General features: G+C 70.6%; 56 protein-coding genes (2 of these 56 running past the window's edge). 24 read left to right on the top strand and 32 right to left on the bottom strand.

The features are described 5' to 3' along the window. Both J2Y69_RS09415 and guaB read right to left on the bottom strand, forming a co-directional pair. A protein-coding gene (locus J2Y69_RS09415; protein ID WP_310019943.1) for a DUF2277 domain-containing protein crosses the window boundary here: on the bottom strand, positions 1-168 show its 5' portion. The gene continues 108 nt to the left of window position 1, outside the view; the window shows 168 of its 276 coding nt (coding positions 1-168); the start codon lies at positions 166-168; its stop codon lies off the left edge, out of view. A gap of 102 nt (positions 169-270) precedes the next feature. Next, positions 271-1,773, bottom strand: a complete 1,503-nt coding sequence (gene guaB, locus J2Y69_RS09410) for an IMP dehydrogenase (protein WP_310019941.1) — start codon at positions 1,771-1,773, stop codon at positions 271-273. Between the two features lie 218 nt (positions 1,774-1,991). Here guaB and J2Y69_RS09405 point away from each other — a divergent pair, with 218 nt between their 5' ends. From J2Y69_RS09405 to J2Y69_RS09385, 5 genes are read left to right on the top strand one after another with little or no spacing between them, the layout of a single operon-like run. Then, positions 1,992-3,251, top strand: a complete 1,260-nt coding sequence (locus J2Y69_RS09405) for an ABC transporter permease subunit (protein ID WP_396653071.1) — start codon at positions 1,992-1,994, stop codon at positions 3,249-3,251. 3 nt (positions 3,252-3,254) lie between these two features. Next, a complete protein-coding gene (locus J2Y69_RS09400) occupies positions 3,255-4,232 on the top strand; it encodes a branched-chain amino acid ABC transporter permease (protein ID WP_310019938.1) in 978 nt (325 codons plus the stop codon). After that, positions 4,222-5,238 carry an ABC transporter ATP-binding protein gene (locus tag J2Y69_RS09395; RefSeq protein ID WP_396653067.1) on the top strand — a complete coding sequence of 339 codons (1,017 nt, stop codon included), beginning with the start codon at positions 4,222-4,224 and terminating at the stop codon, positions 5,236-5,238. Before J2Y69_RS09400 ends, J2Y69_RS09395 begins: the two co-directional genes overlap by 11 nt. Continuing rightward, a complete protein-coding gene (locus J2Y69_RS09390) occupies positions 5,235-5,999 on the top strand; it encodes an ABC transporter ATP-binding protein (protein ID WP_310019936.1) in 765 nt (254 codons plus the stop codon). The genes J2Y69_RS09395 and J2Y69_RS09390 overlap by 4 nt, the downstream gene beginning before the upstream one ends. Positions 6,000-6,008: 9 nt before the next feature. After that, positions 6,009-6,446 (top strand): VOC family protein, encoded by a 438-nt coding sequence (locus tag J2Y69_RS09385; RefSeq protein ID WP_310019935.1) that lies wholly within the window; start codon positions 6,009-6,011, stop codon positions 6,444-6,446. 20 nt (positions 6,447-6,466) lie between these two features. Here J2Y69_RS09385 and J2Y69_RS09380 read toward each other — a convergent pair whose 3' ends face one another. From J2Y69_RS09380 to groES, 4 genes are all read right to left on the bottom strand, one after another. Continuing rightward, positions 6,467-7,402 (bottom strand): J domain-containing protein, encoded by a 936-nt coding sequence (locus tag J2Y69_RS09380; protein WP_310019933.1) that lies wholly within the window; start codon positions 7,400-7,402, stop codon positions 6,467-6,469. Positions 7,403-7,527: 125 nt separating this feature from the next. Beyond that, positions 7,528-8,793 carry an ABC transporter substrate-binding protein gene (locus J2Y69_RS09375; protein WP_310019930.1) on the bottom strand — a complete coding sequence of 422 codons (1,266 nt, stop codon included), beginning with the start codon at positions 8,791-8,793 and terminating at the stop codon, positions 7,528-7,530. Positions 8,794-8,918: 125 nt separating this feature from the next. Then, positions 8,919-9,845, bottom strand: a complete 927-nt coding sequence (rarD, locus tag J2Y69_RS09370; protein ID WP_310019928.1) for an EamA family transporter RarD — start codon at positions 9,843-9,845, stop codon at positions 8,919-8,921. 157 nt (positions 9,846-10,002) lie between these two features. Continuing rightward, on the bottom strand, positions 10,003-10,299 hold the full coding sequence (groES, locus tag J2Y69_RS09365) for a co-chaperone GroES (protein ID WP_231090549.1): 297 nt from the start codon (positions 10,297-10,299) through the stop codon (positions 10,003-10,005). A 154-nt stretch (positions 10,300-10,453) separates the two neighbouring features. Between groES and J2Y69_RS09360 the strand changes: the two genes are divergently transcribed. After that, positions 10,454-11,641, top strand: a complete 1,188-nt coding sequence (locus tag J2Y69_RS09360) for a class I SAM-dependent methyltransferase (protein ID WP_310019925.1) — start codon at positions 10,454-10,456, stop codon at positions 11,639-11,641. A 57-nt stretch (positions 11,642-11,698) separates the two neighbouring features. Here J2Y69_RS09360 and J2Y69_RS09355 read toward each other — a convergent pair whose 3' ends face one another. The 8 genes from J2Y69_RS09355 to J2Y69_RS09320 all read right to left on the bottom strand — a co-directional run bounded on the left by J2Y69_RS09355 (position 11,699) and on the right by J2Y69_RS09320 (position 17,586). Further along, a complete protein-coding gene (locus J2Y69_RS09355; RefSeq protein ID WP_310019923.1) occupies positions 11,699-12,520 on the bottom strand; it encodes a hypothetical protein in 822 nt (273 codons plus the stop codon). 433 nt (positions 12,521-12,953) lie between these two features. Further along, the gene (locus tag J2Y69_RS09350; RefSeq protein WP_310019921.1) at positions 12,954-13,361 is read right to left on the bottom strand and encodes a hypothetical protein; all 408 of its coding nucleotides are present in this window, start codon (positions 13,359-13,361) and stop codon (positions 12,954-12,956) included. Then, positions 13,358-14,482: a tRNA (adenosine(37)-N6)-threonylcarbamoyltransferase complex transferase subunit TsaD gene (tsaD, locus tag J2Y69_RS09345; RefSeq protein WP_310019920.1), complete on the bottom strand. Its 1,125-nt coding sequence runs from the start codon at positions 14,480-14,482 to the stop codon at positions 13,358-13,360. The genes J2Y69_RS09350 and tsaD overlap by 4 nt, the downstream gene beginning before the upstream one ends. Next, positions 14,479-14,967, bottom strand: coding sequence for a ribosomal protein S18-alanine N-acetyltransferase (gene rimI, locus J2Y69_RS09340; protein WP_310019917.1), 489 nt, complete (start codon positions 14,965-14,967; stop codon positions 14,479-14,481). Before rimI ends, tsaD begins: the two co-directional genes overlap by 4 nt. Then, the gene (gene tsaB, locus J2Y69_RS09335; RefSeq protein WP_310019915.1) at positions 14,964-15,590 is read right to left on the bottom strand and encodes a tRNA (adenosine(37)-N6)-threonylcarbamoyltransferase complex dimerization subunit type 1 TsaB; all 627 of its coding nucleotides are present in this window, start codon (positions 15,588-15,590) and stop codon (positions 14,964-14,966) included. Before tsaB ends, rimI begins: the two co-directional genes overlap by 4 nt. A gap of 27 nt (positions 15,591-15,617) precedes the next feature. Beyond that, a complete protein-coding gene (tsaE, locus tag J2Y69_RS09330; protein WP_310020058.1) occupies positions 15,618-16,046 on the bottom strand; it encodes a tRNA (adenosine(37)-N6)-threonylcarbamoyltransferase complex ATPase subunit type 1 TsaE in 429 nt (142 codons plus the stop codon). Between the two features lie 50 nt (positions 16,047-16,096). Beyond that, complete coding sequence (gene alr / locus J2Y69_RS09325; protein WP_310019913.1) at positions 16,097-17,206, bottom strand: alanine racemase; 1,110 nt, start codon at positions 17,204-17,206, stop codon at positions 16,097-16,099. Next, positions 17,203-17,586 carry a holo-ACP synthase gene (locus J2Y69_RS09320; RefSeq protein ID WP_310019911.1) on the bottom strand — a complete coding sequence of 128 codons (384 nt, stop codon included), beginning with the start codon at positions 17,584-17,586 and terminating at the stop codon, positions 17,203-17,205. The genes alr and J2Y69_RS09320 overlap by 4 nt, the downstream gene beginning before the upstream one ends. Before the next feature lie 272 nt (positions 17,587-17,858). Here J2Y69_RS09320 and J2Y69_RS09315 point away from each other — a divergent pair, with 272 nt between their 5' ends. Continuing rightward, entirely contained in the window at positions 17,859-18,689 is an 831-nt protein-coding gene (locus J2Y69_RS09315) for a DUF559 domain-containing protein (protein WP_310019909.1), read from the top strand. Between the two features lie 125 nt (positions 18,690-18,814). Here the strand turns inward: J2Y69_RS09315 and glmS are convergent, their stop codons facing one another. Both glmS and coaA read right to left on the bottom strand, forming a co-directional pair. Further along, the gene (gene glmS, locus J2Y69_RS09310) at positions 18,815-20,659 is read right to left on the bottom strand and encodes a glutamine--fructose-6-phosphate transaminase (isomerizing) (RefSeq protein WP_310019907.1); all 1,845 of its coding nucleotides are present in this window, start codon (positions 20,657-20,659) and stop codon (positions 18,815-18,817) included. Between the two features lie 63 nt (positions 20,660-20,722). After that, the gene (gene coaA, locus J2Y69_RS09305) at positions 20,723-21,673 is read right to left on the bottom strand and encodes a type I pantothenate kinase (protein ID WP_396653066.1); all 951 of its coding nucleotides are present in this window, start codon (positions 21,671-21,673) and stop codon (positions 20,723-20,725) included. Between the two features lie 56 nt (positions 21,674-21,729). On the opposite strand from coaA, the gene J2Y69_RS09300 reads away from it, so the two are divergent. Both J2Y69_RS09300 and J2Y69_RS09295 read left to right on the top strand, forming a co-directional pair. After that, complete coding sequence (locus J2Y69_RS09300) at positions 21,730-22,695, top strand: Ppx/GppA phosphatase family protein (RefSeq protein WP_310019904.1); 966 nt, start codon at positions 21,730-21,732, stop codon at positions 22,693-22,695. Positions 22,696-22,699: 4 nt separating this feature from the next. Further along, the gene (locus J2Y69_RS09295) at positions 22,700-23,545 is read left to right on the top strand and encodes an arsenate reductase/protein-tyrosine-phosphatase family protein (RefSeq protein ID WP_310019902.1); all 846 of its coding nucleotides are present in this window, start codon (positions 22,700-22,702) and stop codon (positions 23,543-23,545) included. An 8-nt stretch (positions 23,546-23,553) separates the two neighbouring features. Here the strand turns inward: J2Y69_RS09295 and J2Y69_RS09290 are convergent, their stop codons facing one another. Further along, positions 23,554-24,465 carry a nucleotidyltransferase family protein gene (locus J2Y69_RS09290; RefSeq protein ID WP_310019900.1) on the bottom strand — a complete coding sequence of 304 codons (912 nt, stop codon included), beginning with the start codon at positions 24,463-24,465 and terminating at the stop codon, positions 23,554-23,556. A gap of 89 nt (positions 24,466-24,554) precedes the next feature. Beyond that, positions 24,555-24,818, bottom strand: coding sequence for a PqqD family protein (locus J2Y69_RS09285; RefSeq protein ID WP_310019898.1), 264 nt, complete (start codon positions 24,816-24,818; stop codon positions 24,555-24,557). A gap of 117 nt (positions 24,819-24,935) precedes the next feature. On the opposite strand from J2Y69_RS09285, the gene J2Y69_RS09280 reads away from it, so the two are divergent. Beyond that, the gene (locus tag J2Y69_RS09280; protein WP_310019896.1) at positions 24,936-25,844 is read left to right on the top strand and encodes a helix-turn-helix domain-containing protein; all 909 of its coding nucleotides are present in this window, start codon (positions 24,936-24,938) and stop codon (positions 25,842-25,844) included. Here J2Y69_RS09280 and J2Y69_RS09275 read toward each other — a convergent pair whose 3' ends face one another. From J2Y69_RS09275 to J2Y69_RS09260, 4 genes are all read right to left on the bottom strand, one after another. After that, positions 25,845-26,891 carry a P-loop NTPase family protein gene (locus tag J2Y69_RS09275; protein ID WP_310019895.1) on the bottom strand — a complete coding sequence of 349 codons (1,047 nt, stop codon included), beginning with the start codon at positions 26,889-26,891 and terminating at the stop codon, positions 25,845-25,847. Beyond that, a complete protein-coding gene (locus tag J2Y69_RS09270) occupies positions 26,888-28,327 on the bottom strand; it encodes a tyrosine-protein kinase domain-containing protein (RefSeq protein ID WP_310019892.1) in 1,440 nt (479 codons plus the stop codon). Before J2Y69_RS09270 ends, J2Y69_RS09275 begins: the two co-directional genes overlap by 4 nt. A 120-nt stretch (positions 28,328-28,447) precedes the next feature. Beyond that, positions 28,448-29,326 (bottom strand): AraC family transcriptional regulator, encoded by an 879-nt coding sequence (locus J2Y69_RS09265; RefSeq protein WP_310019890.1) that lies wholly within the window; start codon positions 29,324-29,326, stop codon positions 28,448-28,450. 169 nt (positions 29,327-29,495) lie between these two features. Next, entirely contained in the window at positions 29,496-30,560 is a 1,065-nt protein-coding gene (locus J2Y69_RS09260) for a heparan-alpha-glucosaminide N-acetyltransferase domain-containing protein (RefSeq protein ID WP_310019888.1), read from the bottom strand. A 116-nt stretch (positions 30,561-30,676) separates the two neighbouring features. Between J2Y69_RS09260 and lepB the strand changes: the two genes are divergently transcribed. Further along, positions 30,677-31,399 carry a signal peptidase I gene (lepB, locus tag J2Y69_RS09255; protein ID WP_310019885.1) on the top strand — a complete coding sequence of 241 codons (723 nt, stop codon included), beginning with the start codon at positions 30,677-30,679 and terminating at the stop codon, positions 31,397-31,399. Positions 31,400-31,410: 11 nt separating this feature from the next. On the opposite strand, the gene J2Y69_RS09250 is transcribed toward lepB, so the two are convergent. Together J2Y69_RS09250 and J2Y69_RS09245 are read right to left on the bottom strand one after the other, a co-directional pair. After that, the gene (locus J2Y69_RS09250) at positions 31,411-32,418 is read right to left on the bottom strand and encodes a MauE/DoxX family redox-associated membrane protein (protein ID WP_310019883.1); all 1,008 of its coding nucleotides are present in this window, start codon (positions 32,416-32,418) and stop codon (positions 31,411-31,413) included. Between the two features lie 106 nt (positions 32,419-32,524). Further along, complete coding sequence (locus J2Y69_RS09245; protein ID WP_310019881.1) at positions 32,525-33,028, bottom strand: hypothetical protein; 504 nt, start codon at positions 33,026-33,028, stop codon at positions 32,525-32,527. A gap of 179 nt (positions 33,029-33,207) precedes the next feature. Between J2Y69_RS09245 and truA the strand changes: the two genes are divergently transcribed. The 7 genes from truA (at position 33,208) to J2Y69_RS09210 (ending at position 39,471) form a co-directional block, all read left to right on the top strand. Beyond that, positions 33,208-34,056, top strand: coding sequence for a tRNA pseudouridine(38-40) synthase TruA (truA, locus tag J2Y69_RS09240; RefSeq protein ID WP_310019879.1), 849 nt, complete (start codon positions 33,208-33,210; stop codon positions 34,054-34,056). Then, on the top strand, positions 34,053-34,721 hold the full coding sequence (locus J2Y69_RS09235; protein ID WP_310019876.1) for an endonuclease/exonuclease/phosphatase family protein: 669 nt from the start codon (positions 34,053-34,055) through the stop codon (positions 34,719-34,721). The genes truA and J2Y69_RS09235 overlap by 4 nt, the downstream gene beginning before the upstream one ends. Positions 34,722-34,940: 219 nt before the next feature. Then, entirely contained in the window at positions 34,941-35,387 is a 447-nt protein-coding gene (gene rplM, locus J2Y69_RS09230; protein WP_310019875.1) for a 50S ribosomal protein L13, read from the top strand. Positions 35,388-35,413: 26 nt separating this feature from the next. Continuing rightward, positions 35,414-35,899, top strand: a complete 486-nt coding sequence (gene rpsI / locus J2Y69_RS09225; protein ID WP_310019873.1) for a 30S ribosomal protein S9 — start codon at positions 35,414-35,416, stop codon at positions 35,897-35,899. Positions 35,900-35,916: 17 nt separating this feature from the next. After that, positions 35,917-37,275, top strand: a complete 1,359-nt coding sequence (glmM, locus tag J2Y69_RS09220; RefSeq protein WP_310019870.1) for a phosphoglucosamine mutase — start codon at positions 35,917-35,919, stop codon at positions 37,273-37,275. 76 nt (positions 37,276-37,351) lie between these two features. After that, positions 37,352-37,852: a VanZ family protein gene (locus J2Y69_RS09215; RefSeq protein ID WP_310019867.1), complete on the top strand. Its 501-nt coding sequence runs from the start codon at positions 37,352-37,354 to the stop codon at positions 37,850-37,852. A gap of 140 nt (positions 37,853-37,992) precedes the next feature. Next, positions 37,993-39,471, top strand: coding sequence for a sugar transferase (locus J2Y69_RS09210; protein WP_310019866.1), 1,479 nt, complete (start codon positions 37,993-37,995; stop codon positions 39,469-39,471). Between the two features lie 202 nt (positions 39,472-39,673). Here J2Y69_RS09210 and J2Y69_RS09205 read toward each other — a convergent pair whose 3' ends face one another. The 3 genes from J2Y69_RS09205 to rfbA are packed head-to-tail and all read right to left on the bottom strand — an operon-like array spanning position 39,674 to position 42,956. After that, complete coding sequence (locus J2Y69_RS09205) at positions 39,674-41,092, bottom strand: bifunctional dTDP-4-dehydrorhamnose 3,5-epimerase family protein/NAD(P)-dependent oxidoreductase (protein ID WP_310019863.1); 1,419 nt, start codon at positions 41,090-41,092, stop codon at positions 39,674-39,676. Continuing rightward, positions 41,089-42,087: a dTDP-glucose 4,6-dehydratase gene (gene rfbB / locus J2Y69_RS09200; protein ID WP_310019861.1), complete on the bottom strand. Its 999-nt coding sequence runs from the start codon at positions 42,085-42,087 to the stop codon at positions 41,089-41,091. Before rfbB ends, J2Y69_RS09205 begins: the two co-directional genes overlap by 4 nt. Next, a complete protein-coding gene (gene rfbA / locus J2Y69_RS09195) occupies positions 42,087-42,956 on the bottom strand; it encodes a glucose-1-phosphate thymidylyltransferase RfbA (protein WP_310019860.1) in 870 nt (289 codons plus the stop codon). Before rfbA ends, rfbB begins: the two co-directional genes overlap by 1 nt. Before the next feature lie 164 nt (positions 42,957-43,120). Between rfbA and J2Y69_RS09190 the strand changes: the two genes are divergently transcribed. Together J2Y69_RS09190 and J2Y69_RS09185 are read left to right on the top strand one after the other, a co-directional pair. After that, entirely contained in the window at positions 43,121-44,431 is a 1,311-nt protein-coding gene (locus J2Y69_RS09190) for a UDP-glucose dehydrogenase family protein (RefSeq protein WP_310019858.1), read from the top strand. Positions 44,432-44,465: 34 nt separating this feature from the next. After that, positions 44,466-45,542: a glycosyltransferase family protein gene (locus tag J2Y69_RS09185; RefSeq protein WP_310019856.1), complete on the top strand. Its 1,077-nt coding sequence runs from the start codon at positions 44,466-44,468 to the stop codon at positions 45,540-45,542. A 36-nt stretch (positions 45,543-45,578) separates the two neighbouring features. On the opposite strand, the gene J2Y69_RS09180 is transcribed toward J2Y69_RS09185, so the two are convergent. Then, complete coding sequence (locus J2Y69_RS09180; protein ID WP_310019853.1) at positions 45,579-46,805, bottom strand: polysaccharide biosynthesis protein; 1,227 nt, start codon at positions 46,803-46,805, stop codon at positions 45,579-45,581. A gap of 284 nt (positions 46,806-47,089) precedes the next feature. On the opposite strand from J2Y69_RS09180, the gene J2Y69_RS09175 reads away from it, so the two are divergent. Both J2Y69_RS09175 and J2Y69_RS09170 read left to right on the top strand, forming a co-directional pair. Then, positions 47,090-48,163, top strand: a complete 1,074-nt coding sequence (locus tag J2Y69_RS09175; protein WP_310019852.1) for a glycosyltransferase family 4 protein — start codon at positions 47,090-47,092, stop codon at positions 48,161-48,163. Then, on the top strand, positions 48,160-49,503 hold the full coding sequence (locus J2Y69_RS09170) for an EpsG family protein (RefSeq protein WP_310019850.1): 1,344 nt from the start codon (positions 48,160-48,162) through the stop codon (positions 49,501-49,503). The genes J2Y69_RS09175 and J2Y69_RS09170 overlap by 4 nt, the downstream gene beginning before the upstream one ends. A gap of 51 nt (positions 49,504-49,554) precedes the next feature. Here the strand turns inward: J2Y69_RS09170 and J2Y69_RS09165 are convergent, their stop codons facing one another. The 3 genes from J2Y69_RS09165 to J2Y69_RS09155 are packed head-to-tail and all read right to left on the bottom strand — an operon-like array spanning position 49,555 to position 52,734. After that, on the bottom strand, positions 49,555-50,661 hold the full coding sequence (locus J2Y69_RS09165; protein WP_310019847.1) for an acyltransferase family protein: 1,107 nt from the start codon (positions 50,659-50,661) through the stop codon (positions 49,555-49,557). Next, positions 50,658-51,746, bottom strand: coding sequence for a glycosyltransferase (locus J2Y69_RS09160; protein ID WP_310019846.1), 1,089 nt, complete (start codon positions 51,744-51,746; stop codon positions 50,658-50,660). The genes J2Y69_RS09165 and J2Y69_RS09160 overlap by 4 nt, the downstream gene beginning before the upstream one ends. Further along, positions 51,730-52,734: a WaaS/CpsH family glycosyltransferase gene (locus J2Y69_RS09155; RefSeq protein WP_310019844.1), complete on the bottom strand. Its 1,005-nt coding sequence runs from the start codon at positions 52,732-52,734 to the stop codon at positions 51,730-51,732. The genes J2Y69_RS09160 and J2Y69_RS09155 overlap by 17 nt, the downstream gene beginning before the upstream one ends. Before the next feature lie 209 nt (positions 52,735-52,943). On the opposite strand from J2Y69_RS09155, the gene J2Y69_RS09150 reads away from it, so the two are divergent. Then, the gene (locus tag J2Y69_RS09150) at positions 52,944-54,080 is read left to right on the top strand and encodes an NAD-dependent epimerase/dehydratase family protein (protein ID WP_310019842.1); all 1,137 of its coding nucleotides are present in this window, start codon (positions 52,944-52,946) and stop codon (positions 54,078-54,080) included. A gap of 12 nt (positions 54,081-54,092) precedes the next feature. Here the strand turns inward: J2Y69_RS09150 and J2Y69_RS09145 are convergent, their stop codons facing one another. After that, complete coding sequence (locus tag J2Y69_RS09145; protein ID WP_310019840.1) at positions 54,093-54,764, bottom strand: YdcF family protein; 672 nt, start codon at positions 54,762-54,764, stop codon at positions 54,093-54,095. Positions 54,765-55,067: 303 nt separating this feature from the next. Here J2Y69_RS09145 and J2Y69_RS09140 point away from each other — a divergent pair, with 303 nt between their 5' ends. Beyond that, positions 55,068-56,652, top strand: partial view of a DUF4012 domain-containing protein gene (locus tag J2Y69_RS09140; protein WP_310019838.1) — the 5' portion only. 185 nt of this gene lie beyond the right edge of the window; only the first 1,585 of its 1,770 coding nucleotides appear in the window; the start codon lies at positions 55,068-55,070; its stop codon lies off the right edge, out of view.

The following is a 56,652-nucleotide window of genomic DNA, read 5'->3' as shown; positions in this document are numbered from 1 at the left end:
CGTCACATGCGCGATCTCGGCGACGGCGCGGTCGAATGCCTCCTGATTTGCCTTCGAGGGCCTGGTGCTCCCGGCGATCTTGCGCACATACTGCAACGCGGCCACCTGCACCTCCTCGGAGGTCGCGGCGGGCTCGAAGTTGTGAAGGGTGTGGATGCTCCGGCACATGCCGCACAGGCTACGCCGGGGCACCGACGCCCACCAGCCTCGGAAGCCGCCAGCCCAGGGAGCCAACGGTAAGAAACCGCACGTGCCCCCCAGGCAGGCCGGCTACTTCTTGTAGTTCGGCGCTTCGACCACGATCTGCACGTCGTGCGGGTGGGACTCCTTCAGCCCGGCGGCGGTGATGCGGACGAAGCGGCCCCGCTGCTTCAGCTCCTCGACCGTGCGCGCGCCGACGTAGAACATCGACTGCCGGAGGCCGCCGACGAGCTGATAGGCGACGGCCGAGACGGGACCGCGGTACGGCACCTGTCCCTCGATCCCCTCGGGGATGAGCTTGTCGTCGCTGGGCACGTCCGCCTGGAAGTACCGGTCCTTGGAATAGGAGGTCTGCTTGCCCCTGGTCTGCATCGCGCCGAGCGAGCCCATGCCCCGGTACTGCTTGAACTGCTTGCCCGCCTGGAAGACGATCTCCCCCGGGGACTCGTCCGTCCCGGCGAGGAGGGAGCCGAGCATCACCGCGTCCGCACCGGCGACGAGCGCCTTCGCGATGTCCCCCGAGTACTGGAGCCCGCCATCGGCGATCACCGGGACGCCGGCGGGGGCGGCGGCCAGCGAGGCCTCGTACACGGCCGTGACCTGGGGGACGCCGACGCCGGCGACGACCCGGGTGGTGCAGATCGAGCCGGGACCGACGCCGACCTTCACGGCGTCGACGCCCGCGTCGACGAGCGCCTGCGCGCCCTCGCGGGTCGCGACGTTGCCGCCGATGACGTCGATGTGGTCGAAGGAGCTGTCGGCCTTGAGGCGCCTCACCAGGTCGATCACGCCCTGCGACTGTCCGTTAGCGGTGTCGACGACGAGGACGTCGACACCGGCGTCGCGCAGTGCCTCGGCGCGCTCCCAGGCGTCGCCGAAGAAGCCGATCGCGGCCCCCACCCGCAGGCGCCCCTGGTCGTCCTTGGTCGCGAGCGGGTACTTCTCGCTCTTGTCGAAGTCCTTGATGGTGATGAGCCCTGCGAGCTTGCCGTCGCCGTCGATCAGCGGCAGCTTCTCCACCCGATGACGGGCGAACAGCGCGATCACCTCTCCCGCGGCGACGCCGACGGGGGCCGTCACGAGCCCCTCCGTCGTCATCACGTCGCGGACGAGCGTGGTCTGGCGCTCGAAGCCGGAGACGAACCGCATGTCGCGGTTCGTGACGATGCCGAGCAGGCGCCCGTCGGGGTCGACGACGGGGAGGCCGGAGATGCGGTACTTGGCGCAGAGGGCGTCGACCTCGTCGATCGTCGCCTCGGGCGTCGTCGTGATCGGGTCGGTGATCATGCCGGACTCGCTGCGCTTGACCCGGTCGACCTGCGTGGCCTGGTCGGCGATGGAGAGGTTGCGGTGCAGAATGCCGAGACCGCCCTCGCGGGCCATCGCGATCGCCATGCGGGCCTCGGTGACCGTGTCCATCGCACTGGAGAGCAGGGGCGTCGCGACGGAGATCCGGCGGGTGACCCGCGAGGACGTGTCCGCCTCGCTCGGGATCACGTCCGTGTGCCCCGGAAGCAGCAGCACATCGTCGTAGGTGAGTCCGACGAATCCGAACGGGTCGTGCTGCTCCATAGGGGGCTCCTCTCGCGTTTGTCAATTGTAAGCCGCGACAGGTCGCGTTCATTCCCCTCCCCAGGTCGCATCCGCGAGGGTGATCACATCGTGATAGGCGATCGTCCGCTCTCGGGTTACGCTCAGAGTCCTGCGGAGCAACGATGCGCCGCAGACGCACTCACCGTGGAGGATGCGTGAGACAAGGGACTACCGCCATCACCCCTGCCCGACGATGGCTGGTCGCACTGGTGTGCGCGCTGCTCGCCGCCGTGGTTCTGGTGCTTCAGGCGCCGGCTGCGGCGCTCGCGGACGACCAGGAGAAGACGGACTTCTACTTCGCCGGGATCATCTCCCATGACGACAAACCCATCGAGGGCGTCGTGGTCGCGATCGAGGGCAACGGGTTCAAGGCCGAGACCGAGACCGACGCCGAGGGGAAGTGGCGCCTGTACGTCCCCGAGAAGGCGACCTACACGCTCACCGTCGACGAGTCGACGCTGCCGAAGGGGGTGATCGTCGCCGGGGAGTCGGCCTCCCAACAGGTGGAGTTCGGCCTGACCGGGACGAAGATCATCAACCTCTTCCTCGGAGAGGGAGAGCGCGAGACCACCTCCTTCCTCGATCAGCTGCTCTCCCGGCTGGTGGGCGGGCTGAACTTCGGCCTCCTGCTGGGCCTGGCCGCGATGGGCGCGGCGCTGATCTACGGCACGACGAGGCTGTCCAACTTCGCGCACGGCGAGATGGTGACCTGGGGCGGCGTGGTCGCCCTCATCGTCAGCTCCCTCTGGAACCTCCCGCTGTGGCTCGGCATCATCGCCGCCGTGATCGGCGGCGCGCTCCTGGGCTGGGCGATGGACGCGGGGCTCTGGCGACCGCTCCGCCGCCGGGGGCTGGGCGTCGTCCAGCTCATGATCGTGAGCATCGGCCTCTCGCTCGCCCTCCGCTACGCGCTGCAGTACATCATCGGCGGCGGCACCTACCAGCTGCAGGGCGCGAGCCCCACCCCGATGCAGTTCGGCCCGATCTCGCTGTCCTACATCGACCTCATCGCGATGGGCACGAGCCTCGTCGCCATCCTCGCGATGGCGTTCTTCCTCACCCGCACGCGGATCGGCAAGGCGACGAGGGCCATCTCCGACAACCCGCAGCTGGCTGCGGCGTCCGGGATCGACGTCGATCGCGTGATCCGCATCGTCTGGATCCTCGCGGGCGTGCTCGCCGCGATCTCCGGCATCCTCTGGGCGTACTTCCGTCCGGGGGTGAAGTGGGACATGGGCATGCAGATGCTGCTGCTGATGTTCTGCGCCATCACGCTCGGCGGACTGGGGTCGGCCATCGGCGCGCTCATCGGCTCGCTCGTCGTGGGCATCGCGGTCGAGGTCTCGACGCTCTGGATCCCCTCGGACCTCAAGTACGCGAGCGCCCTGGTCGCGCTGATCGTGATCCTGCTGGTGAGGCCGCAAGGACTCCTCGGGCGCAAGGAAAGGCTGGGCTGACGCATGGACTTCGGCAGCATCTTCGGCAACACCGCGGCGTATCTGTTCAGCCCGGTCACGATCGCCTACGCCCTGGCCGCCACCGGCCTCGCCGTGCACTTCGGGTACGCGGGCCTGCTGAACTTCGGCATGGCGGCGTTCATGGCCGTCGGCGGATACGGCTACGCGATCTCGGTCCTCAGCTTCGGGCTCCCCTGGTGGCTCGGGATGCTCATCGGCCTGGCGTGCGGCGCGCTGTTCGCGCTGGTCCTCGGCATCCCCACCCTCCGATTGCGCGCGGACTATCTGGCGATCGCCACGATCGCGGCCGCCGAGATCGTGCGGCTCCTCTTCCTGACCGAGGTCTTCAAGAAGTGGACGAACTCCGCCGGCGGGCTCTCCGGCTACAGCACCGGCTTCCGGGACATCAACCCGTTCCCGCCCGGCACCTACGGGTTCGGGCCGTGGACCTACAACGAGAACGACCTCTGGAATCGCGTGTTCGGCCTGATCATGCTGGCGCTGGCCGTCTTCCTCGTGTGGGCGCTCATGCGCAGCCCCTGGGGACGGGTGCTCAAGGGGATCCGCGAGGACGAGGACGCCGTGCGCTCGCTCGGCAAGAACGTCTTCGCGTACAAGATGCAGGCGCTCGTCGTCGGCGGGATCATCGGGGCGCTGGGCGGGATCGTCTTCGTGCTCCCCTCGGCCGTCGTCCCCGGCAGCTACTCCACGTCCCTCACCTTCTTCCTGTGGACGATCCTCCTTCTCGGAGGGGCTGCGACCGTGTTCGGCCCGACGCTCGGCGCCGTGGTGTTCTGGGTCGTGTTCGCATTCCTCGGCAACCTCATCCCGCAGCTGGCTGCGGCGGGCTTCCTGCCGATGACCAACGTGCAGGCGGAGACCGTCCGCTTCGTCCTCGTGGGCGTCGTGCTCATGCTCATCGTGATATTCCGGCCGCAGGGCATCCTCGGAGACAAGAGGGAGATGACCTTTGTCAAGTGAGAACAGCGCGCCGGCCGCGGAGCCGGCGGCCCCGGCCGCGACGGGAGCAGCAGCCCGCCGCGTCAAGACCACGGGCCTCGCCAAGGGACCCGCGGCGCCCGGCGTGGCGAAGGTCGATCCGATCCTGGTGGCCGACGCGGTCACGCGGCGCTTCGGCGGCCTCACCGCGGTCGACGTCGATCATGTGGAGATCCCCCGCGGCGCGATCACGGCTCTGATCGGACCGAACGGCGCCGGCAAGACCACGCTGTTCAACCTGCTCTGCGGGTTCGACAAGCCGAACACCGGCACCTGGGAGTACGACGGCAAGAGCCTGGCGGGGGTCCCCTCGTTCAAGGTGGCGCGGATGGGGCAGGTGCGCACCTTCCAGCTCACGAAGTCGCTGTCGCTGCTGACCGTGCTGGAGAACATGAAGCTGGGCGCTCCAGGACAGCGCGGCGAGCGCTTCTGGACGAGCCTGTTCCCGTTCCTCTGGCGCCGCCAGGACAAGGAGATCGAGACGAAGGCGCGGGAGCTCCTGGCCCGCTTCAAGCTCGACGCCAAGGAGAAGGACTTCGCCGCCTCCCTCTCGGGCGGCCAGCGCAAGCTCCTGGAGATGGCACGGGCGCTGATGAGCGATCCGAACCTGGTGATGCTGGACGAGCCGATGGCGGGCGTGAACCCTGCCCTCACCCAGTCGCTCCTGGACCACATCCTCGGCCTCAAGGACCAGGGCATGACGGTGCTCTTCGTGGAGCACGACATGCACATGGTCCGCCACATCGCCGACTGGGTCGTCGTCATGGCCGAGGGCCGCGTCGTCGCCGAGGGCCCGCCAGAGACGGTGATGGACGACCCGGCCGTCATCGACGCCTATCTCGGCGCGCACCAGGACGTGGACCTCGGCGCCGTCACCGGCCGGATCCCGACGGTGGACCCCGCGGAGGCGACCGCGGTCCGCCGGGAGATCGAGGCCGAGGCCGAGCAGGAGATCGTCGCGCAGGACGCGGAGGAGGAGAAGCCATGACAGACCCCTCGACAGGGACCGGCGAGGACACGCGGGACGTCGTCGTCCAGCTGACCGACGTCCACGCGGGCTACCTGCCCGGCGTGAACATCCTGAACGGCGCCAACCTCGTCGCGCGCCAGGGCGAGCTGATCGGCATCATCGGACCGAACGGTGCGGGCAAGTCCACGCTGCTCAAGTCGATGTTCGGGATGGTCAACATCCGTGGAGGTGACATCACCCTCAACGGCGAGAGCATCATCGGCCTGAAGGCGGACAAGCTCGTCGCGCGCGGCGTCGCCTTCGTCCCGCAGACCAACAACGTCTTCCCGTCCCTGACCATCGCCGAGAACCTGCAGATGGGCCTCTACCAGCGGCCCAAGGCCTATGCCGAGCGACTGGAGTTCGTCACCGGGATCTTCGCGGAGCTCGGCAAGCGACTGAATCAGCGCGCCGGATCGCTCTCCGGCGGCGAGCGCCAGATGGTCGCGATGTCGCGCGCGCTGATGATGAACCCCTCCGTCCTGCTGCTGGACGAGCCCTCCGCCGGGCTCTCCCCCGTCCGCCAGGACGACGCCTTCATCCGCGTCTCGGACATCAACCGGGCCGGCGTCACGACCATCATGGTGGAGCAGAACGCGCGCCGATGCCTGCAGATCTGCGATCGCGGCTATGTGCTCGACCAGGGAAGGGACGCCTACGAGGGCTCGGGCCGGGACCTGCTGAACGATCCCAAGGTCATCGGTCTCTACCTGGGGACGCTGGGCCAGGACGCGGCCTAGGCTCGGCGCATGTCCATCAGGCTGGAGAACGTCGGCATCGCGGTCCGGGACCTCGATGCGGCGATCTCGTTCTTCACCGACCTCGGCCTCACGGTCATCGGTCGCGACACCGTCAGCGGGGACTGGGCGGACACCGCCGTCGGGCTCGACGGCAACCATGCCAGGATCGCGATGCTCCAGACGCCGGACGGCCACGGCCGCCTCGAGCTCTTCGAGTACATCCACCCCGAGGCCATCGAGACGGAGCCCACGCTCCCCCACGAGATCGGGATGCACCGGGTCGCCTTCTCGGTCGACGACCTGGACGCCGCCCTGGAGATCGCCGCGAGGCACGGGTGCCATCCGCTTCGCGGGGTCGCGACCTATGAGGACGTCTACAGGCTCACCTATCTCCGCGGCCCCAGCGGCATCCTCGTGATGCTCGCCGAGGAGCTGAAGAAGGCCTGACGCGAAGCCCTGACGGCGGCTCAGGCGAAGCGGATGGTCTGCTGGAGGCGGGTCCGCACATCGAACAGCTCGTTGCCGCCGACAGCCCGGGCCCCGGGGGCGCCCTGACGGAGGACGGTGCGCAGGGCGCTCCGTCGCGCGACGACCACGGTCGTCCCGCGGACGAGGCCGAGCGGCACGGTGGTCTGGGCGAGGGCGTCGTCGGGGACCACGACGATGCCGCCGCCGAACCGCACGCGCGCCGCGCGCGCGACGATCCGCATCCGGGTCAGGAGCGCGGTCACCGGCGCCTCCGCCTCCGTGTGCGGGCCGATGATCTCCCCTCCGCGGAAACGCGCGACGCCGCCGAGATCGACGGAGCGCACGCCGTACAGGCCGGTCGGGCTGAGGACCACGTGATCGAGCTTCCCCACCGCCTCCGGATCCGCCCCACCCGAACCCGCGCGGGGGATGGTCAGGACGTCGTGCCAGACCGTGAACCCCATGCCGAGGTCGGACACGGCGCGCGCTGTCTCCTCCTCGGAGAGGGCGTCGGCGAGCATCCGGCGGAGCTCGCGTGGCACGGTGCGGACGAAGGCGGGGTCGTACGGGTCCGGCACCTCTGCACCCGCCCATTCCCGGACCGAGGCGAGATACCGTCGCCGATGCCACCCGCCGGCCTGACCGTAGGAGCGTGCCCGCGGGCGGGAGCCCGCCTCGCCCTCGGAGCGCGAGGCTCCGCTCCACTCGACGGAGGCGGCGATGCCCTGTCCGCGGTCGTAGGCGGCGCGCCCCTCCGGCGTCCCCACGACCTCCCAGGCGCGCTGCACCCGGATGAAGGAGGCGGCGTCTCCGCCGGCGTCGGGATGCGCGCGTCGCAGCTGCAGCCGGTAGGCGCGACGCAGTCCCTCATCGTCGACGGACGGGTCGACGTCGAGCACCTCGTACGCCGACGCCGAGAGCGGGCTGTCGAACATCGCCCTCCTTCCGACCGCGGGATCCAGGCTATCCCGGGCGCAGCCAGGCTATCCCGGGGCGCAGGAAGAGGGGCCCCGGATCATCGATCCGGAGCCCCTCCCTCACCCGATGAGGATCGTCGTGATCACTTGATCCTGGTGTTGTTGTTGTCGGCGCCGTACTCGTAGACGCCGATGGCCGCGCCCTTCGGGTCGTTGTTCTCGTCGAAGGTGATCTCCCCCGAGAGGCCGTCGTAGTTCGCGGTCCCGCCGTCGTTGATGATCTTGGCGCAGTCGGCGAACGTGGTGCACTTCTTCCCGTCGCCCTCGCCGCCGGAGACCTCGCGCATCTTGCCCGCCATGTCCTTGCCCGCGACGGAGCCTGCCTTGAGCGATGCGAGCGCGATGAGGATGACCGCGTCATAGGCCTCCGCCGAGTAGGTCACGTCGTTGATCGGCTTCTGACCGCTCGCGGTCCAGACCTTGTTCAGCTGCGCCAGGAAGTCGTCCGGGAGCTTGGCACCGGCACGCGTCCCCTTGGATCCCTCGAGCTTGATCGGCAGGTTGTCCACCGCGTAGTTCGAGAGGTTCCCATCGACCATGTAGAGCTTGCCGGTGTTGATGCCGGCGTTGCCGAGCAGCGGCGCGATGGTCTTGAACTGCTCGTAGGAGACGACGGCGACCGCATCGGGCTTCGCCGCGGCGATCGTCTGCACCTGGGCGTCGAACTGGCCGTCGCCCTGGTTGTAGGAGGCCTCGGCGACGACCTTGCCGCCGGTGCTCTCGAACGTCGCCTTGATCGCCTCGTACAGGCCGGAGCCGTACGGGTCGTTCTGGTAGATGATGCCGAGCGTCTTGTTGCCGTCCTCCGCGATCTGGGTGCCGAGCACCTCGCCCTGGAGCAGGTCGCTCGGAGCGGTGCGGAAGTACATCGAGTTGATCCCGGTGAAGTCCGGCGAGGTGTTCGACGGCGAGACCGTGAGGATGCCGCTGCCGACGTTGCCGTCGAGGATGAGCTTGCTGACGCTGGACGACGCGGCGCCGACGACGGCCGTGACGCCCTCGCTCTGCAGCTTGGTGATCGAGGTCTCGTACGACTTGTTGTCGAGGTCGCCCTCGTCCGCACTGCTCAGCTCGATCGTCACCCCGGCCTTGGCGTCGTTGACCTGCTGGACAGCGAGCTGGACGCCGGCCTCCATCGGCGCACCGAGGAACGCGAGCGTCCCGGTCGCCGGCAGCAGCGAGCCCAGCTTCAGGGTGAGGTCGGCGGCGGGCTTCGAGCCCCCGCCGGATGATTCGGTGGGCGTCGCCCCGGACGTGCCGCTGCAGCCGGCGATCACCAGGGCGGACGCGCTGAGCAGCGCGATTCCCGTGAGGGCCTTTGCCACCCGCGAACCCGTGAGTGCGTTCATGATGCTCCTTTGCGTGACTGAACGTGGTCGGGCGTCTCCGGACGACCACACTCGGGTGCCTCAACCATAAAGCGCGCGGAACCCCGTTCCCCGGCCGCTTTGTCTCGGTGCGCTAACGATCGGGTTCAGACGGGCTCGACGATCTCCGTCCGACGCGCCCGTCGCGCCGAGAGGAGCATGTCGGCGACGAACACGGCGATCGCGATCCAGACGATGACGAACCCGATCCAGCGCTCTGCGGGCATCGGCTCGCCGCGGAGGACGGCCCCGACGATGAACTGCATGATGGGCGTGATGAACTGGATCATCCCGACCACCGTCAGCCCGATCCGGCGGGTCCCCGCCGCGAACAGCAGCAGCGGCACGGCGGTCGCCACCCCCGCGAAGGCCAGGAGGACGGCGTGCGTCGTTCCGGCCGTGCCGAGGGTGATCCCCGACGTCGTGCCGACGAGGACCAGCTGCACGACCGCGACGGGGATGAGCCAGAACGACTCCAGCGTGAGGCCGCTGACCGCGTCGACCGCGGGGCCGATCCGCTTCTTCACCAGGCCGTAGAGCCCGAACGACGCGGTCAGGGACAGGGCGATCCAGGGGAACGAGCCGTAGGCGAAGACGATCACGAGCACGGCGATCGACGCGATGCCGATGGCGGTCCACTGCAGGGGGCGGATCCGCTCGTGGAGCACGAAGACGCCGAGCAGCACCATCGTGATCGGGTTGATGAAGTACCCGAGGCTCGTCTCGATGATGTGCCCGGACAGGGTCGCGATGACGAAGACCTGCCAGTTGACGTAGATGAGGACGCCTGCCAGGGCCGTCCACCCGAGCAGGCGGGGCTGACGGACGATGGCGAGCAGCGCCAGCCACCCCCGCATCACCGTGAGGAGGATCAGACAGAACACGAGCGACAGCAGGACCCGCCAGGCGACCAGCTCCCAGGGCCCGGTCGGGACCAGCAGCAGGAAGTAGAGCGGGAGGACTCCCCAGAGGAGGTAGGCGCCGGCCGTGAAGGCGACGCCGGCGGTCTGGGCGCTGCGGGGCGGGGATGTCACCGGACAACCCTATTCCCGGGCACGGGACCCGGGATCTGCGGGAGCGGCGTCGCGGCCGGAATGGCAGGATCCCTCGGGAGGCTGGCCGAGTTCCGCCGGGGACGGCGAAGGGCCCGGATGCCGAGGCATCCGGGCCCTTCGCTCTCAGGGTGTCGCGTCAGCGGACGACGACCGCGAGGACGTCGCGAGCCGACAGCACGAGGAACTCCTCGGCGCCGAACTTCACCTCGGTCCCGCCGTACTTGCTGTAGAGCACGCGGTCGCCGACGGCGACGTCGAGCGGAACGCGGTTGCCGTTGTCGTCGATCCGGCCGGGACCGACGGCCACGACCTCGCCCTCCTGGGGCTTCTCCTTGGCGGTGTCGGGGATGACCAGGCCACTCGCGGTGGTCTGCTCGGCCTCGACCTGCTTGATGACGATGCGGTCCTCGAGCGGCTTGATGGAAACCGACACGGTCTACCTCTTTCTTGACGGTTCAAAGACTCGTTAGCACCCTCAGCCCGAGAGTGCTAACGACAGTCTAGGCACAACGCTGGCACTCCCGCAATGCGAGTGCCAGCCGTCCGGACGCGCGAGCGCGCCCGCCCCGGCGTCCTAGGCTGATCCCGTGGAGATGTCCGAGCTGACCGCGCTGCTGACCCCGGAAGGTCTGCGCCTGCTCGACGCGATCGGGCCGATCGAGACGACCGACGAGGCCGCCCGCGCCGTCTCGCGTCTCCGCGCCGGCGGACACGGTCCGGACCTCGTCGGGGCGGTCGTCGGACAAGCGCGACTCCGTGCGAAGGCGCGGGGGAAGTTCGGGCCGTTCGCCGACCGGATGCTCTTCACGCGCGCCGGCCTCGAACAGGCGACCAGGCTCGGCGTCGCCGCCCGGCACGCCGGGCGGATCCGTGCGGCGGGCGTCTCCCGGGTCGCTGACCTCGGCTGCGGCATCGGCGGCGACGCGCTCGCCTTCGCCGGGGCGGGACTTCGGGTCACCGCGGTGGACGCCGATGAGATCACCGCCGCCCTCGCCGCCTTCAACCTCGCCCCCTTCGGGGAGGACGCCGAGGTCAGGCACGGCACGGCCCAGGACACGGACCTCGACGGGATCGACGCCGTGTGGCTCGATCCCGCCCGCCGCACCGCGGGACACCGCGAGACCACGCGGGTCGCCGCCGCCGACTATTCCCCTCCGCTGGACTGGGCGCTCGCTCTCGCCGAGCGCACTCCGACGGGCATCAAGCTCGGCCCCGGTCACGATCGCGACGCGCTGCCCGCCGACTCCGAGGCCCAGTGGGTGAGCGCGGACGGCAGCGTCGTCGAGCTCGTGCTGTGGTCGGGCGCCCTCGCGCGGGAGGGGATCCGCCGCGCGGCCACCGTGATCCGCGGCGAGGAGACGCATGAGCTCACCGCCGCCGCCGACGCGCCGGACGAAGGGGTCCGCGAGCTGGGCGCCTACATCCACGAGCCGGACGGCGCGGTGATCCGGGCGCGGCTCATCGGCGACCTCGCCAGGGGGATGGACGCGGGGATGCTCGACGAGCACATCGCCTACCTCACGTCCGATGCCCCCGCCGAGAGCCCGTTCGCGGCCTCGTTCCGCGTGCGCGAGGTGCTGCCGATGCACCCCAAGACGATCAGCGCCGCCCTGCGCGCGGCCGACGTCGGCCGGCTGGAGATCAAGAAGCGCGGCGTGGACGTCGACCCCGCTGCCTTCCGCAGGAAGCTGACGCTGAAGGGGTCGGAGCAGGCGACGCTCATCCTCGTCCGGATCGGGGACCGGAGGCAGGCGATCCTCGCCGACCGCCTCTGAGCGGCCCCGTAGCTCCTCGAAGTCGCTCCTTCAAGCCGTCGCTCGCCGCCGATGCCGTCACTCGATGCGGGTGCCCCAGAAGGGCGGGGGCTCTCCGATGGTGATGGTCAGATACGGCATCTGACCCTGCTTGAACCGCAGCTCGAGCAGGGCGGCGTCGCGCCCGTCCTCACCCGGCATGCCGAGCGTGATCCGCTGCTCGGGCTCGATGGTCATCGCCTCCGTCGACGATCCGGCGCCGATCGTCAGCTCCTGGCGCGGCGCGGCCGGGATGCAGCTGCGGACGTCGCCGTCGGTCGCGGTCTCGACCAGCAGGCACCTCTCCTCCCTGGAGGAGAGGAGCCAAATAGGCATGGCGCCGAGATACCCGACGATCGAGGGGTGGGACTCCCTGTCGTCGGCCATCAGCCGCTCGGCGGTCTGGCGCTCCGCGGTTGTGAGCCCCATGTACTTCCACAGATCCTCGCCCCGTTCGTAGGACTGCAGCACGCCGGCGGGCACGCCCGACCCGCTCAGGAGCAGCTGCGCGTCATAGCTCGTCCCCGTCGTCGTGCCGTCGCTGTAGTCCGGCATGTAGACGATGCTGTTCCTCATCTCGTTCTTCGCCGAGCACGCCGAACGGACGGCCTGCCCCTCGATGTCGAGCATCCCGCACAGCAGCGCCCCGTCGTTGCGGGTCCCGAACCAGAGCAGCGCCTCACCCTCGACGGCCAGCAGGGCGATCGACCCCCGATCGAGTTCCTCGGAGTTCCGAAGGAGCTTGTCCCTGCGCTCCTCCTGCTCGGACGTGAGCGGGAGAGAGATGTCGGGCGGGCGAGGGATCGAGACGCCGATCAGGGTGCCGACCGCGAGCAGCGCGATCACCGCGATGCCCAGCACCCGCGGGCGAGGCCATCCCGGCCCGACCCACCGAGACCGCGTCCGAGATGGGGGTCGAGACGACGGCGGAGACGGCGGAGGTTCGCTCCCCGCCGCGACGTCATCGGCGGCCGGGCCCTCATGCGCCGAATCCTCCCGAGCCGCACCCTCGCGAGCCGAGTCGTCACGAGCCGCACCCTCGCGAGCCGAGTCGTCACGAGCCGTATCCCGACGCGCCGGGGCGTCGTCGGGGGCGCTCTCGTGCGCATCGACTGTCCGCGCCGCGGATCCGCCCGGCTCGCTCCCGGATCCGCCCGCCACGGACTGCAACCGGCGCAGTCTCGCCTCCTCCTCGGCCGTCAGCGCCGTACCGCGTGGTCCGTACGCGCGTCGCTGGAGCTCTTGCCGCTCGCGGACCTCGTCGTCCGTGCCCATCTCTCCCCCTTCGGACGGCTCAGGTGCCGAACAGACCGAATCCGTAGGCGGCCCAGACCAGCCATCCGGCGCTGTACAGGCAGGCGACCGCCCCCAGGACGAGCGCCCACACCGCCATCGTCCTGCTCTCCGACGGGTGGCGCAGCGACATGATCGCCGCGATCACCGCGATCACCGCGACCGGGATCCCCCAGCCGACGAAGAACGAGGCCAGGAGCGCGACGAGCGCCGCCAGCAGCGCCCAGGGCGCGAGCCGCGGTTCGTCCGGGGCCGGCCGCTCCGCCCTCCCGTCGGAGGGCGTCCACTCGGGCGAGGAGGGGACGACTCCCCCGTCGCTCAGATCCGGTCCGCTCTCCACGGTCACGGCGGACGGCGCGGTCGGCAGCTTCGCGTACCGGGCCGGATCCGCGTCGCCTCTGCCGCTCATGCCCCGGTCCCGCCGTCCTCGATCGCGCCCACCGGGGTCTCAGCTACCGGGGCCTCAACCACCGGGATCTCCGCTACCTGGATCTCCGTGACGGGCAGGGTCGAGTCGGCGCCGAAGGCGAACGTGGAGGGGCGACGGCCCGAGGAGATGAGCTCGGCGGCGAGCGCCGCGATCATCGCGCCGTTGTCGGTGCAGAGGCTGAGTGGCGGGATGCGCACGGTGACGCCGACCGCCTGGGCGCGCGCGAGCGTCTGCTCGCGCAGACGGCGGTTGGCGATGACGCCGCCGCCGAGGAGGAGTCGGGGGACGCCGAGGTCGGCGCACGCGGCGAGCGCCTTGGTCACGAGGACATCGACGACCGCCTCCCGGAAGCTCGCCGCGACGTCCGCCACCGGGACCGGTTCCCCTGCGGCCTCCGCCCGCTCGATCCACCGGGCGACCGCGGTCTTCAGGCCCGAGAAGGAGAAGTCGTAGCGATGCCGCGCGAGGTCCGAGGCGCGGGACAGCCCGCGGGGGAAGGCGATGGCCCGCGGGTCGCCGTCCGCGGCCGCACGATCGATCTCCGGTCCGCCGGGATAGGGCAGGCCGAGGAGCCGCGCGACCTTGTCGAAGGCCTCGCCCGCGGCATCGTCCATCGTCTCGCCGAGGAGCTCGACGTCGGACGTGAGGTCGCGCACGTGCAGGAGGGAGGTGTGACCGCCGCTGACCAGCAGGGCGATCGTCGGATACTCCAGCGGCGGCGCGTCCCGGTCGAGGATGTCGGCGGCGATGTGCCCGACGAGGTGGTTCACCGCGTAGAGGGGCTTGCCGAGCGAGGCGGCGAGTCCCTTGGCCGCGCCGATCCCGACCATGAGGGCGCCGGCGAGCCCCGGCCCGCTCGTGACGGCGATGGCGTCGAGGTCCTCCATCCGCACGCCCGCCTCGTCCAGCGCGGCGCGGATCGACGGCTCCAGCGCCTCCAGATGCGCGCGGGCGGCGACCTCGGGGACGACCCCGCCGTACCGGGCGTGCTCGTCCATGCTGGAGGCGATCGTGTTCGACAGCAGGGTGCGTCCGCGCACGATCCCGATCCCGGTCTCGTCACAGCTCGTCTCGATCCCGAGCACCAGCGGAGCGCTCATGCGGAGGCCTCCTTCCCGACGGGCGCTCCCGCCGCGCCGCGGGTGAGCGGGGCCTTCATCACGATCGCGTCCATGCCGTCCGGTCGGTAGTAGCGCGGACGGCGTCCGATCTCCTCGAACCCCTCCGAGGCGTACAGGGCGATCGCCGGCATGTTGTCGGCGCGGACGTCGAGGAAGACCTCGCGCGCGCCCCGCTCGGCGGCCACGGCCACGAGCGCGCGGAGCAGGCCGCGTCCTCGTCCCTCGCCGCGATGGGCCGCGTCGATCGCGATGGTCTGGATGTCGGCGTCCCTCGATCCCTGGACGGCGCGGAGCCCGGCGTATCCCACGACCCGCCCGTCGTCCTCCTCGTCGACGACGTAGTGGCCGTGGGCGCCGGCGAGCTCGGCCGACATGGACTGCTCGCTCCAGGCGTCGCCAGGGAAGGCGGCGTGCTCGAGCGCCATGATCGCCGCCAGGTCCGCGGGCGTCGCGGGGCGGATCATGAGCCGACCCGCTTGGGCGCAGCGGGCGGGCGCGCATCCGGGGCGCGGAGGTACAGCGGCTCGGGCCCGGTGAGCGAGCGGCCGGCGGCGATCGCCCGGCGCCCCACCCGCGCCAGCGCCGCGGCGGAGAGGGAGGAGACCTCCACGCACCGGATCGCGCCGAGCCGCTCCTCGACCTCGGCGCGCGGCACCAGCACCGTGTCGACGACGGCGTGCGGGATGCCGTCCACGTCCAGCCCCTCGTACACGGTCACGGCGGCCTCGCGGCGACGCGCATCGGTGACGATCGCGAACGGCCCGGCCTGCGCGCCGCCCTCGATCGCCGTGAGCGCCGCGGCGGCGTGGCTCGGGACCCGGACGACGGGTATCCCCCGCCCCAGCGCGAAGGCGCGGGCGGCGGCGATGCCGATCCGGAGACCGGTGAAGGGCCCCGGTCCCATTCCCGCCACGACGTGCGCGATCGGGCGATGCGCGTCGTCGGCCTCCAGCGCCCGCAACAGCAGGCCGCCGATCGCCTCGGCGTGCCCGAGGGCGTCGGCGCTGGAGACGTCGGCGATCGTCGCGCCGTCGGCGCCGATGAGCGCGACGGCCGAGCCCAGCGAGGTGTCGACGGCGAGGATCACTCCTCCAGGGTAGTCGGCGGTAACTGATCAGGGCATGTGGCGGATCGTCACGAGCCGTGGGGCGTCGGCGTCGAGCTCCTCGTCGGGCACGACGTCGGCGCCGCCGCCGATCGGCCGCTCCAGCTCGATGTCCCACCACTCGTCGGCGAGCTCCTCGGCGACGCCGCGCCCCCACTCGACGACGACGACGGATCCCGCGACATCGACGTCGAGGTCGTCGAGCTCCGCAGCCGATCCGAGCCGATAGGCGTCCATGTGCACGAGCGGCGCGCGACCGACCAGCGACGGATGGGTCCGTGCGAGCACGAACGTCGGGCTCTGCACGGGACCGCGCACGCCCAGCCCCTCGGCGAGCCCGCGGGTGAAGGTGGTCTTCCCCGCCCCGAGCGGGCCGGTCAGCACGATGACGTCCCCCGCGACGAGCTGCGCGCCGATCTCGCGGCCGAGCTGCTCCATCGCCTCCGCCGTCAGGATCTCCCGCCGACCGAGCGGCACCCCGCGGTCGCTCACGACACCGTCCGCCTCGGCACGCGCGCGCCGATGCGCGTGACGATCTCGTAGTTGATCGTGTCCGCCGCCCGCGCCCATTCGGTCGCCGAGGGGTGGCCGAGCGTCGGATCGCCGAACAGCACCGCCTCGTCGCCGACGGAGACGGCGTGATCGCCCACGTCCACGACGAACTGGTCCATCGCGATCCGTCCGGCGACGGGGAACCTCTTCCCCCCGATCAGCACCGGCCCCCGGCCGGAGGCCTGGCGCGGGACGCCGTCCGCGTAGCCGAGCGGCACGAGGGCGAGCGTCGTCTCGCGCTCGGCGCGGTGGACGTAGGAGTAGGAGACGCCGGTTCCCGCCGGGACCCGGCGCACCGCGGCGATCGCGGCGCGGAGGGTCATCGCCGGACGGAGGCCGAGGTCGGCGGAGGAGCGGTCATCGAACGGCGAGAGCCCGTACACGCCGATGCCGATGCGCACCGCGTCGAGGCGGGTCTCCGGGAGGTCGATCGCGGCGGCGGTCGCCGCAAGGTGCCGGATCTCGGGACGGACGCCGGCGGCCTCGGCCATCTCCGCGGCCCGCTGGAACTCCCCGAGCGCGGCGCGGTCCTCGTCGCCCGAGGCATTGGAGACGTGGCTGAACAGGCCGACGATGCGGATCCGCCCGATCCGCTCCAGACGAGCGGCCTCGGCGAGCACCCGGCCCCAGTCGCCCGGGGCGACGCCGTTGCGGGAGAGGCCGGTGTCGACCTTGAGGTGCACGCCGAGCGGGCTGTTCACCGAGGCGGACGCGGCGACGGCCTCCAGCTGGTCGAAGGAGGACACCCCCACCTCGAGCCCGGCCTCCGCGGCGTCGTCGAATCGCCGGTTCGGCGCGTGCAGCCAGGCGAGGATCGGACCGTTCACGCCCTGGCGGCGCAGGTCCAACCCCTCCTCGATCGTGGCGACGCCGATGCGCGACGCGCCACCGGCGCGGGCCGCGACCGCGACGGCCGCGGACCCGTGCCCGTACGCATTGGCCTTGACCACCGCGATCACGTCCACGCCGGTGAGCCGGCGGAGATGGCGGACGTTGTCGCTGACGGCGTCGAGGTCGATCGTGGCCTCGCGGAACGGCACGGTCATCCTGGCTCCTCGGCGGTCGGGGCGGCGGGCTGTCCCTCGGCGACGACGAGGGCGGTGGCAAGGCCCGCGTCGTGGCTCAGGGTGAGGTGCATCGTCGTGATCCCCCGGTCCCGCACGACGTCGGCGGTGGAGCCGGACAGCACGAACAGCGGGCGCCCCGAGGGCTCCGAGGCGACCTCGATCTCGGTCCAGTGCACGCCGTCCGATCCGCCGAGCGCCTTGATCAGGGCCTCCTTCGCCGCGTACCGCGCGGCGAGCGAGTGCATCCGCAGGCCGCGCTCGGCCGGCGCGAACAGGCGTTCGAGTAGCTTCGGCGTCCGGGCCATCGTCCGCTCGAACCGCGCGATGTCCACGAGGTCGATTCCGGTCCCGATGATCACCGGATCAGCCTACCGGCGCCCCGTCTCCCCGGCCCGTCCCGCCCCGCCTGCCCTGCCCGTCCCGCCCTGCCCTGCCCGTCCTGCCCCAGCCATCCGGGGGCCGGATGCATGGAGTTCCCCCGGCTGCTGGCCATCCGGGGCAGGCCCGGGCCGCCGTCCGGGATATCTCCCGCCATCTGCTCCGCCCTCCACAGGACCGTTGCCAGCGGGGTTCTCCACGGGTTGCGGGTCAGGCGGGTCACGCACGCCCGTCCATCGATCAGGATCGGCGGATGCTGGATCCTCACTCGCTCCTCATGATCAGAGGCGGGGTCGCCCGCGGCAGCGAGCTCGCCGCACACGGCTGCACGCGCAAGGCCCTCTCCGGCGCCGTCCACCGCGGCGAGATCCTGCGCGTCCGTCCCGGCGTCTTCGCGGCGCGGTCCGCGCCACCGGACATCGTCGCCGCGGCCGCCCACGGCGGCGCACTGACCTGCGGCGGCGCGCTCCGCCACCACGGCGTGTGGACTCTCGACGATGACGAGGGCACGCACGTGTGGCTCGGCGCGGGCGGACGCGTCCACGATCATGGCCGGTGCGACTGCGTCGCCCACTTCCGCCCTGGCAGGATGCGCCTCGGCGCCGCCCCGGTCGAGCTCGCGCTCGTGCACGCGTACGACTGCCACGGTGGGGAGTACTTCTTCGCGGCGTTCGAGTCCGCATGGAACGCCCGCCTGCTCGGCGCGGCCGCACGTTCCCGCGTCCGCGCCGCGATCCCGGCATCGGCGCGATGGCTGGTGGACCTCGCCCGGGCGGATGCGCAGAGCGGGATCGAATCACTGGTGAGACTGCGTCTGCACCTGCTCGGGATCCGGATGGAGAGCCAGGTCTGGCTCTCCGGCGTCGGTCGCGTGGACTTCGTGATCGAGGGGCGGATCGTGCTCGAGGCGGACGGACGGGAGAACCACGAGAGCCGTTCCCGACGGCACCACGACCTGCACCGCGACGCCGTCGCCTCCCGGCTCGGATACGAGACGCTGCGCTTCGACTACGCGATGATCATCCACGACTGGCCGACCGTCGTCGAGGCCGTGCTCGCCGCGCTGGCCCGAGCCCGCGCATGATCGGGACAGATGCATGGACGTTCCCCGTATGGCGGGCGACCGGAGGCCGAAGCCCCGGCCGGACGGGGAATCTCCCGCCATCCGTACCTCGACCCGCCAGGCCAAGACCCGCCCGGAGCCGGCGGCTACTCGACGGTGACGGACTTGGCGAGGTTCCGCGGCTGGTCCACGTCCAGGCCCTTGGCCGTGGCGAGCGCCATGGCGAAGATCTGCAGCGGGACCACGGCGAGGAGCGGCTCGAACAGCGCTCCGGCGAGCGGGATGCGGATCACCTCGTCGGCGAAGGGCAGCACCGCGGCGTCGCCCTCCTCCGCGATGACGATCACGCGGGCGCCCCTGGCGCGGATCTCCTGGATGTTGGAGACGACCTTCGCGTGCAGGAGGGCGGAGTGCCGCGGCGACGGGACGATGACGAACACGGGCTGACCCGGCTCGATGAGGGCGATAGGACCGTGCTTGAGCTCGCCGGCGGCGAAGCCCTCGGCATGGATGTAGGAGATCTCCTTGAGCTTCAGCGCGCCCTCCAGCGCGATCGGGAAGCCCACGTGGCGGCCGAGGAAGAGCACCGAGCGGGTGTCGGCCATCCATCCGGCCAGCTGCGACACGTGCGCCTGCTCGCCCTCCAGCACCTTCGCGATCTTCGCGGGCAGCGCCTCGAGCTCGGCGACCTCCGCCGCGCTGTCCTCCAGCGCACCGCGGATGCGGCCCATGTGCAGGCCCAGCAGGAGGAGCGCGGTGATCTGCGCGACGAACGCCTTGGTCGAGGCGACGGCGACCTCGGGGCCGGCGTGGGTGTAGACCACCGCATCCGACTCGCGGGGGATCGTGGCGCCCTGGGTGTTGCAGATGGAGAGGGTCCTGGCACCCCGTTCGCGGGCGTACTTCACGGCCATGAGCGTGTCCATCGTCTCGCCGGACTGGCTGATGGAGACGACGAGGGTGTTCTCCCCGATCACCGGGTCGCGGTAGCGGAACTCGTGGGCGAGCTCGACGTCGGCGGGGACGCGCGCCCACTGCTCCAGGGCGTACTTGCCCACCATCCCCGCGTAGGCGGCCGTGCCGCAGGCGATGATGATGATCCGGTCGATGCTCTGGAACAGCTCGTCCAGGCCGTCGAGCTCCGGGATCGCGACGGCACCGTCCTGCACCCGTCCGCGGATCGTGTTGGCGACGGCCTCGGGCTCCTCGGCGACCTCCTTGGCCATGAAGCTCGGCCAGCCGCCCTTCTCGGCCGCCGCGGCGTCCCAGGACACCTCGAACGGCTCAGGCTCGACGGCGTTGCCCTCGAAGTCGGTGACGACGACCGCGTCGGGCGTGATCGCGACGATCTGGTCCTGGCCGATCGCGAGCGCGCGCCGGGTGTGCTCCACGAAGGCGGCGACGTCGGAGCCGAGGAAGTTCTCCCCCTCGCCGAGGCCGATGACCAGCGGCGAGTTGCGGCGCGCACCGACGACGAGGCCGGGCTGGTCCTGGTGCATCGCGAGGAGGGTGAACGCGCCTTCGAGGCGGTTGACGACCGCGCGGAAGGCCTGCTGCAGGTCTCCGGTGCGCCGGTACTCCCGCCCGAGGAGCGCGGCGGCGACCTCGGTGTCGGTCTCGGACCGGAAGACGACGCCCTCGGCCTCGAGCTCGGCGCGGAGCGTGGCGAAGTTCTCGATGATGCCGTTGTGGATCAGGGCGAGCCGGTCATCGTCCGCGAGATGCGGATGGGCGTTGACGTCGGTCGGGCCACCGTGCGTCGCCCAGCGCGTGTGCCCGATCCCGGTCGTGCCGGGTGCGAGCGCGTGCGCGACGAGCTCGTCGCGGAGCATGTTCAGCTTCCCGGCCTTCTTGCGCATCCCGAGCGCGCCGTCGCCATCGATCACGGCGATGCCGGCCGAGTCGTAGCCGCGGTACTCCAGGCGGGCGAGTCCGGCGATCAGGACGTCCTCGCTCGAACGGGGACCCACGTATCCGACGATTCCACACATGGGGTCAAGGCTACGTCCGCATTTTTGCGAAGGCTCCGAACGAACTTCTGGCCGGCCCTCGCGTCAGAGCTTGCGGAGCAGCACGCTCTCCACCGAGTGCCCCGCGCCCTTGTTCAGCACCAGGGTCGCCCGGTGCCTGGTCGGCATCACGTTCTCGACGAGGTTGGGCATGTTGATCTCGTTCCAGTACCCCATCGCGGTGGACACCGCCTCCTCGTCGGTGAGGTGCGCGAACACGTTGAAGTACGAGCTCGGGTTGGTGAACGCCCCCTGGCGCAGCGCCAGGAACCGCTCCACGTACCACTGCGCGATATCGTTCGGCTCGGCGTCGACGTACACCGAGAAGTCGAACAGGTCGCTCACGGCGACGTCGTTGGGCGCGGGCGGGGGCTGCAGGACGTTGAGCCCCTCGACGATCACGACGTCGGGGCGACGGACCACGACGTGCGCGTCCGGGACGATGTCGTAGCGCATGTGCGAGTAGAAGGGCGCGCGGACCTCCTCCGCACCGCTCTTGACGCGGGTGAGGAACTCCAGGAGCGCGCGACGGTCGTAGGACTCCGGGAACCCCTTGCGCTCCATGAGGCCGCGCCGCTCGAGCTCGGCATTGGAGTAGAGGAACCCGTCGGTGGTCACCAGCTCCACCCGGGGCGTGCCCGGCCAGCGGCTCATCAGCTCGCGCAGCAGGCGCGCGATCGTCGACTTGCCGACGGCCACGGATCCGGCGACGCCCACCACGAACGGCGTCGTCTCGTCGTCCTCCTGCAGGAAGTCGCTGGTCGCGGCGCCCAGCCGCTTGGTCGAGGTCGCGTAGAGGCTCAGCAGACGGCTGAGGGGCAGGTAGACCTCGCGGACCTCGGTCAGGTCGAGGCGATCGCCGATGCCGCGGATCTCCACGACCTCGGTCTCGGTCAGGGGCTGGTCCAGGTCCGCGGCGAGACGCGCCCAGTCCGCGCGATCGATGCGGCGGTACGGCGACAGCGGCGCGGTCGGGTCGGAGCTCACGCGCTCCATCGTATCCGCGCGCCGGTGCCGGGCGTGGCGGCCCCCGGCACCGGTATCCTCGACACGTGCGCCTCGGAGTCCTCGACATCGGATCCAACACCGTGCATCTGCTCGCGGCCGACGTCCACCCCGGCGGGCGGCCGCTGGCGACGACGAGCGACCGCACCATCGTCCGCCTCATGCGCTACCTCACCCCCGCCGGGGCGATCAGCGAGGAGGGCGTCGTCGCGCTGGTGTCCGCCGTCGCGCAAGCCCGTCGCGTCGCCGAGCACGAGCGGGTCGACGCGCTGCTGGCCACCGCCACCAGCGCCGTCCGGGAGGCGGCGAACGGCGCCGAGGTCATCGCGCGGATCGAGGAGGCGCTCGGCCAGGAGCTGCAGGTGCTGGATGGCGAGACGGAAGCGCGGCTGACCTTCCTCGCCGTGCGCCGGTGGTTCGGCTGGGCGGCGGGCCGCATCCTGCTGTTCGACATCGGCGGAGGGTCTCTCGAGCTCGCCACCGGCGCCGAGGAGCTCCCCGACCTTGCCGCCTCCGTCCCCCTGGGCGCCGGCCGCATGACCGTGCAGTTCCTCCCGGACGACCCGCCGGGCGAGGAGGCGGTCGAGCATCTGCGCGCGCACGCCGCCGAGACCATCGCCCCGATCGCCGCCGCCTTCACCGCACAGGAGCGCCCGGATCACGTCGCCGGATCGTCCAAGGCCATCCGGTCGCTCGCCCGGCTCGTCGGCTACCCCGCCGCGGGGCGGGCCGGTGCCGAGCGGGTGCTGCTGCCGCGGGCCTCCCTGGGGTCCTGGATCCCGCGACTGGCGCGGCTGCCCGCCTCCGCCCGGCAGGAGCTGCCGGGGATCACGCCCGACCGCACCTTCCAGATCGTCGCGGCGGCCGTCGCGCTGCACACCGCGATGACCGCCATGCGGGTGGACGAGCTCGAGGTCTCCCCCTGGGCCCTTCGCGAAGGCGTGCTGCTGCGCTACATCGAGCACCTCGAATGGGACGTCCAGGGGAACCCTCTGGGGAACCCCCTAGGGTGATGCCATGGACGACAGCACCGGACGCCCGCTGACGCGCCGCGAGTGGCGCCGCCTGCACGCCGAGGCCGCGCAGCAGGCCGACGCGACCCCCGCGGACGACACGGCCCCCAGGGCCGGCGAGACTCCCCCAGCCGCTGAGGCTCCTGCCACCGCCCCGGATGCGCCAGAGAGCAGCGTCCCCCACGACGCCCCCCGGGACGCGCCAACGGGTGGCGACTTCTCCCTCGCGACGATGTTCGCCTCGTCCGGGGCGGACAAGGAACCGCAGCAGCCGACCATCCTCACCGTGTGCACGGGCAACATCTGCCGCTCGCCGCTGGCCGCGACCCTGCTCGCCACCCGGCTGAGCGATCTGGACATCCGCGTCGCGAGCGCCGGGACGCAGGCCCTGGTCGGTCATGGGATGCCCGAGCCCGCTCAGCGGATCGCGCTCGCCGCGGGTGCCGACCCGGTGCTCGTGTCCGACCACGAGGCGCGACTCCTCACGGAGCAGCGGCTCGGCGCCGACCTCGTCCTCGGCATGACCGCCGAGCATCGCACGTTCGCCGTCCACCTCGCGCCCAGCGGACTGCGCCGCACCTTCGCGCTCCGCGAGTTCGCCCGGCTCGCCCGGACGCTCTCGGACGAGGAGCTGCAGAGGGCCGCCGCCGCTGCGGGCAGCGATCCGCGCACCCGGTTGACGGCGGTCGTGACGACGGTCGCGGACCGCCGGGGAACGGCTCCCGCAACGGGGGACGAGGACATCGTGGACCCGTATCGGCAGCCCTTCTCCGTCTACGAGGAGTCGGCGGCACAGCTCGTCCCCGCCCTCGACGAGGTGGAGCGCGTCGTCCGGATCGCCATCGGCTGAGGCGCCGCTCAGCTCCGCCCGAACGTCCCTCGCAGGTAGTGCCACAGCGCGATCGCGCCGCGCCGCCAGCGCAGACGCCGGTGCGCCCAGGCCTCGGCCACGGTCGGCCGGTGCAACGGGTCGTTCCGCGGGATGTCGTCCCGCGAGATCCAGAGGGCGCGGAAGAGGAGAGCGGGCTTGCGATGCAACGGCGCGCCGCGGAAGGCGGCGAGCCAGGACACCGCGGCGCCGTCCTCGATCGTCTTCCGGTTCGTCGCCCAGAGCCGCTGCTGGTGCGCGTCGATGTCGACGACGACGGGGACCCCGATCCGCTCCAGCACCTCGCCCAGCACCCACTGCGCGGCTCCCGCGCGGGCGATGCCGAGGAAGTCCTCGCGATCCGCATCGTCGAAGTCGTTCGCCACGATGTCGACGATGCGCTCGAGCTCCGAGGAATGACGGATCGACCGCGTGTACCGCAGCGAGTGCAGCGCGCCGATCACGGCCGCTCCGGCGCGGGACGGGACGGCGATGTCGACGTGCGCCACCTCCATCGAGGCGCGCGTCTCCCAGAGCCGGTCGAACGTGGCCGCACGGTCGGCGAAGAACCCGGGGAAGTACACATGGACGTCGATGTCGTTCGGCCACCCCTCCCTGATCAGGGTCACCGAGTGCTGCTCCATCAGCGACGGGACGTCCCGTTCGAGCCTCGGCCGCCAGCCGCCCGCCTTCAGCAGCTCGCAGAACTCGTCGAACCGCCTCGGGTCGACGAGGACGTCCGCATCTGCCGCGATGCGCGGCTCGCGCAGCTCGTACCGGTCAGAGACCAGGCCCTTGATGGACAGGGCACGAATGCCGCTGCGCTGCGAGACCACGGCGAGGTAGGCATGGGTGAGCTCGTTCGCCTCGGTGAGCGAGAAGTTCGATGCGAGCGTGTCCATCGACTCCCCTCCCTCGACATCCTGACCATGACCATACACGCGCCCGCGCAGGGCGTCAGCCGCCGTGGTCGGCGGCGGCGTTCCCCTGGCTAGCCGTCGACCAGCGCGTCCTCGCGGAGCCGGGCGATCACGCCCTCCACATCCTGACGGATCTGATCCGACGGGAGCTCGAAGGCGACGGCGATGTTCTCGACCAGCGCCTCCACCGTGAGCGGTCCCTCCAGCGCGATCTCCTCCCAGACGAAGGCGGCGGTGCCCTCCAGCACGAGCGGCGTCGCATCGGGCCGCGAGAGATCGAGCGCGACGATGCGCTGATCGCTCTGCGTCCACGCCACGTCGTCTCCGATCCGCACGGTGCCCCTTTCCCGAATCGCTCCCTTGGTAGCCTAGCGAGTGTCCGGCTGTCCCCCGCTCCGGATCGGCCGGCGCCTGCGTGCACCTGCCGCGATCCCCCACCCCTCCCCGAGAAGATGCCCGCTTCTGCGATCACGCGGTTGCTCGCCAACCACCTGGGCCTCGACGCCCACGGCTCCGGCCTGCTCGCCGCCCGTTCCTTCCGCTCGATCGACGTGACCCTGCACCGGACACGCGAGTCCACCGTCTGGGCCTGGGGCGATGGCCAGGCGCCCCTCACCCATGCCGCCGTCATCCTGACCGGCGACGGCAAGGGGATCCCTCCCGCCGCCGACAGCGACCGCATCGGGCTCTTCCTCCCACCCGGGGAGACGCTCTCGATCGAGTGGGACCGCAGCACCGAGGTGCTGGCGGTCTGGACACCGATCGAGGCGCTGGTCGACTTCACGGAGGGCACGGTCCCCGGGCGTTCCGACCTGCCGTCATCCCCCTTGACGACCGGCCTGCGCGCGTTCGCCTACTCCCTCGCCCGACAGCCGGACGAGGGGTCCTCGATGGCCCGCTATGCGGTCGAGCGTCTCCTCGCCGAGATGATCTTCGGCGCGCTCCTCGAGCAGGAGTCGGTGGAGTCCGCCCAGCGCAGCTCCTCCTCCCTCCTCGAACGCGCGCGCTCGGCCATGCTGATGAACCGGGAGGACCCGGCGTTCGGCCCCGCCCAGCTCGCCGCGGAGCTGCACATCTCGGCACGACAGCTGCAGCGCGCCTTCGCGCGCCTCGAGACGACGCCCGGCGACGCGCTCCGCCGCATGCGGGTCGAGCTCGCCGAGTCGCTGCTGCGCAACGCGGTCTACGCGCGCCTCACCGTCGACGAGCTCGCCCGGTACTCGGGCTTCTCCTCGGCGCTGCAGCTGCGCCGCGCCATGCGCGCGGAAGGACTGCCCAGCCCGTCGGCCTACCGGCGGAACGACCCCATCGGGAACGACTCCATCGGGAACGATCCGATCGGGGACGATCAGATCGGATGATCAGCGCGCGGTGAGGACACCGGCGGCGACCAGCTCGTCCGCGGCCGCCCCTACGAGCTCCCGCGCGTCGGCACCGTCCGGTGCGCCGAAGGCCTCGACCACCGCGGCGACGATCCCGTCGAGATCGAGCCCCGCACGGGCCGAGAGCCAGATCACCGGCGCGATCCCGTCCAGCACCTGCACCCGGCCGTCGGCGAGCAGCGCGAGCCGCTCGTCCACGAGGATCGCATCCCGGGAGGGGCTCGTGTCGAAAGGGCCTCCGTCGACGGCGGGCGGCGCTGGCTGCCATGCACGGTCCTGGGGCGAGCTGTCCAGGAGCGCGGGAACGGTCGCGGCGACCGTGGAGGCGTCCGGATAGCTCAGCCGGACCACTCCCCCGACCGCGTCGCACAGCTCCGCGAGCTCCTGCAGCGGGCGCTCCAGATCGGCGAGATAGCTCAGCTGGGGCACGAGGTCGGGGACCGCGTCGAGGAAGGGGACGTGCTCGACGCGCACGGCGTCCAGTCCCGGGTCGCGTTCGAGGAGCGCGAGCGCCGAGAGGCGCAGCGCGGCGGAGGGCAGACCCTTCATCCCCGCGTCCTCGGGAGAGATCTGCTTCTTCGGCAGGGCGGGACGAACCACCGAGAGCGGCTTGCGGTACGGGTGGATCCGGAGGTCGACGTCCACCCCTATCGTCTCGTCGGAGACATAGCCGTACTCCTGGCTGAGCGCACGGCTGAGCGTCGTCTTGCCGCGCCCGGACGGCCCGACGAACGCAGCGACCCGGCCCCGCTCGTCGGCGACGCCCGCCGCGTGGAACATGATCAGGCCGCCGCGGCGATGGTCCAGGGCCTCCAGGGTGACTCGCATGGACAGGGTCTCGAGCACCTGGTCCTCGTCACCGGGGATCAGGTCGATCGTGCGATCCGGTGTCCGCCCCTCGACGATCGCCCCTCTCCAGACGGTGCGGATGCTCTCCACGAGCGCCTCGGGCGCGTCGTCCGGCAATGCGATGCGGACGACTGCTCCGAGGGCGACGACGTCGACGGGCGTGATCACGACGGTCACGACCTGGTGATCTCGCCGGCGCTCTTGTCGTTGCCTTTCTCGGTCTCCCGGCGGTAGTACTCGCCGTGGTACTGGTAGCCGTAGTACGCGGCTCCCGCGCCGCGTCGCGGGACGCGGTTCAGGACGATGCCCAGGGCACGCGCGTCCGCCCGCTCGAGGTTGCTCAGGGCCTTGCCCAGCACCTCGTACGTGGTCTTGCCGACGGTGGCCACCACGATGGCGCCGTCCGCGCTGTGCGCGAGCACGGCGGCATCGGTCACCGGGATCAGCGGAGGTGCGTCGATGATGACGACCGCCTCCCGCGCGATCGAGGCGAGCAGCTCGCGCATGCGCGACGACCCGAGCACCTCGCTGGGGTTCGGCGGCACCTTGCCCGCGCCCACGACGAGGAGGTTGCCGTCACCGAAGCGCTGGGCGACGTCGGAGACCTTGGCCCGCCCGGCGAGCACGTCCGAGACGCCGGCGCCGGCGGTGAGGCCGAAGATCGTGCTGATCATGGGACGACGCAGGTCGCCGTCGATGAGGACGACGCGCTGGCCGCTCGACGCGAGCGTGATCGCCAGGTTCGACGCCGTCGTCGACTTGCCGTCACCGGGCAGCGGGCTGGTGACGACCATGATCCGCGGCGGGTTGTCGACGTCCATGAACTGGATGTTGGTGCGCAGCTCGCGCATCGCCTCGGCGATCGGGAACAGGTGGGCGTTCGCGCTGCCCGTGGTGTTCCCGCCGTCGAAGGGGATGAGGCGGTTGTCGGCGGTGAAGGTCTTCTCCTCGGGGATGGTCCCGACGACCGCGACGCCGGTCTCCTTCTCCACAGACTCCACGGAGCGGATGCGGCGGTCGAGGGTGTAGCGGAGCAGACCGTAGGCGATCGCGATCGCGAGACCGGCGAGCGCACCGATCAGGAGGGCGAGGCGCAGGTTCGGCGAGGAGGGGCTCGCGGGAAGCCGTGCCGAGTCGATGGGGGTGAGGACCATCGCGCCGCCCGATTCGAGCTTCTCCACCTCTGCGACCATGGCCTGCGCCCACGCCTCGGCGACGTCGCGCGCCTGCTCCGGCGTCGAGGCGGACGCGGAGATGCGGATCGACGGCGTGTCGAGCGTGTTGCTGACCGACACCCGCGAGACCAGCGACTCCGGCGACGCGTCCAGGCCGAGCTCCTTGATCACACGATCGGCCACGGCGCGCGACTGCCCCAGTTCGACGTAGGTCTTGACCTTCGCGATCGCGAGCGTGTTGCCGATCGAGGCGGAGCCGAGATCACCGGAGCCGCCCTGCGACGACCCCTTGGGCTGCACGACGGCCGTCGTGTCCGCGGTGTAGACCTTCGGCTGGAGCAGGGTCCACCCGAAGGCGACGGCGACGCCCGCAACGATGATGAGGATCATCCCGAGCCAGTGTGCCCGGAACACTCTCAAATAGTCGCGCAGATCCATTGACGATCCCCCTCGTTTGCCCACGATTCGGGCGCCAATCCATAATTCCTCGACATTACTACAGCAGTCGCTATCCGACTCAACCGGATGCGGAGCCGCCGCCGGCCCGACATCCCGGCGCTACGCCGCGGCCGGTCCGGTACGGCGCGCATGCGCGGGGCTCGGCAGCCCGAAGGCCGCGAACGCCCGGCGAAGGCCCGCCGCCGTCCCGAAGCCGGAGTGCAGGGCGATCTCCTCCACCGACAGCGGCGCGTATGTGGGGTCGTTCAGCAGCTCCTTGGCCAGCTCCACCCTCGTGCGGCGCAGCTCGTCCGCGGGCGAGCTCTTCTCCTCGGCGAAGAGGCGCTGGAGGTGGCGGGTGGACATGTGCATCTCGGCCGCGAGCTCGCCGATGTTGAAGTCGGGGTCCTCCCGGCGGATGAGCATGAGGGATCGCGCACGATCGATCGCACGCGGCTCCCGACCGGTCGCGACGCCCTTGGCCGCGACCTCGATGAGGACGCCGAACACCATCTCGACGAGGGACCGCTCCACCAGGTAGTCCGTGTACTGGGTCGGCGCCGCGGGCTGGGTGAGGATCGCGGTGAGGAACGCACGAAGGCCCGAGGAGAGGGGAGTCGCTGCGATCACGCTCGACGGCGAGCGCACGCCGTCCTCGATCTCGACCAGCGCGCTCCAGGGCAGCCAGATGCATGCCACCGGCCCCGACTCGACGCCCACCAGACGGTGGACGCGACGGGGGTGGAGGAAGTGCCCGGCATCGGGGACCATCGGGTCGAGGCCGCCGTCGGAGGCGCCGAGACGAAGACCGCCCTGGGCGAAGACGAGCCCCGCGAACGCGTCGTCCCCGAGCTCCGGCGGATCCCAGGTCCACTCCATGCCGGCGTCGAGGACATGGCTGGTGACCAGCACGCTCCGGAAGCGGCGGGCGCCGACCGGATTCTCATGTCCGTTCCTCAGCGAGCGCACGATGGTCATCGCGTCGATGACGTTCCCCAACGTCGGCCTCCCCAGAGTCGCGCACGACGCCCCAGGGCCGTGACAGCGCTACCGCGGCCCCACACCGCGGTAAGAGCGCGCCTTCCTGCCGCGGAAGTTTTCCCAGCTGCCGTCGGCGAGTCGTGCTCTCCGGGCAAGTATCGCACACTATCGGACAACGCCCAATTCATTATGCGACGGAGCAGCACTGCCCCTCGACGAGGAGTCCGGGCCGTGCCCCTCGGAAGGGCTTGGGCCGCGCGGTGATCCACCCCATCGCCCACTCCATCGGCCCGACGCCCACCCACCGGTCCCACCCCAGAGTCAGTGCCAGCGGGAGCACGACGGTGAGGAGCCATCCGACCGGCTCCACGACGGCGGGAAAGCCACGCAGATGCAGCCAGACCGCGATGATCCCGGCATGGAGGAGATACAGGCTCAGGGCGAGCCGCCCCCACACGCGCAGCGGGGCGAAGACCATCCCGATCACTCGGGCGGGGCCGGCGCGATCGCTCGTTGCGAGGAGCACGACCACGACATAGGCCGAGAAGACGAGCCCCACGTCGTGCAGCGTGTCGCCGTACGTCCCGGACTGCGTCATCGTCTGCCCGCTGATCCGCTCGGCCACCGGACGCACCAGATAGGCGAGCGGCGCGATGGCCGCCATCCCCCAGAGCACCCGATCGCGTCGCGCGCCGTGCCGCAGCAACAGGGCACCCAGGAGGAAGAAGGGGAGCAGGTTCGTCAGCCGGTGTGAGGTCCCGAGGACGGTGAGGTCGGCGAGAAGGCGCACGGCGGGGTCGGTGCCCAGGATCCAGAGCTGCGTGCGCGCGATGGCGTTGAGCGGATCGCTGAGCAGCGCGACCGCGAGCGCGATCCCCGCCACCCAGCGCGACCCCAGACGCAGCAGGGGCGCGCCGACCAGCAGGAGGAGACCGAGATAGGCGAGCACGACCGCCACCCAGGAGCCCCACATGGTGATCCAGACGCCGAGGGCGATGAGCACGAGCCCGCGGAGCGCCTGTTGCAGGAGCGTCCGCCCGACCTGGCTCGACGCGTTCCACATCAGCTGCGCCGACATCCCCATGACGAGTGCGAACAGCGGGGACGCGAGGTCGTTGACGACGCCGGTGGCGTACAGGAGCGCCCGAGGGGCTCCGGGAAGGAGCGGGAAGGCGTGGGCGATCAGCATCGCGATGATCGCGATGCCGCGAAGGACGTCGGGGATGACCAGACGCGTGGTGGTCGCGCTCACTCCGCTTCGCCTTTCCTTGGGCCGCCCCCTCGCCATCGTGCCACGCCCCCGACTCGCGGACCAGGTTCGGGGGCGATTCCGAGGCGACGCGGACGCGGGCAGGGCAGGATGGGACGGTGACCACATCGGAGACCGCGACGCCCCGCCCTCGCTGGCGACGCGTCCTGGGCAGCACCTGGTTCCATCTGTTCGCCGCCTTCGTGGTCGTCGGCGCTCTCCTCTCCTTCGTCGCGAAGCCCTACTCGGTCCCCTCGGGGTCGATGGAGCAGACGCTTCAGATCGGGGACCGCGTCCTCGTCAACCGCCTCGCGTTCGTGGGCGCGGAGCCCGCGACAGGCGATGTCGTCGTCTTCGACGCCGACGAGACCTGGGGTGTGCATCCGACCGATGAGGGGAACCCGCTCAAGGCTGTCCTGCGCTGGGTCGGCGAGGTGAGCGGCTTCGGCCCCTCCGGCCCGCACACGCTCGTCAAGCGCGTGATCGCCGGCCCCGGCCAGACCGTGGAGTGCTGCACGGCGGACGGCTCGCTGATCGTCGACGGCAAGCCCCTGGACGAGCCCTACATCTTCGAGAACTTCCCGTTCACGCCGGGGACGCTGGACTGCACCACGGTGCCCGCCTCCCGTCGATGCCTCCCCGCGGTGACCGTGCCGGAGGACTCCTACCTGATGCTCGGCGACCACCGGTCGTTCTCGTCCGACTCGGCGGCGAACTGCCGCGCGGCCAACGACACGGGGGGGGATCCCGGGGATTCCTGCTGGCGCTGGGCCCACCGGTCCGGCATCGTCGGGAAGGCCGTGGTCATCCTGTGGCCGATCCCCCGCTGGTCGGGCCTGTAGGCCCGCAGCTCTCAGTCCGCCGGCTGCGATACCGGCGGACGCTCGCCGTGCAGGCTCTCGTAGACGTCCTCGATGAAGGCGGAGATGTCGGGGTAGCCCGTGACGGGCCCGCCCGCGAGCATCCCGTCCGCGCCGAGGAGGATGGCGGTGGGCGTCGCCCAGTCGGCGATGGACCCGCGGACGTACTGGTTCGGGTCGTGCAGCGACTGCGGCTCGTCGTGCTCGGCGGCCGCGTCGTTCTCCGGATGGCTCGACAACAGCAGGCGGACCGACACCTCGGGCAGGAGCTCCCGCCATTCGCCGACCTTCGCGAGCACCGGCAGGCAGGCACCGCATCCGGGCTTCACAGCGAGCAGGATGAGCGGCTGACTCATGCTCAGCTGCCGGAGGTCGACCGTCACGCCGTCTGCGCGGATGACCGGGACCGAGGGCGTCCTGGTGCGGACGTAGTCGAGCTCCTCCACGCCCTCCCCCGCCGGGACGGACGGGCCGGACAGGACGGGCTCGGGGGCGATGACGGGCTCCGGCCATAGTGTGACGGCGACGGTGATCGCCGCGGCGGCGAGCCCGGCGATCCACCCCCAGCCGGAGGCCCCGACCGCGGCGAGCGGACCGCCCCAGAGCGGGTTTGCCCATGCCGTCGCGAGAGCGAGGAGGGACAGCGCCACGTACCAGGAGTTGCGGATGATCGTCACGCGGGTGACCGCGCGCTTCGTCCCGAAGCAGGCGCAGGACGCGTCGTCGGCACTGCGGACCACGCGGACGACCAGCACGAGGTAAGCCGTCATGAGCGCCGTCGCGGCGAGGGCCGCGGCCGCGCCGAGGAGGCCGCCCAGCAGCAGCATCGCCACACCCAGGACGATCTCGCCCCAGGGGTGCAGCCGCAGGAGGAAGGGCCGGCGCAGTGCGGCGGGCACCCCCATCTCGGCCCATCCGGCCTCGTCGTCGGGGTGACGCAGTTTCGCGATCCCGCTCACGACGAGCACGGCGGCGACGATCAGCGCGGGTATGACGCTCAAGGCTCCTGGCACATCGCAATGGTAGCGGCCGTTCCGGGCCTCGGGCCCGGAACGCGATGAAGCCGCATCGCGGCGTGCGATGCGGCTTCATCAGGGGCAGGACCGATCAGGACGGCGTGCAGAGGATCAGCGTCTGCCGCAGCGAGCCCAGCGACTTGGTGCCGGCGCCGGCGGTGTAGCCGGTCGGCAGGGTGAGGGTCGCGGAGGTGGTGGTGAGGACCGTCACGCTGAGCAGCCACTGGATGTTCAGCTGGCTCCCGGCGGGGATCGGCGCGGTCAGGGTGATCGCGATCTGCTTGTTGGACAGGAGGTTGAGCTCGGCGAGCCCCTGGCCCGACAGCGAGATGAGGTTGAGCGCCAGCACGCCCGAGGTCTGGACGAGGATCGTCGTCCCGACCGGGATCGGCGTGGTTCCGGCCTTCACGGTGAAGCCGGGTCCGAGCGCGCCGAGCAGGCCGCAGGTGCCTTCGACCGCGAACCCTTCGACCGTGCCGGTCGAGGCGGCGGCGAGCGGCGTCGCCGCGGCGACCGCGATGACGGGCAGCGACCAGGCGGCGCCCTTGACGAGCGTGCGGCGTGACACGCCCTCGGTGAGGCGAGCGTCTTCCATGTGATCCTCCGGGGGAATCGGATGTGGGGGATGGCGGCAACGGGGGATCCGCCGCGACCAACATTTCGCGGCGGCGTGCGCAGCGCCCCGGGCGAGACGGTTTCTGATCCATACCTGGCGTGCGATGATCGCTCCCCGCTCACGGCGGAGGGATCAGCGCGCCCGGTACCCTGAACGACGTGCGCATCCGCCTCGACATCGCCTATGACGGGACCCACTTCCGCGGGTGGGCGCGTCAGCCCGGCCTGCGGACCGTTCAGGGGACCCTGGAGGACGCGCTGGCGAGGATCGTCGGCTCCGAGGTCCGCCTCGTCGTCGCCGGCCGCACCGATTCCGGCGTCCACGCGGCCGGACAGGTCGCCCACGCGGATCTGGACGAGGCGCAGTGGGCCAGGGTCGAGGCGAGGAACGGACGCGCCGCGCAGGACCCGGCCGGCTCGCTCGCCGGGCGGATGCGGGGGGTCCTCGGCGCCTACGCCGACGTGACGGTGCGCGGGACGAGCGCGGCGCCGGACGGATTCGACGCGCGGTTCTCCGCCGTCTGGCGCCGATACCGCTACCGGCTCGCCGATGCGGCCACCGGGTACGACCCCCTCGCGCGCCACGACACCACCAGCGTGCGCGGGACCCTCGACGCCGATGCCATGGACGCCGCCGCGCGCACGCTCATCGGGCTGCACGACTTCGCCGCGTACTGCCGTCCCCGCGAGGAGGCGACGACCATCCGCACCCTGCTGGACTACCGCTGGCACCGGGACGAGGGCGGCGTGCTTGTCGCCGAGGTGAAGGCGGACGCCTTCTGCCACAGCATGGTGCGGGCGCTCGTCGGCGCCTGCGCGGCCGTCGGCGACGGCCGGCTCGACGTCAAGGACCCGGCGCTGCTCCGCGACGCGCTCACCCGCACCAGCGCGTTCGCCGTGCTCCCCGCGCGCGGGCTCACCCTCACCGAGGTCGGCTACCCCGCCCCGGACCTGCTCGCCGCGCGCGCCGAGCAGACCCGCAACCGCCGCGAACGGGACGAGCTGTGAGAGTCATCTCCTACAACCTGCGCAAGCACCGCGCCGCGACCGAGCTCGAAGAGCTCGTCGACGCGCACGGCGCCGACATCCTCTGCCTCCAAGAGGCGGACACGCAGGCACTCCCCGCCCGCCTGGGCGGCCTCGCCCTCGCCGAGGCGACCCAGGGGAACCGGCTGGGCCTTGCCGTCTACCACCGGGAGAGCCTCTTCCACGTCTCGGAGATCCAGGCCTTCGAGCTGAAGAAGTCCCTGCACGATCGCGTGCTCCGCCCGGCGCACGAACGCGTGCTGGGCGTGCGCCTGCGCGACATCGACGCCGGCGGCGAGCTGGTCGTGGCGTCCTTCCACGCGGCCCCGCTCACCGCGCTGAACTCCCTCCGTCGCCATCAGATCCGTGCCGCCCTCGACGCGCTGTCCGCACTCGGGGAGGGGCTGCCGATCCTGATGGTCGGCGACTACAACTACCCCGTGTTCAAGGAGAACCTCGGGCAGGCGATCCGCGAGCACGGCTACACGCTCACGCTCAGCGACGAGCTGACCTACACGCGCTACCGGGTGTTCCGCGGCCACTACGACTTCGCCACCTCGGTCGGGCTCGACATCGCGAGCATCCAGACGCTGCCGCAGGGATCCAGCGACCACCGCCCGATCCTCGTCATCGCCGAGGCGGGCTGAGCCCTCCCCGGCGCGGTCGCCCCGATTCGGCGTTCCGGCCGGGATGCCGTAAGCTATCACTTTGGTATCCGCCCTCCGGCGTGCTCGGAAGCGGATCCACCCCGAACGTGAGCCCTCCACTGGCGCTCTTCGCCGGCGCAGATCCTCGGATCATCCTCGGCGAAGCACCCCGGAGCGGGATTCACGAACTTCTCCGTTCGACAAGAAAGCAGCACTATCGTGACGCGCACTTACACCCCGAAGGCCGGGCAGGTCCAGCGTGACTGGGTCGTCATCGACGCCACCGACGTCGTCCTCGGCCGTCTCGCCTCGCACGCCGCAACGCTCCTGCGCGGCAAGCACAAGCCGACGTTCGCCAACCACATCGACTCCGGTGACTTCGTCATCATCGTGAACGCCGAGAAGGTGGCGCTCACCGGTCAGAAGCTTCAGAAGAAGATGGCCTACCGCCACTCGGGCTACCCGGGCGGCCTCAAGTCCGTCAGCTACGCCGAGCTGCTCGAGAAGAACCCGATCCGCGCCGTGGAGAAGGCCATCCGCGGCATGCTCCCCAAGAACAGCCTGGGTCGTCAGCAGCTGGGCAAGCTGAAGGTGTACGTCGGTGCCGAGCACCCGCACGCCGCGCAGCAGCCCAAGACGTACACCCTCGACCAGGTCGCCCAGTAAGCGCCGCTCAGAATAAGGACATACTCGTGGCTGACATCCAGGAAACCACCGATTTCCCGCAGAACTTCTCGACCTCGACCCCTGACGCCGAGATCGTGGAGGCGGCACCCCGCCCCATCCTCAGCGTTCCCGGCGCGGCCGTGGGCCGGCGCAAGCAGGCCATCGCCCGCGTGCGCCTGGTCCCCGGCTCCGGCACCATCACGGTCAACGGCCGGACCCTCGAGGACTACTTCCCGAACAAGCTGCACCAGCAGCTGATCAACGACCCGTTCACGGTGCTGAACCTCGCGGGCGCGTACGACGTGATCGCCCGCATCTCCGGCGGTGGCCCCTCGGGCCAGGCCGGCGCCCTCCGCCTCGGCATCGCCCGTGCGCTGAACGGCATCGATCTGGAGAACAACCGCCCGACCCTGAAGAAGGCCGGCTTCCTCTCGCGCGACGCTCGCGTGAAGGAGCGGAAGAAGGCCGGTCTCAAGAAGGCCCGCAAGGCTCCGCAGTACTCGAAGCGCTGAGTCGTACAGTTCCATTCATGGCACTGTTCGGTACCGACGGTGTACGGGGGCTGGCCAACGGCTCCCTCACCGCCGATCTCGCGCTCTCCCTGGCCCAGGCGACTGCCGTCGTCCTGGGCCAGGGCCGTATCGCCGAGGCCCGCAAGGCCGCAGGCAAGCGGATCACCGCGGTCGTCGCACGCGACCCGCGGATCTCGGGGCACTTCCTCAGCGCCGCCGTGGAGGCGGGGCTGGCGTCCTCCGGCGTCGACGTCCTCGACGCCGGCACCCTGCCCACCCCCGCGGCCGCGTTCCTGATCGCGGATGTGGACGCCGACTTCGGCGTCATGATCTCCGCATCGCACAACCCCGCCCCCGACAACGGCATCAAGATCTTCGCCCGTGGCGGCGTGAAGCTGCCCGATGAGGTCGAGAAGCGCATCGAGGCGGCGATGGCGGGGCCGAAGCTCATGCCGACCGGCGCCGACGTCGGACGCGTCCGACGCTTCGCCGACGCCGAGGACCGCTACGTCCTGCATCTGCTCGCCTCGCTCCCGAACCGGTTGAACGGCCTCCACGTCGTGGTCGACTGCGCCAACGGCGCGGCCTCCGGAGCATCCCCTGAGGTGTTCCGCAACGCGGGCGCGAAGGTCACGGTCATCGGCGCCGATCCCGACGGGATCAACATCAACGAGGGCGTCGGCTCGACCCACCTGGACAAGCTGGCCGCGGAGGTCCTCCGGGTGGGGGCCGACGTCGGCATCGCGCACGACGGCGACGCGGACCGCTGCCTCGCCGTGGACGCGGACGGCACGATCATCGACGGCGACCAGATCATGGCGATCCTCGCCGTCGCGATGAAGCAGCGGGGGCGCCTCACGGCGGACACCCTGGTGGCGACGGTCATGAGCAACCTCGGCCTGCACATCGCTATGCGCGAGCAGGGCATCACCGTGCGGCAGACCGCCGTCGGGGACCGCTACGTGCTGGAGGACATGAACGCCGGGTCGTTCTCCCTCGGCGGCGAGCAGTCCGGACACGTGATCATGAGCGACTTCGCCACCACCGGGGACGGCCTGCTCACCGGCCTCCACCTGGTCGCCGAGATGGCACGTCAGAAGAAGACCCTCGCGGAGCTCGCCGCCGTGATGACGGTGTACCCGCAGATCCTCGTGAACGTCAGGGACGTCGACAAGGACCGCGTGCGGGAGGACGCCGACGTGCAGGCCGCCGTCGCCGAGTGCGAGGCGGAGCTCGGCGAGTCCGGCCGTGTGCTCCTGCGCGCCTCGGGCACCGAGCCGCTGGTCCGCGTGATGGTCGAGGCCGCGGACGGCGAAACCGCCCGCCGGCACGCCGACCGTCTCGCCGCGGTCGTGAAGGACCGCCTGGCGCTCTGATCTCCGAGCCTGTCGGCTTCCGCACAGCCGGGAGCCGACAGACTGGGATCTCTTGCGCGCACACGGAGGGAACCGGATGGAACACGACGGGAACGCCCTCCCCCGGCGCTTCGCCACGGCTCCGCCGTCGCCTCCCGCCGTCGCGCCCGACCCGGCCTCGGAGCGCCCGCTCCTGCGCCGCCCCTGGGTCTGGTTCATCGCCTATGCGATCGTCCTCTCCCTGGTCGCGTTCTGGCCGCAGCACGTCGACAAGGGGATCTCGCCGTTCCTGGAGAAGCTCATCGCGCTCATCCCGCTGATGACCTATGAGCGCCTGGAGTTCGGCGCGAACGTCGCCCTGTTCATCCCGTTCGGCGTCCTGCTCACCCTGATGCTGACCCGCCAGCGCTACCTGGTCGTCCCGATCGCCTTCCTCACCACTTTCACGATCGAGAGCGTCCAAGGAGTGATGCTTCCCGACCGGACTCCGAGCGTGAACGACATCCTCGCGAACACCGCCGGCGCCTGCATCGGCCTGGTCCTCGCCGTCCTCCTCGAACGGGCTCTGGCGGGGCGCCGGATCGCAGGGGAACGCTGAGACCAGCGGCCCTCGTCGGCGATGTCGGCACGACCTGGACGACTGCTATCATTATGCGGTCTGAGCCCTGCCCGATCGTCGATTTCGAAACGCGCTGCGGTCTCGTAACCGTGTTCGTCGAGCCATAGGGGAGGTTATCGATGGCGCCTGAACAAGGTGTGCATGGACTGAAGGGCTCCAGCGTCGAGCAACGCACGCGCTCCGACTGGCAGTCCGGGTATGCCCGCCGCCTGATGGTCAGCGATCTCATCGTCGTCACCGCCGTGGTGTTCGGGACGCAGGCCGCATGGCTCGGCATCAGCCACGCGGGGATCACCGGCATCGGGCTCCTCGACTACACGGGGCTGTCCGCCCTCCTGGTCGTCGCATGGATGGCGGCACTCGCCATGTACGACACCCGCAGCCCTCGCGTGGTCGGGTACGGCAGCGGCGAGTACCGGGCCATCGTCAACGGCGCGCTCCGCCTCTTCGGCCTCTTCGCGATCGCCTCCTATCTGCTCCAGGCGGAGATCTCACGCGGATACGTGCTGATCAGCTTCCCCCTCGGCGTCATCGTCCTGATCTTCAGCCGCTGGCTGTGGCGTCGGTGGCTGCTGCGTCGTCGCAAGGGTGGCGACATGGTCTCCCGTGTCCTCCTCGTCGGCGACACGAAGGCGAACCTGCGCATCCTCGCCGAGCTCTCCCGGCAGCCGGAGGCCGGCTATGTCGTCGTCGGCGTCTGCACCGCGTCGCCGAAAACCTCCGACACCCTCGGGCCGACCAAGGTCCCGGTCCTGGGCGGGCTGGACGACCTCGCCCACGCGCTGGAGGAGACGAAGGCGGACACCGTGCTCGTCTCCAGCGAGAGCGGGCTCGCGGCGGAGCGCGTGCGCGAGCTCAGCTGGCAGCTCGAAGCAGGCCAGCAGCACCTCATCATGGCTCCCAACCTCACCGACATCGGCGGCCCCCGCATCCACATGCGTCCGGTCGCGGGGCTCCCCCTGATGCACGTGGAGACGCCGAGGTACACCGGACCCCAGGTCGTCGCCAAGCGCGCCTTCGACATGCTCGGCTCGGGGCTGCTGATCCTGCTCCTCTCCCCGGTGCTGATCACCATCGCGATCCTGGTCAAGACGACCAGCCGGGGCCCCGTGCTCTACGGGCAGGAGCGCATCGGCATGAACGGCGTCCCGTTCATGATGATGAAGTTCCGTTCGATGATCGTCGACGCCGATGCCCAGCTCGAGTCCCTGCTCGCCGCCCAGGGCCGCTCGGACTCGCCGCTGTTCAAGGTCGAGAACGACCCGCGCATCACCACCGTCGGTCGCATCCTCCGCAAGTACTCGCTCGACGAGCTGCCGCAGCTGTTCAACGTCTTCCTCGGCTCGATGAGCCTGGTCGGCCCCCGTCCGCAGCGCGAGGGCGAGGTCGCTCTCTACGACGACGCCGCACAGCGCCGCCTCATCGTGAAGCCGGGAATGAGCGGTCTCTGGCAGGTCAGCGGACGCTCCTCCCTCAGCTGGGAGGACGCGATCCGTCTCGACCTCTACTACGTCGAGAACTGGTCCCTCACGGGCGATCTGAACATCCTCTTCCGCACCTTCAAGGCCGTCTTCGCCCCGGGCGAGACCGCCCACTAGCCTCATCCGGCGTCTGCGAGCCCCCTCCTCTTCTGGGGAGGGGGCTCACCCATGCCACGCCAAATGCCCCGCCGTGGCAGGTTCTGTGGGTTGAGACCCTTCTCAACCCACAAGAACTGCCACGGCGGGGCACAAAAAGACGTCACGCCGCGAGCGGGGAGCGCGCGGCGTGACGTCGGGTGAAGGTACCGTGGCGGCACCGTCAGGAGGTCGCGAGGTACTCCTGCAGCTGCTCGCGGAAGTCACGGGGCCGGAAGCCCGTGGCCTCGATCGCGGAGAGGTCGAGCACGCTGTTCTGCGGACGCGGCGAGACCGGTCCCGCGGCGTTCGCGAAGTACTCCGCGGCGGTCACGCCGGTCACGCGCTCCGCGGCATGGCCGGTGATCGCATAGACGTCTCTGGCGATGTCCGCCCACGAGGCGGGCTCCCCCGCGCCGGTGACGTTGTAGACGCCGAACGGGGCGCGCGTCGCCAGCACGTGCGCGATCGCGCGGGCGATCTCGCTCGCGAAGGTGAGCCGCCCGGTCTGGTCGCTGACGACGGAGGGATCGATTCCGCGCTCGGCCAGCGTCGCCATGGTCCGAACGAAGTTCTTGCCCTCGCCGATCACCCAGGAGGTGCGGATGATGTAGTGCTGCGGCACCGTGGCGGCGGCGATGTCCCCCGCGGCCTTGCTCTGCCCGTAGACCCCCAGCGGGGCGATGGCGTCGCCCTCGCCGTAGGCGCCGTCCTTGGTCCCGTCGAAGACGTAGTCGCTGGAGACGTGGACGAGGGTGAGACCGTTCTCGGCCGCGACGCGGGCGAGCCGGGCCGGCCCCTCCGCGTTCGCCGCCCAGGCGCCACGCCGGCCGTCCGGCGTCTCGGCGAGGTCGACGGCGGTGTAGGCGGCGGCGTTGACGATCGTGCCGTAGTCGCGCCAGCGGCGGGCCGTGGCCAGCCCAGGATCCGCCAGATCGAGATCGGCCCTCGCCGCGTACTCGATGTGCGGCGCATCGCCGAGGACGTCTCGGAGCGCCTGTCCGAGCTGCCCGTTCGCGCCGACCACCAGGGTCTTCCGCGGCGCGATCGGCACGACGTCCGCGAGACGCGGATGGTTCCTGTCCTTCTCGGAGATCTCGACCTCGGCGAGCGGGATCGGCCAATCGATTCCGCTCGTCTCATCCGCGAGATTGAGGAAGGAATATGCCGCGTCGGGCGACCAGTGGTCGTTCACCAGGTACGTGTACGCGGTGTCGGGCGCGAGCGTCTGATAGGAGTTCCCGACGCCGCGCGGGACGAAGATCGCGCGGGACGCGTCCAGCTCCGTCGTGAACACCGTGCCGAAGCTCGGGCCCTCGCGCAGATCGACCCAGGCGCCGAAGATCCGACCGGTCGCGACCGAGACCCACTTGTCCCAGGGCTCTGCGTGGATCCCCCTGGTCGTGCCGACGGCGTCGTTGAAGGAGATGTTGTTCTGCACCGGCCCGAAGTCGGGGAGGCCCAGAGCGGTCATCTTCTCGCGCTGCCAGTTCTCCTTGAACCATCCGCGCGCGTCGCCGTGGACCGGGAGCTCGAGGACGATCATCCCCGGGATCGGGGTCTCCACGACGGAGAGCTGCTTGCCGAACTGAACCACCGTCACTGCCCCTTCGAGGCGTAGAACGCCTCGGTCGCATCCTTGGCCGGCGCCCACCAGGCCTCGTTGTCGCGGTACCAGCGGACGGTCGCCGCGAGCCCCGCCTCGAAGTCGGCGAACTGCGGCGTCCAGCCCAGCTCGGTGCGCAGCCGCGTGGAGTCGATCGCGTAGCGCAGGTCGTGGCCGGCCCGATCGGTGACGTGGTCGTACGCGTCGCGCGACTGCCCCATCTCCTCCAGGATCAGCTCCACGACCTCCTTGTTGTTCCGCTCGCCGTCGGCGCCGATGAGGTAGGTCTCCCCGATCTGCCCACGGTCCAGGATCGTGAGGACGGCCGAGGAGTGATCGTTCGCGTGGATCCAGTCGCGGACGTTCTCCCCCGCCCCGTACAGCTTGGGGCGGATGCCGCGGATCACGTTCGTGATCTGCCGGGGGATGAACTTCTCGACGTGCTGATAGGGGCCGTAGTTGTTCGAGCAGTTCGAGATCGTCGCCTGCACCCCGAAGGACCGCACCCACGCGCGGACCAGGAGGTCGCTCCCCGCCTTGGTCGACGAGTACGGCGAGGACGGGTTGTAGGGGGTGCTCTCGGTGAACCGCGCCGGGTCGTCGAGCTCCAGATCCCCGTAGACCTCGTCCGTGGAGATGTGGTGGAAGCGACGGTCATGCTTCCGCGCGGCCTCCAGCAGCGTGTAGGTGCCGATGATGTTCGTGTCCAGGAACGGACGCGGGCTGTGCAGGGAGTTGTCGTTGTGAGACTCCGCCGCATAGTGCACGACCGCGTCGACCTCGCCGAACAGGCGGTCCACCAGCTCGGCGTCCGTGATGTCGCCGTGGACGAACCGCACCCGGTTCTCGGGCACCCCCGCAAGGGAGTCGCGGTTGCCCGCGTAGGTGAGGGCGTCGAGCACCGTCACCGTGTGATCGGTGTTCTCCACGACGTGGTGGACGAAGTTCGATCCGATGAACCCTGCGCCGCCGGTGACCAGGAGATGCGACATCAGCGCCCCCTCTCCAGCAGCTCGAGCAGATACGCGCCGTAGCCGGACTTCACGAGCTTCTCCGCCCGGGTCCGCAGCTCATCGTCGGAGAGGAACCCCTGCCGCCAGGCGACCTCCTCGGGCACTCCGATCCGCAGCCCGGTGCGACGCTCCATCGTGCGGACGTAGTCCCCGGCGTCCGACATCTGGTCGAAGGTGCCGGTGTCCAGCCACGCGGTCCCGCGGGGGAGCACCTCGACCTGCAGCTTGCCGCGCTCCAGGTAGGCGCGGTTCACATCGGTGATCTCGTACTCGCCGCGCGGGCTCGGCCGGAGGTCGCGGGCGATCCCGACGACGTCGTTGTCGTAGAAGTACAGACCCGGCACCGCATAGTTGCTCTTCGGGCTCGCCGGCTTCTCCTCCAGGGAGACCGCCGTGCCCTTGGCGTCGAACTCCACCACGCCGTACGCCTCCGGCTCCGCCACCCAGTAGGCGAAGACCGCGCCGCCGTCGACGTCGGCGTAGCGCTTGAGCTGGGAGCCGAGTCCCGGCCCGTACAGGAGGTTGTCGCCCAGGACGAGGGCGACCTTCTCGTCGCCGATGAAGTCCGCACCGATCGTGAACGCCTGCGCGAGGCCGTCCGGCGAGGGCTGCTGCGCGAAGGACAGGTTGATGCCGAACTGCGATCCGTCCCCCATCAGCCGCTCGAAATGCTGCGCATCGTGCGGCGTGGTGATGACCAGGATGTCCTTGATCCCCGCCAGCATCAACGTCGACAACGGGTAGTAGACCATCGGCTTGTCGTACACCGGAACGAGCTGCTTTGAGACGCCAAGGGTGATCGGATGCAACCGCGTCCCCGACCCCCCGGCAAGTATGATTCCCCTCACTCTCCCATCCTGGCACATCGAGGCATCCGCGCCGAGACCGCTCCCGCCCGCGCGGGCGTCAGACTCTCCACTATTTCCCCCGCCGACCGCACGAGGACCGGGGATGCGCAAGAATGGTCGCGCGAGTACCGCATGTTTCATCACATCTATCCCGGGGGCCCACTATGCGTCTGTCTGTCATCGGCTGCGGCTATCTAGGGGCCGTGCACGCGGCCGCCATGGCATCGATCGGGCATGACGTGGTCGGCATCGACGTCGATCCTCGGAAGATCGAGGCGCTGTCGCGCGGCGAGGCGCCGTTCTTCGAGCCCGGCCTCCCCGAGATCCTCGCCGAGGGCGTCGCCTCCGGCCGCCTCACCTTCACGACGGACCCCTCGGCCGCCCGCGGCGCGGACGTCCACTTCGTCGGCGTCGGCACACCGCAGCAGGCGGACGGATACGCCGCCGACCTCACGTATGTGAACGCCGCATTCGCGTCGCTCCTCCCCCACCTCCGCCCCGGCGACGTCGTCGCCGGGAAGTCGACCGTGCCGGTGGGCACCACCGCCGGCCTCGCCGACGCCGTGTCGGCGACCGGTGCCACGCTCGTCTGGAACCCCGAGTTCCTGCGCGAGGGGTGGGCCGTGCAGGACACCATCGACCCCGACCGCCTGGTCGTCGGGGTCCCGGAGGGCAGCGACGGCGAGCGCGCCGCCGAGGTCCTCCGCGGCGTCTACCACCCCGCCGTCGCCAAGGGCACGCCGTTCATCGTCACCGACTACGCCACGGCCGAGCTCGTCAAGGTCTCCGCGAACGCGTTCCTCGCCACGAAGATCTCCTTCATCAACGCCATGGCCGAGATCGCCGAGGCCACGGGCGCCGACGTCACCCAGCTCGCCGACGCGATCGGGCACGACGTCCGCATCGGTCGCCGGTTCCTCGGCGCCGGGATCGGCTTCGGCGGCGGATGCCTGCCGAAGGACATCCGCGCCTTCTCCGCGCGCGCCGAGGAGCTCGGCAAGGGCGAGTCGGTCGCCTTCCTCCGCGAGGTCGACGCGATCAACATGCGCCGTCGCGAGCGCGCCGTCCAGCTCGTCCTCGACGGCCTCGGCGGATCCGTCTTCGGGAAGAAGGTGGCCGTCCTCGGGGCCGCGTTCAAGCCGCACAGCGACGACATCCGCGACTCACCCGCGCTCGATGCGGCCGTCCGGCTGAACGGGCTGGGGGCGAACGTGGTCGTCACCGACCCCGAGGCGGTCGAGAACGCCCGGCGCGCGCACCCGCAGCTCTCCTATGCGCAGACCCGCGACGATGCGCTCCGCGACGCGGACGCGGTCCTCGTCGTGACCGAATGGGACGAGTACCGCAGGGAGCTCTCCCCCGAGCACGCCGCGGGGCTCGCGACCGGGCGCCTGATCGTCGACGGCCGGAACTGCCTCGACCCGGCCGCCTGGCGCGCCGCGGGATGGACCTACTTCGGAATGGGGAGGCCGTGACCGCCCCGCGCCCCGACACGACCGAGGATCACCGTTGAGCTCGATCGTCTTCTTCAGCCACACGGCCCGCGCCGGGGACTTCCGCGTGGGCAGCCACCACCTCTCGAGCGCCTTCGCCGCGATGGGGCACCGCGTCGCGCACATCAGCACGCCGTTCAGCTGGGCGCACGCGGCCCTCAAACCCGGGCAGGGCGCCCGCCGTCGCGCCGCGTTCGCGGGACCGATCACGGTGGATGGCGTGACGGATCTCATCCCCACCCCGATCGTGCCGGCCAACGTCCGATGGACGCAGCGGCAGACGGATCGTGCGCTGGCCAGGGTCGGCATCCCCCACCCCGACGTCGTGTTCGTCGACCAGCCCCTCTTCCCGGTCACCCATTTCGGCCCGGCGACGGTGATCTTCCGCCCCACGGACGTCTTCGCCGCTGAGGCAATCCAGCGCGCGGCCGTCGCCGCCGCCCGCGACGCGGACGGCATCGCGGCGACCTCCCCCGGCGTCCTTGCCTCCGTGATCGGCGAGTCCACCCGTCCGACGCTCGTCCTCGAGAACGGCGTGGAGTTCTCGAAGTTCGCGTCCGCGGCGAGAACGGAATCCGAGAAGGAGTACGACTTCGTCTACGTCGGAGCCCTCGACTTCCGCTTCGACTTCGCGCTCCTGGCGCAGGCCGCCAGGGCGATGCCGTCCTCCGTCTTCGCGATCTTCGGACCGCTGCCCGACGCGGGGCTGGATCTCCCGTCGAACGTGCAGTTCCGAGGACCCGTGCCCTACGAGTCCGTGCCGTCCGTGATGGCGCGCGGGCGCGCCGGGCTCATGCCCTTCGTCGACAACCCCTCCAACGCCGCCCGCAGCCCGATGAAGCTCTACGAGTACGTCGCCGCGGGCGTGCCCGCCGTCGTGCCGGAGGCCGTCGCCGCACGTGCGACGGGCCTCCGCGGCCTCGATGCCTATGTCGCCGGCGACCCGGAGTCCTTCGTCGCGGCACTCAAGGCCGCGCTCGCCCGGCGAGGGGTGCTCGACGAGGCGGATCGGGAGAGCGCCAGGGTCAAGGACTGGCGCAACGTCGCCGAGGACCTCCTCGCCTTCGCCCTCTCCTGCGAACGCGCACGCTGACACCGCGACCGCACGGGCCGACACGGGACGCGGGCATCACTTCCGACGGGCGTACGCGATCCCGACGATCTGGATCCCGAGGACGACGGCCTCCGCGATCAGCTCGCCCAGCGCCCCGCCGATGACGCCGAGGAACCGGGCGAGGAGGAAGATCGCGGGGACCCCGACGATCGCGCCGCCCAGCGCGCTCCACATGATGATGCGGACGCGCGCCAGCGCGACCAGTCCGATGTTGCCCGTCGCCCGGGAGATGCTGACGAAGACGATCACACCGCCGAAGATCCATGCGAGCTCCGACGGGATCGTCGAGGTCCCGGAGAACATCAGCTCGGACGCGAAGGGCGCGAGCAGCGCGAAGCAGACGGCCGCCGCCAGACCCAGCACCGCGTTGAGGAGGATCGCCTTCTTCACCCGCCCCCATCTGTCGCCCCGCTCCGCGGAGCCGACCCATCCCTGCAGCCCGTTGGGCACCGCCGCCATCGCGGCCAGCAGCAGTCTCATCAGCCGCTCGCCCGCGGCGAAGACGGGAACGCTCCCTGGGGCCACGATGCTCACGAGGGCGACGGGAAGGGCGATGTAGGTCGCGCTGACGAGCCGGGCCGTGAAGGCGCTCGACTGCGCGAAGACGGCCGTGCGCACGTGGGCCGGCCGGAACAGCGCCCACGACGCCTGCGTCCCCCGGTGCGCGACGAGCACGCCAAGGAGCGGTGCGACGATGCACGGGATCAGGAGCGCGACCACGGCGTAGACCATGAGCGACGCCCCCGCCATCACCAGCAGAGCGCCCACCAGGACGCCGACCAGCCGCGGGGCGCCGTCGGTCAGGATGGCAGCCCAGGGCCGTGACCGTCCGAGATAGAACCAGACGGAGCTGAGGCCCGCTGCGAGCGAGGCGATCGCGATGACGGCCGCATCGATGCGGAAGTCCTGCGCGAGGAAGAACGCGATCACGCCCACGATCGGAGACAGCGCCAGGACCGCGACCAGCTTGCTCTGCATCGAGAGCAGCAGCGTCCGGAACGCGGACGCCGGCGCCATGCGGGCGACCCGCTGCGGGCCGTTGAGCCCCCAGCCCAGCTCGCCGACAGCGGCGGCCGCGGTCCCCACCGACTGACCGATGGCCAGCGCCGCCCACGCCGCGGCGCCGTGCTGGGCGGTGATCGCGGGGAGGGCGATCAGCGGGCTCAGCAGCCCGGTCAGCGGGATGAGGAGATATCCGAGCGCCCGATGGGCGTTTCTCCGCGGTCGCTTGCTCGCCGCCATAAAGATGCCCCCCGCAGATGAACGCGTCCGATCCGTCGTTCCCCGGTCGCCCGCCGCCGAGCGGCGGGACGTGATGTCCTCGACGGTGTCCTGTCGCGGACCCCGAACGGGGCCCGCCTGTGCCACAGCCAAGAGCCTATCGGCCCGTCACCGGATGCCACGGCATGCGGCGAGGTGAGGAAAGACCCTTACCGCACTGTGTCTCACCCGCCTCTACCACGTAGACTCGGACGAGCTTCTCGGTCACCCTGGGGCGCCGGGCACCCTCAGGGAGGACATCACACATGCACATCGTCTTTGTCACCGAGAGCATGGAGGCGAACTCTCTCGGGCGGACTTACTGCCTCTGGCTGCTCGCCAGGGCTCTCGGCTGGAAGACGACGGTGCTCACCACGCTCGGATCACGGGTGTGGGGGCCGCTAGCCGACAGCGAGTTCGCCAAGGACGTACAGCTCGTCTCCGAGGAGGCGTTCGTGGACGCAATCCCGGCAACGGCCGAGCTCCTCGTCGCCGTCAAGCCGCTCCCCCGCTCGCTCGGCATCGCGGCCGATGCGGCATCGCGCAGGACGCTGCCCCTGCTGGTCGACATCGACGACCCCGACCTCGAGATCCGGCAGCGGCGGGGGGAGCCTCTCATGGCGATGCTCCGCTGGCTCCGCCGGCCTGGCCGCTCCGTCGTCGACCTGCGGCTGCACCGCCTGGCACGCACCCTGCCCAGCATCGTGAGCAACCCCTGGCTCCAGTCCCGCTACGGGGGGACGCTGATACCGCACGCCCGGGAGCAGATGGCGCTCGGGGAGTTCCGCGACACCGCCGATCTGCAGGTGGCGTTCGTCGGGACACGGCACCCGCACAAGGGCGTCGATCTCCTCCGCGCGGCGATCGCGGCGGTCCAGGAGGACGAGGCGCGCACGACGCTCGTCATCACCGACGACCCCCCGGCGGACAGCGGGGCCTGGGAGTCCTGGGTCGGCAGGACCACGCTCGCCGAGGGCGTCGAGATCGCGCGCAACGCGGACGTCGTCGTGCTGCCGAGCCTGCCCAACCGGCACGCCATCGGACAGCTGCCCGTCAAGCTCGTGGACGCGATGATGCTCGGGCGGGCCGTGGTCGTCTCCGACGTCCCCCCTCTTCCCTGGGCCGTCGGCGACGCCGGAATCGTGGTCGCCGCCGATGACCCCGCCGCCCTCGCCGAGGCGCTGCGGACCCTGCGCACCCCCTCGGTCCGGCGGGACCTGGGGCTGCGCGCCCGCGAGCGCGCCGAGCAGGAGTTCTCGGTGGAGGCACTCGCCGCACGGTTCGGCGAGGCGTGCCGGCGTGCCGTGGCGGATGAGCGAGAGCCGCGCGTCGCCTCATGATCATCATCGCCCTCACCTTCATCCTCTCGACCTTCGCCATGGCGATGGCCGGCCGGAGCCACTTCCTCGGGCGCCTGTGCTGGAGCGCGATCGCCGTCGGCATGACCGCCGTCGTCGCCGGAGCACGCGATCTCGACACCGCCGTGGACATGCTCCTCTACGGCAACGGCCTCTTCCAGCGCGTCGCGGACGTGCAGGGCTTCGACACGGCGATGATGGTCGCCCGTTCCGAGATCGCCGATCCGGAGCCGGGCTACGTCTGGCTGAACTTCGCAGTCTCCCAGTTCTCGTCCGACCCCCATGCGTTCTACCTGGTGCTCTCGATCGTGACCGGGGGGCTCATCGCCATCGCGATCAACCTCCTCCGCGACTTCGGCCCCATGTGGTTCATGTGGCTCACCTATCTCTGCGCCGCGTACGTGGACAGCTTCAACCTCCTCCGCCAGAGCGTGGCGCTCGCGTTCATGCTCCTCGGCATCGCCCTCGTCATGCGGACCCGCTACTTCTGGGGACTGGCGATCGGCCTCCTCGGCATCCTCTTCCACGGAACCGCCGTCATCTTCATCCCGATGTGGGTCGCGGCCGTGCTCATCCGCCGCTACTCCCACCGCTCCCTGCGGATCGTGGTGCTGATGATCATCGCCACCGTCGCGGTCTCGGCGGGCGCCTCCTACCTCCTGGAAGCGCTCGGCGGCGCCCTCGGCGACACGAAGTACGCCTTCTATCTCCAGCAGACGAGCCTGACCGGCATCGCCCTCGGCGCCGAGACCCTGTACCGGCTCGTCCCGATCGTGATCGCCTTCATCCTCATCTTCCGCATACGCCGCGAACGGAAGCGAGCCGAGAGCGCGGAAGCCGAAAACGCAGAAGCCGAAAGTGCGGGGCTCGAGAACGCGGGGGCCGAGAACACAGGGCCCGAGAATGCAGGGGTCAAGGGCATGGAGGCCGGCGCCAGGAGAGGCGCGGTCGCCGCCCCTCTGACCCGGGGCGCCGCTCTCACCGCGACGAAGCCGCGGACGGCGGCCTCCGTCCTCACGGCCATCGTGCCGCGGAGCGCGGCGTACATCAGCATTCTCGTCACCCTCGTGTCGATGCTCGTCATCGAGCTGCTGATCCTGCCGGTGCGCGACCTCGGCTTCGGCCTCTACCGCATCCCGCTCTACTTCGGGTTCACCCGAATCCTGGGATACGGCCTCATCCTCGGGGCGTTCCGCAAGAACAAGGTGGTCGCGGGCATCTTCGGCGTCATCTTCGTCGTCGCGTTCTTCCTCTTCGTCATCGTCGGACGCGGAGGCTTCGAGTACCGCTCGGAGATGTTCGACCAGTGGCTCGCCCCGTAGCCGGGCAGCCCCCACTCAGCGGACAGCCCCGGCTCAGCACGTAGCCCCGGCTCAGCCGCCTTCGCCCGTACGCGCCGGCGACGGCGCCGGTCGGCGACGCAGGCGCAGCATCGGCTTCTCCACCCAGTACCAGCTCATCAGTGCGAGCGGGACGGTCAGGACGAGCGCCACCAGGGAGAAGGTGAAGAGGTTCAGCATGGTGAGCCCGGCGATCACCAGGATCTGCTGCACGGGGAACGCGTAGATGTACACGCCGTAGGAGATGTCGTTGCGCAGCTCCGCCCATGCGGGGTTGAAGAGCCCGCCGAGCACGATGAGCCCATAGGCCACGGCCGGCGCCTGCAGGATGTAGGCCAGCTGTCCCGGCGCCCACGCCACCGCGAGCATGATTGGGAAGGACAGGGCGACCAGGAGTCGGTTCACCCTGATCCGGTCCGCGTACTGGGCGAACAGGGAGCCTGCGAGGAAGAACACCGCGAACCGTCCCATCCGTGCGACGGCCTCGATGTTGAGCGCCGGCACGAGGGTCACGAGGTTCATCGCCACCGCGGCGGCGAACGCGGCGGGCAGGAGCCACCGGCGACGGTGCATCCCCATCAGGCCGAGGATCATCAGGCCGATGTAGCAGAGGAACTCCCACGCCAGCGTCCACAGCGAGGCGTTCCACGAGGTGAGCCACGGAACGTCGGCGGGCGAGTCGCCGATCCGCCACTGGAACATCGCCAGGGAGGCGTTCTTGACCAGATAGGTCAGCGACTCCCAGGAGAACAGCTGCGCCCCCGCATCCTTGCCCTGGAATGCGGCGCCGAGCGGCGCAAAAAGGAGCGCGGTCACGGCGAGGCAGACCCAGAACGCCGGGTAGATGCGCAGCACGCGCGCGCGGAGATAGCTTCCGACCTCCGGGCGGTTGACCCAGCTCCGATAGATCAGGAAGCCGGAGATCGCGAAGAAGCCGTTGACCGGAAGCCCGCCGATGATGTTCTGCAACGCCGGGTTCTCCGGCTTCTCCAGGCCGAGCACCGCATAGGTGTGCCAGATGATGACGCAGGCGGCGAGCACGAGGCGGATCGCGTTGAGCGAGTTGGCGCGGCCGCGCACGAAGAGCTGGGCGACCATGCCCTCTCCCCGGGTGCGCGAGGCGGCGAGTGGCGTTGTCATCGTTCCTCAGTTCCCCTCGACGAGCGGACGGCGCTCGTCTTCGATTGCAGGCTCGCGCGGATCTCCCGCGCGGTGTCCCCCCAAGTGCGCAGCGTCGCCGGCCTCGCTCGGCCCGCGGCAGCCGCGGCGCCGATCGCCTCCGCCAGCGGTGCCGCCGACGGATCGCTCACGACGATGCTGTCGCCGTGGATCTCCGAGAGCCCGCTGTCTGCGGCTGCGACCACGGGGATCCCGAAGTAGCGGGCCTCGACGACAGGCAGCCCGAAGCCCTCGTCCGAGGAGTTCAGGACGACGACGTCGGATCGTTGGAGGAGCTCCTGGTACTCCGCGTCCTCGACGAACCCGGGGAAGCGGACCAGCTCCGAGACCCCCCGCGCCGCGGCGAGCTCCGCGAGCCCCTCCTGGTAGGCGCCCTTCGCACCGAGCACCGTGAGCCGGGCCGGCGTCCCGCCGTCGCGGAGGAGGGCGATGGCCTCGATGACGGCCTCGGGCCGCTTGTTGACGAAGTGGCCGTACGTGAGCACTCGCGCGGGGCCGCCGGGTGCAGGCTCGACGCGGGGCCAGTGCCGGGGGTGGTCCCCGCCGTTGCGCACGACGAGCGAGTTCGCGCCGACGGCGAACTCCTTCGTCTCGGCGTCGGTCTTCTCCGAGATCGCGATCGCGGTCCTCACCCGCCGGAGCGAGGGGATCCACAGGCGCCGGTAGAGGCGCTGGAAGCGGCCGAACTCCTCCGGCCGACGCAGATGCCGCCAGTCGTGCACCACGGCGGCCTCACGATCGGCGTCGAACGTGAAGGCGGCGATCGGGCTCAGCGAGAGCAGCGCGTCCGCGTGCTCCCTCCGCGCGATCAGCCCGGAGCGCACGAGCTGCGTCCAGAACCGGGAGAGGATCGACTCGCCCCGCACGACCCGGGCGACGATCCGTCCGGGATGCGCGGCGGCGAGCGCGGTCACCCACTCCCCTCCGACGAGGATGAGGGTGTCCTCCGGGACCTCCTCGGCCCAGGCGGTCAGGAGCTCCCGGGCATAGAGGTTCATGCCGCCCGACGCCATCGGCGTCCCCATGACGTCAACGACGATCCGCATGGCCGTCCCCGTCCGATCGGAAGGCGTCGACGAACTCGGACACCCAGGCGTTCAGCGAGTGCTTCTCGAACCCGGCCGGGGCGGAGCCCACGGCGGGCTGCCGGGCCACGAATCGTCGCACCTCCTCGGCATCGACCTGCGCCGGGTCGCGCGGCACGATCAGCACGCGCTCATCGGAGAAGAACTCCTGGTCGCGGATCGAGTCGTTGGCCGTGATGATCGCGGCCCCCGTCGCCAGGACCTCGAAGGTCCGCATCGTGAGCCCGGTCTGCCCGGCGCGCTGGAGGTCGATGACCGTCCGCGAGCGCTGTGCGATCTCCACGACCTCCGCGCGGGAGAGGGGGACGAAGCTGATGTCCGCGCGGGGGACGGAGCGGACCTCGGGCGAGGTCAGCTTCCGCAGCGTGTAGTACCAGCGCGCGGCCATGTAGTAGAAGAGGCGCTGACGCCCGCTCGGCACCGACGCGGCGACCGCCTGGGTGAACGCGTACCGATCGCCGTGCAGCGTTCCCACGAAGGACAGGTCGAGGTCGCGCTCACCGCCGCTCGGCGTGTAGTCCGGCGCGTAGAAGAGCTCCTTGAGCTCGAATCCGGGGTTCGCGGCGACGTCCGCCGGGTCGAAGCTGAACTTCCGGTGGAAGTGGGTGAGGATGCGCTTGCCCTGCGAGCTGTTCGAGAGCGCGTCATAGGTGTAGTAGACGAAGACGGCACGGGGATGGCGGCGGGAGATCTCCGTGAGGAACCACTCGGGGGTGACCTCGCCCTTGATGACGAGCACGCCGTCGAGCGGCTCATCCCCCAGGTCCTTCAGCGCCTGGCGGAAGTGGCGCTCGACCTGCTTCTTGACCAGCGCGGGGAAGACCCGGACGACCGCACGGGCCATCGGGGAGTTCGAGGGGCGCTCGTCGAGGAAGACCGCATCGTGCCCCTGCGCCCGGAACTCGTCGATGATGGCCGACTCGTATCCGAAGAAGGCCGGCGAGACCACCAACACACGAAGCCGCGATCCCCCTCGCGCTTCCGCTCTCTCTTCTCCCACGTCACCCATCCCCCTGTTTGCCGACGCCGTACCGGCTCGATCCTACCGGCGCGGCCGAACCCGGATTGTGGCAGCTGGTCGGCGACCTACTACGCTGGAGGCTGTCTCGGGCACGATCACCATGTTCCCGATCGCAGTGACCACATTAGGGGAGTGGCATGTCTCAGCGCGTTCTGATCACAGGCGGAGCAGGTTTCATCGGAACCCGGCTGGCGCGGCGGTTCGCCGCCGCCGGCTGCACGGTCACCGTTCTCGATGCGCTCATCCCGCAGGTCCACGGCGACGACCCGGAGACGACCTCCCCGCTGCTGCAGTCGCTGGACGGCGTCGCGACCGTGCGGCGCGGCACCGTGACGTCCAAGGACGATCTGCGCGGAGCGCTGGCGGACGCCGACATCGTGATCCACCTCGCGGCCGAGACCGGCACCGGACAGTCGATGTACGAGATCGATCGGTACGCCGAGACCAATGTCGGCGGCACGGCGAAGCTGCTGGACCTGCTCGCCAACGAGCCCCACGGCGTGACCCGCATCGTGATCGCCTCCTCGCGGTCGATCTACGGCGAGGGGAGCTACCTGACCGAGGACGGCAGGACCGTGCACCCCCCTCATCGGGCCGACGCCGACATGTCCACCGGCGATTTCGCGGTGCACCTGGCCGGCGAGGGACCGCTCACGGTCATCCCGACCGACGAGGACGCGAAGATCCACCCGTCCAGCGTCTACGGCATCACGAAGCAGATGCAGGAGGCGCTGGTCATGACCGTCGCGCCCACGATCGGCATCGAGCCGGTCTCGCTGCGCTACCAGAACGTCTACGGTCCCGGGCAGTCGCTGAAGAACCCCTACACCGGCATCCTCTCGATCTTCTCGACCCTGGTCCGGCAGGGGAAGCCGATCAACGTCTTCGAGGACGGAGAGGAGTCGCGCGACTTCGTCTACATCGACGACGTCGTGGAGGCGACCTTCCTCGCCGCGACCACGCCCGCCGCGGCCGGCGAGATCATCAACGTGGGCTCCGGCGTCGCGACGACCGTGCGGGAGGTCGTCGAGGCGCTCTTCGCGGCGTACGGCACGACGGTCCCCGCGACCGTGACCGGCAACTACCGGCTCGGCGACATCCGGCACAACGTCGCGGACATCCAGCGGCTGCAGACGGTGCTCGGCTACACGCCGAAGGTGTCCTTCGCCGACGGCGTGAAGGAGTTCGCGCAGTGGGTCATGACCGAGACCATCGACGGAGACTCCTACCAGCGCTCGCTCGATGAGATGAGCAGCCGCAACCTCCTGAAGTAGCGCTGCCGCGCGTCACGCGCAGTCGGTGAGGGCGGCCTTCACGAACGCCCCCGTCTGGTATCCGTACTGGAAGACCCAGCCGAGGATCCACCCCGAGTAGAGAACGCTCACCACCCTGGCGTCCCCGTCGTAGCACCGATCGAAGATGTAGCGCGCTCGGAGCACGTGAGGCGACTCCGTGATGACGGCCACCGTCCGCCAGCCGTGAACGGCGGACAGCTGGTTCAGGAGCTCGGCCTCCCCCTTGGTCGTGAAGGTGTCGGGGATCAGGCATTCGACGCCGATACGGCGGCACGCCCCCGTCTCCTCCATCGAATGCTGGCCGTCGGGGGCGATGGAGATGACGATCGGCGCCTGGCCGTTCGCGGCCGAGATCTCATACGCGCGGTCGATGCGGTTGCCGGTCGGCGGACCGAGCACCAGGACCGCGTCGACCCCGTCCGTCTCATCGCTCGGGGGGAGCACGAAGATGGGAACCCCCGCCAGCGCGATGAGGAGCACGATCCCCGACAGCCATGCCGAGACCCGGACCGCGATCCTCTTCCATCGGCGCCCGCTCGTGCGATCGCCCTGGACGCCGCTCCCGATGCCGATGATGCCCCCTGGGTACTCGCTGCTGACTGCTCTGCCCCGGCGTCGATGACGGCACTCAGATCGGTACCAGGATACGGGACGGCTCTTCACAGAAGCGCCCCATACACTCGACGGGTGACGACTCACCCCGATCCCGAGCACGCGGGCGATCCGGCAGGCGGCCGGCCGGCCGGCGACGAAGACCTTCGAGCGCTGTTCGACAGCGCCGACGCCGCCCCGAAGGCCGATCGCGCGTCGAGTCGCAGCGGCGGCTCCGCCGGCGGGTCTGGTGGATCACGCGGGTCCGGCGGATCACGCGGGACGGGTGGGTCAGGCAGATCGAGCGGGTCCGGTGGATCCGGCGGATCGGGTTCGGGACGCTCGCGGCACCGTCGGCGCAGGCGTCGGCCGCTGATGAAGAGCGCCCGATTCTGGGTGCCGGTCTCTGTGGGCCTGGTGCTGATCGGCGTGCTGGTCGGCGGAGGCTTCGTCGCCAAGCACCTCTACGACCAGGCCATGTCCGCGAAAGGCGATCTGGAGCAGGCCTTCCCGCTGGTCACCGAGGTGGAGAAGAGCATGCTCGCCGGCGACGTGCCGAGCGCGCAGGCGACGGCGGCCAGGATCGCCGCGCTGACCACATCCGCGGCGAAGAAGACCGACACTCCCCTCTGGCACGGCGTCGAGTGGGTGCCCTTCGCCGGTCCGAACCTGGCCGCCGTGCGGATCGCCGCCGACTCCGCCGACACCCTCGCCACCGACGTCCTGACGCCGCTGACCTCGGTCAGCCTCGACGCCCTGCTCCCCAAGGACGGGGCCTTCGACACGGCGCAGCTCGACTCCCTCGCCACTCTGGTGGGGAATGCCTCGCAGAGGATCGAAGGGGTCCGCACCGATCTCGGGACCATCGACCAGGGAGCGCTCATCCCGCAGGTCTCCACCGGCGTCAGCTCCCTGACGGCCGCGCTGGACAAGATCGACCCTTATCTGACGCCCGTGCACAACGCGCTGACCCTCCTGCCGAAGGCGCTCGGCGCCGAGACCCCGAGGAACTACCTGCTGCTGTTCCAGAACAACGCCGAATCCCGCGGAACCGGCGGAAACCCGGCCTCGATCGCGATGCTCACCGCCGATCACGGCGCGATCTCGATGACCCAGCAGGCCTCGTCCCAGGACTTCACCAACGGCCGTCCCGCGCCGATCATCCCGCTGGATCCGCAGACCGAGGCGCTGTACGGGACCAAGATCGCCCGCTACATCCAGGACACGACGCTGTCGCCCGACTTCGGCGAGACCGCGGCGATCGTACGGGCGTTCTGGGCCGAGTCCTACGGGACGCCGATCGACGCCGTCGCCTCGATCGACCCGGTCGCGCTGGCATACATCCTGCAGGCGATCGGCCCGGTGCAGCTCCCGACCGGCGAGACGCTCACCGCCGACAACGCGATCCCCCTCCTCCTCAACGAGGTCTACACCCTGTACCCCGAGCCGGCGGATCAGGACGTCTTCTTCGCCGGGGCTGCCGGCGCGGTCTTCAACGCCCTCCTGCACCAGACGACGGACCCGAAGGCGCTGCTCGACGTCCTCGCGAAGGCGGCGGGCGAAGGCCGCCTCCTCTACTCGCCGAGCGATCCGGCCGAGGCCGCGATCATCGCGGGCTCGCCGGTCAGCGGAACCCTCCCCGACTCCAACGCGGACGCGACGGCGATGGGCGTCTACGTCAACGACGTCACCGAGGGCAAGCTCGACTACTACATGCAGCTGGACATCGCGGCCGACAGCACCCAGTGCCAGGCCGGCACCGAGGCGCCGACCTTCGGCATCACCGCGACGCTGACGAACACCCTCACCCCGGAGCAGGCCCCTGGCCTTGCCCCCTACGTCTCGCCGGGGCGCTTCTACACCAAGGGCACGGTGGCCACCGATCTCGTGCTCTATGGACCGATCGGGGCCGAGGCCACCGCCGTCACGGTGAACGGGAACCCGGTGGAGTTCTCCACGC

The sequence above is a fragment of the Microbacterium resistens genome (genome assembly GCF_031456305.1).
In the GTDB taxonomy this organism is placed as follows: Bacteria; Actinomycetota; Actinomycetes; order Actinomycetales; family Microbacteriaceae; genus Microbacterium; species Microbacterium resistens_A.
This window is presented reverse-complemented; position numbering and strand designations above follow the sequence as displayed.

Bases quoted from the DNA above. Each gene is read 5' to 3' on its own strand.
- guaB (WP_310019941.1), bottom strand. From the start codon at position 1,773: ATGGAGCAGCACGACCCGTTCGGATTCGTCGGACTCACCTACGACGAT.
- J2Y69_RS09400 (WP_310019938.1), top strand. From the start codon at position 3,255: ATGGACTTCGGCAGCATCTTCGGCAACACCGCGGCGTATCTGTTCAGC.
- J2Y69_RS09390 (WP_310019936.1), top strand. From the start codon at position 5,235: ATGACAGACCCCTCGACAGGGACCGGCGAGGACACGCGGGACGTCGTC.
- J2Y69_RS09385 (WP_310019935.1), top strand. From the start codon at position 6,009: ATGTCCATCAGGCTGGAGAACGTCGGCATCGCGGTCCGGGACCTCGAT.
- J2Y69_RS09380 (WP_310019933.1), bottom strand. From the start codon at position 7,402: ATGTTCGACAGCCCGCTCTCGGCGTCGGCGTACGAGGTGCTCGACGTC.
- J2Y69_RS09375 (WP_310019930.1), bottom strand. From the start codon at position 8,793: ATGAACGCACTCACGGGTTCGCGGGTGGCAAAGGCCCTCACGGGAATC.
- J2Y69_RS09350 (WP_310019921.1), bottom strand. From the start codon at position 13,361: ATGAGCGGCAGAGGCGACGCGGATCCGGCCCGGTACGCGAAGCTGCCG.
- tsaD (WP_310019920.1), bottom strand. From the start codon at position 14,482: ATGAGCGCTCCGCTGGTGCTCGGGATCGAGACGAGCTGTGACGAGACC.
- rimI (WP_310019917.1), bottom strand. From the start codon at position 14,967: ATGATCCGCCCCGCGACGCCCGCGGACCTGGCGGCGATCATGGCGCTC.
- tsaE (WP_310020058.1), bottom strand. From the start codon at position 16,046: ATGGAGCAGCTCGGCCGCGAGATCGGCGCGCAGCTCGTCGCGGGGGAC.
- alr (WP_310019913.1), bottom strand. From the start codon at position 17,206: ATGACCGTGCCGTTCCGCGAGGCCACGATCGACCTCGACGCCGTCAGC.
- J2Y69_RS09315 (WP_310019909.1), top strand. From the start codon at position 17,859: ATGCTGGATCCTCACTCGCTCCTCATGATCAGAGGCGGGGTCGCCCGC.
- glmS (WP_310019907.1), bottom strand. From the start codon at position 20,659: ATGTGTGGAATCGTCGGATACGTGGGTCCCCGTTCGAGCGAGGACGTC.
- coaA (WP_396653066.1), bottom strand. From the start codon at position 21,673: ATGGAGCGCGTGAGCTCCGACCCGACCGCGCCGCTGTCGCCGTACCGC.
- J2Y69_RS09295 (WP_310019902.1), top strand. From the start codon at position 22,700: ATGGACGACAGCACCGGACGCCCGCTGACGCGCCGCGAGTGGCGCCGC.
- J2Y69_RS09290 (WP_310019900.1), bottom strand. From the start codon at position 24,465: ATGGACACGCTCGCATCGAACTTCTCGCTCACCGAGGCGAACGAGCTC.
- J2Y69_RS09280 (WP_310019896.1), top strand. From the start codon at position 24,936: ATGCCCGCTTCTGCGATCACGCGGTTGCTCGCCAACCACCTGGGCCTC.
- J2Y69_RS09270 (WP_310019892.1), bottom strand. From the start codon at position 28,327: ATGGATCTGCGCGACTATTTGAGAGTGTTCCGGGCACACTGGCTCGGG.
- J2Y69_RS09245 (WP_310019881.1), bottom strand. From the start codon at position 33,028: ATGGAAGACGCTCGCCTCACCGAGGGCGTGTCACGCCGCACGCTCGTC.
- glmM (WP_310019870.1), top strand. From the start codon at position 35,917: ATGGCACTGTTCGGTACCGACGGTGTACGGGGGCTGGCCAACGGCTCC.
- J2Y69_RS09215 (WP_310019867.1), top strand. From the start codon at position 37,352: ATGGAACACGACGGGAACGCCCTCCCCCGGCGCTTCGCCACGGCTCCG.
- J2Y69_RS09210 (WP_310019866.1), top strand. From the start codon at position 37,993: ATGGCGCCTGAACAAGGTGTGCATGGACTGAAGGGCTCCAGCGTCGAG.
- rfbB (WP_310019861.1), bottom strand. From the start codon at position 42,087: ATGTCGCATCTCCTGGTCACCGGCGGCGCAGGGTTCATCGGATCGAAC.
- J2Y69_RS09190 (WP_310019858.1), top strand. From the start codon at position 43,121: ATGCGTCTGTCTGTCATCGGCTGCGGCTATCTAGGGGCCGTGCACGCG.
- J2Y69_RS09180 (WP_310019853.1), bottom strand. From the start codon at position 46,805: ATGGCGGCGAGCAAGCGACCGCGGAGAAACGCCCATCGGGCGCTCGGA.
- J2Y69_RS09175 (WP_310019852.1), top strand. From the start codon at position 47,090: ATGCACATCGTCTTTGTCACCGAGAGCATGGAGGCGAACTCTCTCGGG.
- J2Y69_RS09170 (WP_310019850.1), top strand. From the start codon at position 48,160: ATGATCATCATCGCCCTCACCTTCATCCTCTCGACCTTCGCCATGGCG.
- J2Y69_RS09165 (WP_310019847.1), bottom strand. From the start codon at position 50,661: ATGACAACGCCACTCGCCGCCTCGCGCACCCGGGGAGAGGGCATGGTC.
- J2Y69_RS09160 (WP_310019846.1), bottom strand. From the start codon at position 51,746: ATGCGGATCGTCGTTGACGTCATGGGGACGCCGATGGCGTCGGGCGGC.
- J2Y69_RS09150 (WP_310019842.1), top strand. From the start codon at position 52,944: ATGTCTCAGCGCGTTCTGATCACAGGCGGAGCAGGTTTCATCGGAACC.